The organism is Brochothrix campestris FSL F6-1037 (assembly GCF_000525915.1).
GTDB classification, from domain to species: Bacteria; Bacillota; Bacilli; order Lactobacillales; family Listeriaceae; genus Brochothrix; species Brochothrix campestris.
In genome coordinates, this window is sequence record NZ_AODH01000002.1 from 1 (window position 1) to 46535 (window position 46535).

At 41.2% G+C, this 46535-nt stretch carries 44 protein-coding genes and 3 pseudogenes; 9 read left to right on the forward strand and 38 right to left on the reverse strand.

Features of this window, described 5'->3' with window-relative positions; genetic code table 11:
* Nucleotides 1–396: 396 nt before the first annotated feature.
* Together BCAMP_RS00520 and BCAMP_RS00525 are read right to left on the reverse strand one after the other, a co-directional pair.
* A complete protein-coding gene (locus tag BCAMP_RS00520) occupies nt 397–900 on the reverse strand; it encodes a helix-turn-helix domain-containing protein (protein WP_035312830.1) in 504 nt (167 codons plus the stop codon).
* Nucleotides 901–922: 22 nt separating this feature from the next.
* Nucleotides 923–1249, reverse strand: coding sequence for a hypothetical protein (locus BCAMP_RS00525; RefSeq protein ID WP_035312832.1), 327 nt, complete (start codon nt 1247–1249; stop codon nt 923–925).
* 130 nt (nt 1250–1379) lie between these two features.
* Between BCAMP_RS00525 and BCAMP_RS00530 the strand changes: the two genes are divergently transcribed.
* Nucleotides 1380–2480, forward strand: coding sequence for an ABC transporter ATP-binding protein (locus tag BCAMP_RS00530; RefSeq protein ID WP_035312834.1), 1101 nt, complete (start codon nt 1380–1382; stop codon nt 2478–2480).
* Nucleotides 2481–2508: 28 nt separating this feature from the next.
* Here BCAMP_RS00530 and BCAMP_RS00535 read toward each other — a convergent pair whose 3' ends face one another.
* The 11 genes and pseudogenes from BCAMP_RS00535 to BCAMP_RS00575 all read right to left on the reverse strand — a co-directional run bounded on the left by BCAMP_RS00535 (nt 2509) and on the right by BCAMP_RS00575 (nt 14708).
* Entirely contained in the window at nt 2509–3999 is a 1491-nt protein-coding gene (locus BCAMP_RS00535) for a response regulator transcription factor (protein WP_156921072.1), read from the reverse strand.
* 5 nt (nt 4000–4004) lie between these two features.
* Nucleotides 4005–4742, reverse strand: coding sequence for a sensor histidine kinase (locus tag BCAMP_RS12240; protein ID WP_051456762.1), 738 nt, complete (start codon nt 4740–4742; stop codon nt 4005–4007).
* Nucleotides 4720–5697, reverse strand: coding sequence for a hypothetical protein (locus BCAMP_RS12245; RefSeq protein WP_051456763.1), 978 nt, complete (start codon nt 5695–5697; stop codon nt 4720–4722). Before BCAMP_RS12245 ends, BCAMP_RS12240 begins: the two co-directional genes overlap by 23 nt.
* Nucleotides 5698–5699: 2 nt before the next feature.
* Nucleotides 5700–6317, reverse strand: a complete 618-nt coding sequence (locus BCAMP_RS00545; protein ID WP_035312837.1) for a YesL family protein — start codon at nt 6315–6317, stop codon at nt 5700–5702.
* Nucleotides 6318–6409: 92 nt separating this feature from the next.
* Complete coding sequence (locus BCAMP_RS00550; protein WP_232217869.1) at nt 6410–7795, reverse strand: ABC transporter substrate-binding protein; 1386 nt, start codon at nt 7793–7795, stop codon at nt 6410–6412.
* A 155-nt stretch (nt 7796–7950) separates the two neighbouring features.
* Entirely contained in the window at nt 7951–9405 is a 1455-nt protein-coding gene (locus BCAMP_RS00555; protein WP_035312839.1) for an ABC transporter substrate-binding protein, read from the reverse strand.
* 23 nt (nt 9406–9428) lie between these two features.
* Nucleotides 9429–10346, reverse strand: coding sequence for a carbohydrate ABC transporter permease (locus BCAMP_RS00560; RefSeq protein WP_035312841.1), 918 nt, complete (start codon nt 10344–10346; stop codon nt 9429–9431).
* A 20-nt stretch (nt 10347–10366) separates the two neighbouring features.
* A pseudogene (locus BCAMP_RS00565) lies at nt 10367–11295 on the reverse strand (ABC transporter permease).
* A gap of 144 nt (nt 11296–11439) precedes the next feature.
* Nucleotides 11440–12183: a glycoside hydrolase domain-containing protein gene (locus tag BCAMP_RS14865; protein ID WP_332248487.1), complete on the reverse strand. Its 744-nt coding sequence runs from the start codon at nt 12181–12183 to the stop codon at nt 11440–11442.
* Between the two features lie 16 nt (nt 12184–12199).
* On the reverse strand, nt 12200–13645 hold the full coding sequence (locus BCAMP_RS00570; RefSeq protein WP_332248488.1) for a glycoside hydrolase domain-containing protein: 1446 nt from the start codon (nt 13643–13645) through the stop codon (nt 12200–12202).
* The gene (locus BCAMP_RS00575) at nt 13626–14708 is read right to left on the reverse strand and encodes a GntR family transcriptional regulator (protein ID WP_035312843.1); all 1083 of its coding nucleotides are present in this window, start codon (nt 14706–14708) and stop codon (nt 13626–13628) included. Before BCAMP_RS00575 ends, BCAMP_RS00570 begins: the two co-directional genes overlap by 20 nt.
* A 128-nt stretch (nt 14709–14836) precedes the next feature.
* Between BCAMP_RS00575 and BCAMP_RS00580 the strand changes: the two genes are divergently transcribed.
* Genes BCAMP_RS00580 through BCAMP_RS00590 form a run of 4 tightly spaced genes read left to right on the forward strand, consistent with a single transcriptional unit; the run spans nt 14837 to nt 19723 of the window.
* Nucleotides 14837–15991, forward strand: coding sequence for a glycoside hydrolase family 125 protein (locus BCAMP_RS00580; RefSeq protein ID WP_332248489.1), 1155 nt, complete (start codon nt 14837–14839; stop codon nt 15989–15991).
* The gene (locus BCAMP_RS14870) at nt 15975–16127 is read left to right on the forward strand and encodes a glycoside hydrolase family 125 protein (RefSeq protein ID WP_332248490.1); all 153 of its coding nucleotides are present in this window, start codon (nt 15975–15977) and stop codon (nt 16125–16127) included. Before BCAMP_RS00580 ends, BCAMP_RS14870 begins: the two co-directional genes overlap by 17 nt.
* A gap of 26 nt (nt 16128–16153) precedes the next feature.
* Nucleotides 16154–18847, forward strand: coding sequence for an alpha-mannosidase (locus BCAMP_RS00585; RefSeq protein WP_035312845.1), 2694 nt, complete (start codon nt 16154–16156; stop codon nt 18845–18847).
* Nucleotides 18848–18862: 15 nt separating this feature from the next.
* Nucleotides 18863–19723 (forward strand): ROK family protein, encoded by an 861-nt coding sequence (locus BCAMP_RS00590; RefSeq protein WP_035312846.1) that lies wholly within the window; start codon nt 18863–18865, stop codon nt 19721–19723.
* A 69-nt stretch (nt 19724–19792) separates the two neighbouring features.
* Here the strand turns inward: BCAMP_RS00590 and BCAMP_RS00595 are convergent, their stop codons facing one another.
* Both BCAMP_RS00595 and BCAMP_RS00600 read right to left on the reverse strand, forming a co-directional pair.
* The gene (locus BCAMP_RS00595; protein WP_051456768.1) at nt 19793–20962 is read right to left on the reverse strand and encodes an iron-containing alcohol dehydrogenase; all 1170 of its coding nucleotides are present in this window, start codon (nt 20960–20962) and stop codon (nt 19793–19795) included.
* Nucleotides 20963–21052: 90 nt separating this feature from the next.
* Complete coding sequence (locus BCAMP_RS00600) at nt 21053–21388, reverse strand: winged helix-turn-helix transcriptional regulator (protein WP_035312849.1); 336 nt, start codon at nt 21386–21388, stop codon at nt 21053–21055.
* A gap of 117 nt (nt 21389–21505) precedes the next feature.
* On the opposite strand from BCAMP_RS00600, the gene BCAMP_RS00605 reads away from it, so the two are divergent.
* Nucleotides 21506–22228: an SDR family oxidoreductase gene (locus BCAMP_RS00605; protein WP_035312851.1), complete on the forward strand. Its 723-nt coding sequence runs from the start codon at nt 21506–21508 to the stop codon at nt 22226–22228.
* Nucleotides 22229–22407: 179 nt separating this feature from the next.
* Here the strand turns inward: BCAMP_RS00605 and BCAMP_RS00610 are convergent, their stop codons facing one another.
* The 3 genes and pseudogenes from BCAMP_RS00610 to BCAMP_RS14875 form a co-directional block, all read right to left on the reverse strand.
* Complete coding sequence (locus tag BCAMP_RS00610; RefSeq protein WP_035312853.1) at nt 22408–22632, reverse strand: hypothetical protein; 225 nt, start codon at nt 22630–22632, stop codon at nt 22408–22410.
* A gap of 481 nt (nt 22633–23113) precedes the next feature.
* The gene (locus BCAMP_RS00615; protein ID WP_332248491.1) at nt 23114–23566 is read right to left on the reverse strand and encodes an RNase H family protein; all 453 of its coding nucleotides are present in this window, start codon (nt 23564–23566) and stop codon (nt 23114–23116) included.
* A 21-nt stretch (nt 23567–23587) separates the two neighbouring features.
* Nucleotides 23588–23680: pseudogene (locus tag BCAMP_RS14875) on the reverse strand (ribonuclease H1 domain-containing protein); the annotation flags it as partial.
* 212 nt (nt 23681–23892) lie between these two features.
* Here BCAMP_RS14875 and BCAMP_RS00620 point away from each other — a divergent pair.
* Nucleotides 23893–25593: an ABC transporter ATP-binding protein gene (locus BCAMP_RS00620; RefSeq protein ID WP_035312855.1), complete on the forward strand. Its 1701-nt coding sequence runs from the start codon at nt 23893–23895 to the stop codon at nt 25591–25593.
* A gap of 488 nt (nt 25594–26081) precedes the next feature.
* Here the strand turns inward: BCAMP_RS00620 and BCAMP_RS00625 are convergent, their stop codons facing one another.
* Together BCAMP_RS00625 and BCAMP_RS00630 are read right to left on the reverse strand one after the other, a co-directional pair.
* Nucleotides 26082–27467, reverse strand: coding sequence for an MFS transporter (locus tag BCAMP_RS00625; RefSeq protein ID WP_035312856.1), 1386 nt, complete (start codon nt 27465–27467; stop codon nt 26082–26084).
* Nucleotides 27468–27499: 32 nt separating this feature from the next.
* Nucleotides 27500–29767, reverse strand: coding sequence for a glycoside hydrolase family 3 C-terminal domain-containing protein (locus BCAMP_RS00630; protein ID WP_035312858.1), 2268 nt, complete (start codon nt 29765–29767; stop codon nt 27500–27502).
* 124 nt (nt 29768–29891) lie between these two features.
* Here BCAMP_RS00630 and BCAMP_RS00635 point away from each other — a divergent pair, with 124 nt between their 5' ends.
* On the forward strand, nt 29892–31106 hold the full coding sequence (locus tag BCAMP_RS00635) for a helix-turn-helix domain-containing protein (protein ID WP_035312860.1): 1215 nt from the start codon (nt 29892–29894) through the stop codon (nt 31104–31106).
* A gap of 83 nt (nt 31107–31189) precedes the next feature.
* Here the strand turns inward: BCAMP_RS00635 and BCAMP_RS00640 are convergent, their stop codons facing one another.
* From BCAMP_RS00640 to BCAMP_RS00680, 10 genes are all read right to left on the reverse strand, one after another.
* Nucleotides 31190–31723, reverse strand: a complete 534-nt coding sequence (locus BCAMP_RS00640; protein WP_035312862.1) for a hypothetical protein — start codon at nt 31721–31723, stop codon at nt 31190–31192.
* 374 nt (nt 31724–32097) lie between these two features.
* Nucleotides 32098–32460 (reverse strand): Asp23/Gls24 family envelope stress response protein, encoded by a 363-nt coding sequence (locus tag BCAMP_RS00645; protein WP_035312864.1) that lies wholly within the window; start codon nt 32458–32460, stop codon nt 32098–32100.
* A gap of 124 nt (nt 32461–32584) precedes the next feature.
* Nucleotides 32585–33874, reverse strand: a complete 1290-nt coding sequence (locus BCAMP_RS00650; RefSeq protein ID WP_051456765.1) for a PTS sugar transporter subunit IIC — start codon at nt 33872–33874, stop codon at nt 32585–32587.
* A gap of 213 nt (nt 33875–34087) precedes the next feature.
* Nucleotides 34088–34996, reverse strand: a complete 909-nt coding sequence (locus BCAMP_RS00655; protein ID WP_035312865.1) for a Gfo/Idh/MocA family protein — start codon at nt 34994–34996, stop codon at nt 34088–34090.
* A gap of 136 nt (nt 34997–35132) precedes the next feature.
* Complete coding sequence (locus BCAMP_RS00660) at nt 35133–35855, reverse strand: hypothetical protein (protein WP_156921075.1); 723 nt, start codon at nt 35853–35855, stop codon at nt 35133–35135.
* An 87-nt stretch (nt 35856–35942) separates the two neighbouring features.
* Entirely contained in the window at nt 35943–36287 is a 345-nt protein-coding gene (locus BCAMP_RS00665; RefSeq protein WP_035312870.1) for a hypothetical protein, read from the reverse strand.
* 5 nt (nt 36288–36292) lie between these two features.
* A complete protein-coding gene (locus BCAMP_RS00670; protein ID WP_035312871.1) occupies nt 36293–36718 on the reverse strand; it encodes a hypothetical protein in 426 nt (141 codons plus the stop codon).
* A gap of 515 nt (nt 36719–37233) precedes the next feature.
* Complete coding sequence (locus BCAMP_RS00675; protein ID WP_051456766.1) at nt 37234–37680, reverse strand: flavoprotein; 447 nt, start codon at nt 37678–37680, stop codon at nt 37234–37236.
* Nucleotides 37649–37807 carry a flavoprotein gene (locus BCAMP_RS14530; RefSeq protein WP_198015660.1) on the reverse strand — a complete coding sequence of 53 codons (159 nt, stop codon included), beginning with the start codon at nt 37805–37807 and terminating at the stop codon, nt 37649–37651. Before BCAMP_RS14530 ends, BCAMP_RS00675 begins: the two co-directional genes overlap by 32 nt.
* Before the next feature lie 1111 nt (nt 37808–38918).
* Nucleotides 38919–39548, reverse strand: a complete 630-nt coding sequence (locus BCAMP_RS00680; RefSeq protein ID WP_035312873.1) for a LysE family transporter — start codon at nt 39546–39548, stop codon at nt 38919–38921.
* Nucleotides 39549–39760: 212 nt separating this feature from the next.
* On the opposite strand from BCAMP_RS00680, the gene BCAMP_RS00685 reads away from it, so the two are divergent.
* A complete protein-coding gene (locus BCAMP_RS00685; RefSeq protein ID WP_035312875.1) occupies nt 39761–40270 on the forward strand; it encodes a hypothetical protein in 510 nt (169 codons plus the stop codon).
* Between the two features lie 72 nt (nt 40271–40342).
* Here BCAMP_RS00685 and BCAMP_RS00690 read toward each other — a convergent pair whose 3' ends face one another.
* The 8 genes and pseudogenes from BCAMP_RS00690 to BCAMP_RS00725 all read right to left on the reverse strand — a co-directional run bounded on the left by BCAMP_RS00690 (nt 40343) and on the right by BCAMP_RS00725 (nt 46529).
* Nucleotides 40343–41311: a sugar kinase gene (locus BCAMP_RS00690; RefSeq protein ID WP_035312876.1), complete on the reverse strand. Its 969-nt coding sequence runs from the start codon at nt 41309–41311 to the stop codon at nt 40343–40345.
* Between the two features lie 4 nt (nt 41312–41315).
* Complete coding sequence (gene dagF, locus BCAMP_RS00695) at nt 41316–42065, reverse strand: 2-dehydro-3-deoxy-phosphogluconate aldolase (protein ID WP_408605169.1); 750 nt, start codon at nt 42063–42065, stop codon at nt 41316–41318.
* A 15-nt stretch (nt 42066–42080) separates the two neighbouring features.
* Nucleotides 42081–43181 carry a DgaE family pyridoxal phosphate-dependent ammonia lyase gene (locus BCAMP_RS00700; RefSeq protein WP_035312880.1) on the reverse strand — a complete coding sequence of 367 codons (1101 nt, stop codon included), beginning with the start codon at nt 43179–43181 and terminating at the stop codon, nt 42081–42083.
* Entirely contained in the window at nt 43165–44280 is a 1116-nt protein-coding gene (locus BCAMP_RS00705) for an amidohydrolase/deacetylase family metallohydrolase (RefSeq protein ID WP_035312882.1), read from the reverse strand. Before BCAMP_RS00705 ends, BCAMP_RS00700 begins: the two co-directional genes overlap by 17 nt.
* Before the next feature lie 19 nt (nt 44281–44299).
* Nucleotides 44300–44950: a DUF4310 family protein gene (locus tag BCAMP_RS00710; RefSeq protein WP_051456767.1), complete on the reverse strand. Its 651-nt coding sequence runs from the start codon at nt 44948–44950 to the stop codon at nt 44300–44302.
* A gap of 18 nt (nt 44951–44968) precedes the next feature.
* On the reverse strand, nt 44969–45751 hold the full coding sequence (locus BCAMP_RS00715; protein WP_035312885.1) for a DUF4311 domain-containing protein: 783 nt from the start codon (nt 45749–45751) through the stop codon (nt 44969–44971).
* Between the two features lie 39 nt (nt 45752–45790).
* Nucleotides 45791–46129 (reverse strand): annotated as a pseudogene (locus BCAMP_RS00720) (DUF4312 family protein); the annotation flags it as partial.
* Nucleotides 46130–46172: 43 nt separating this feature from the next.
* Nucleotides 46173–46529: a glycine-rich SFCGS family protein gene (locus tag BCAMP_RS00725; protein ID WP_035312889.1), complete on the reverse strand. Its 357-nt coding sequence runs from the start codon at nt 46527–46529 to the stop codon at nt 46173–46175.
* Nucleotides 46530–46535 lie beyond the last annotated feature (6 nt).

Below are 46535 nucleotides of genomic sequence, written 5' to 3' on the forward strand. Positions count from 1 at the left end.
TTGACAGCTTCTGGTTGATGTAACTAGAGGAACGAAAGTGAAATCAACCGCCTAGAAGCAAACAGCTTGGAAGATAAATGAAGGCGACTATTTACCGTCGCTGCCATTTATCTGAAAGTTGACAGCTTCTGGTTGATGTAACTAGAGGAACGAAAGTGAAATCAGCTCGTTCAACAGCGTATAAATTGGAAAGGTCGCGTGGGCGATTATTTACTATCGCTCGCAAAGAGCTTGAAACTTACGAGCTGTTAGCTGATTAAATGAGAGGATATAACAGCATTTCTATTCAGTCTTATCAGCTCGTAAATAAAGTCATTGTAATAGAATTTTAAAGAAAATGAAGTCTGTTTGACCTTTGTCTACAGTTTGAGAGAGCTATCCCAAGATAGCTCTCTTTTAAGCGATTACAAGTAAATAACACAACGTTAAATCAGCCATCTTTTTCAACTGTAAATTAGTCTCTTCTTTAAATTTTTCAATACGGTACAACAAGGTATTACGGTGAATATACAGTTTTTGAGCCGACAATGCTAAATTACCATCATTATGCCATAACGTCCTGATAATCGGTTCAATCTCAGGCTGATCATTAATTGTGCGTTTCAATTGCTGTAACATCGAACTATTCGATACTAACTGTTGCCCCTCAACTTGCAAGTAAAACTGTGGTAAAGAAACAACGTGTTCCGCCAACTGCTTTGCAACAAACATTTTAAAGAGGCGCTGTTCTTCTTTAAACGTAAGCGGAAGTTGTCGTGTAACTGACTGGTAAGTTCCTAAATAACAGGTTGTTTGCGTAAAAAAGTCATTATCAAGTAATTCGATAAGTGGTCTGAGTGTTTCTTCAGTATGCGGCGCATGCTGTTTCTCCTCAATTAACACACCACTCGTAGCATTCATAAAGAAACTACTGATACAACCGTCAAAAAAAAGCGTTGAATAAATGAAGCCATTCTATTTGAAGGTCGCTACCTAACGGTGTGCGCAAATCAAAGTAGACCAAGCGAATCGGCACTGCTAGTTTCGGCATCTCTGTTGATTGCTCCGCTAAGAAGGCCTGCCACCGATTAGTTGTTCCCACCTCAGACTTTGTTTCATATAAACTGTGGAGCAACTGTTGTTCGGTCTCAGATAGTTCAGCCATTGGGATGCATAAAAAACGCTGATTTTCTTTAATGTTAATATGATGTTCGAGCGGTTCGCCCATTGTCTTTGCAAATGGATAAATTAATGCCAAGTTTTTACTCACTCCAACCAACCCCTTTGAAAGCCTTTTCATTTTTAGTTACTTCGGCTCTTATTTTTAGTTAATCCGTCTATAGTCCAAATAAATACCCCCATGTATACTAAAGATATCACCTAATAAGGGAGCGATTAAGATGGTACAAATGGCTTTAAACAATATTTATAAAAAGTACACAAATGCGGAAGGTTTTGCGGTAACCGATTTCAATCTTGTTATCGAAGATCAAGAATTCATTGTGTTTGTCGGACCTTCTGGTTGTGGAAAATCCACTACCTTGCGAATGGTTGCAGGCTTAGAAGATATTAGTGATGGCGAGCTTTACATCGACAATAAATTGATGAACGATGTGGCACCAAAAGACCGTGACATCGGGATGGTATTTCAGAACTATGCCTTATACCCACATATGAGTATTTATGATAATATGGCTTTTGGTTTGAAATTACGAAAATATAGTAAAACTGAAATCAAACAACGGGTTGGTGACGCCGCCGAAGTACTTGGTTTAACTGACTATTTAGATCGTAAACCAGCTGCCCTATCAGGTGGACAACGCCAACGTGTCGCTTTAGGACGTGCAATTGTACGTGATGCTAAAGTTTTCTTAATGGATGAACCCTTATCAAACCTTGATGCAAAACTCCGGGTTGCGATGAGAGCCGAAATTGCCAAATTACATAATCGCCTCAAAACAACGACAATTTATGTAACACATGACCAAACAGAAGCGATGACAATGGCTGATCGAATTGTTATTATGAAAGATGGTTTTGTCCATCAAATTGGTTCACCAAAAGAGGTCTATAATCATCCAAAAAACGTTTTTGTAGCTGGCTTTATCGGTTCACCTGCAATGAATTTCTTCACAGTCACCTTAAGAGACGGCATGATTACTAACGATGTCGACCTGTCTTTCATCCTTCCTGAGGGAAGATATAAAGTCCTCAAAGCGCGTGGTTATGAAGGCAAACAAATCATTTTTGGGATTCGACCAGAAGATTTACAAACCGAACAAATTGTCCTTGATTCATCTTCAAGCGTCATTAACGTTGAAGTTGTTGTATCAGAACTGCTCGGTGCAGAAACAATGCTTTATAGCAAGCTAAACAATGTTGAGTTTATTGCCAAAGTACCCGCTCGTGATGAATGTAAGCCGGGTGATATTATTTCATTAGCTTTCAACTTGAACAAAGCACACTTTTTTGATAGCGAAACAGAAAATGTTATCGTGTAATAGCCTGCGCATCTCACTTAACGAACGGTTAATTTGAGATGTTTTTTTCTTTTGAAACAGATTGATGCGTTTCATTACGGAATTCACTTGGACTAATGCCTTCAATCCGCTTAAACATTTTATAAAAGTAGCCCGCACTCATATAACCGACCGCTTCACTAATCTCATTCATATTTAGGAGTGATTCATTCAATAACTCTTTCGCTTTCTCAATCCTAAAGGCATTGAGTTGTTGTGCAAAACGTTGGTTTGTTTCTTTTTTAAATAACTGTCCTAAATACATCGCATTTAGATGTAACTGCTGAGCAACATCCTTCAGTGTAAGATCGGTCTGGTAATTTTTTTCAATCAACGCTAAAACTTGCTGAACATTTGGACTATATAATATCGTATTTTCAACAGTACTAGCCTGTTCTATTCGTGTATATAGGACGGTTTCAAGCGCCATAATGGTGTCTGTCTGTGCGATGTTAGCTAATTCATTTTCATAATTATAATTAGTGTCATAATGACGGTGAATTTCTGCCACAATTAATAACGCGAGATGATGTACATAGGAAGCAGGACGTAACTGTTGCTTCATCGTTCGTACAAACATCGCCACCACTTCACATAACGTCCCATCAGCTTTTTGATTAAGCGCATTACTGACGCATGTCATCTCGAAATCGCTCGTGCGCTGTTTAGACTCCACAACGTTTAACTGCATCAATTGTTCTGGTAGACTTAGACGATAAAAACGGGCCAGGTGATTCATATCTAATGCCTGTTGACAGCTTTTGACGATGTCTTTCGCATCAGTAACCACGCACCCCAGCCCGACAGTACAAGTTGTTTCACGATATAACCGCTCAAATTGCATGATAAAAGCGAGTGCTTGTTGGTAATTTCCTTCGTAAACAATACGGATATGTGGGCCTTCGCTCATATAATACGATTGATTTAGTAGTCGACAGTTCGTTATCACTTGAGTTTGTTCTGTTGACGTCAGCCCGTTAAAATAAATGACCGTAAAAAGGGCATTATCGTTAAACGACCCTCCAAACAGATCGTCTTCGAGTTCTGCTTCAGTAATTATGCCATTAAACCATCGCTGCATTTTTTCTTGAAAATGACTTTCGCGTAACTGTGGAAGTTCTGATGACAGTTGGCTTTTTGAAAGAATGCGCAACACATTTTTCAATAGTTTTTCTTTATTTATTGGTTTGACTAAATAGTTTTCTGCCCCAAGTTCAATGCCTGCTTGCATGTATTTAAACTCTTCAAAGCCCGACAACATAATAAAATGAAAGTCAAATTGCTCTGCTTGTGCTGCTTTGATGAATTCAATCCCTGACATAAGTGGCATCATCACATCTGTAATGACAATATCCACTTCATTTTGGCGCATAAATGACAGTGCTTCCTGCCCATTTTTAGCTGTACCAACAATTTCAATGCCTAATTCTTGCCAATTGATAATTTTTTTCATCCCATTAATAATCATGTACTCGTCATCGACTAATAATAATTTATACATCACCGCTATCCTCCCTCAAATGTTAATTGAACATGCAAACCGCCACTTTGATGTTGTAGCAGAACCATTCGCGAAAATGTTGGATAATATAGTTTCAGTCGGTTATTGACATTCATTAAACCAATTGAACGTTCCGCGTTCTTGTTAATCTTTGTTTTGCTTGCTAATAAATGATTGATATCATGCCGTTCTGCTTCGCTCACTCCGCGACCATTATCAATCACATCGATAAAAATGCGTTCCGCTTTACGATAAACCTTAACACTCATAGCATTATCAATCCGTGTAAAATCGATGCCATGTACAAAATAATTTTCAACTAACGGTTGTACTAAAAACTTTGGAATTATGACATCCGTGACATCCTCAGCAATCGTAAAATGATAGGCTACACGATCGGGGTATCTCATTTGATAAAGATAGACATATTTTTCGCAAAAAGCCATTTCTTGTTGTAACGTAATGTGTTTTTCTTGCATGGTGTTGTTGCGCAATAAACTCGCAAAAGCATAGACGACATCGGCTAACTCATCGACACCTTCGCTCAATGCATACATTCTTATATATTCTAAAGTGTTGTATAAAAAATGAGGGTTTATTTGTGACTGCAATGCCCGTAACTCTGCCTCTTTTTGATTTATTTCCAAGACGTAGATTGCCTTTACTTGCTGATTAATATCATCAAGCATGTGATTAATCCCAGCGGCAATATCCTTCAATTCATTTTTTTTTACTCGCTTCATCAATTCTGATTTCAAGTTGTGACTCTGTCACCTTATTCATCGTGACCTTGATATCTTCTACTTGGCGACCGTATGACCCAAAGGTTCGAAAAAGCACGAGCAATAGCACACCATCAATAAGTAAGCTACCAATTAACAGCCAGAAAAAATCTTGAAAAGCCTGTTGGTAAACAAGTGATTTCGGTGTTAATACCACAATTTTCAAACCAGAACGACTCTCAGTTTCAGTTACATAATCTGCTTTTTCAGTCATTTTCTCATTAAGGCTAACATAATCCGTCACTGACTTATTATCGGAATTCCCACTGTTTTTTTCACCACTGTATTGATACATTAACTGATTTGAATCTGTGTATACGAGTATTTGTTGTTTTTCCGTTCCATTTGTTTCTTCAATGTTTTTCTTGATAATCGCATCATCGATAATCATCGTAAACGTCCCGGTACTCTTAATATTATCCGGATGTATAATCGGCCGATTCACTTCTATTTGATTCGCATGTTTCGGCAGTTTCTTTCGTTTGTCTCCTGCTTTTTTCGTTTGATTAGAATAAAAAAGCTCATCGAATTCATTTAAACTAATTCGTATGCCTGCAATGCCGAGCTGTTGATAATACACTTGCTTAATCATTTGCGGCCAATACAGTTGTTCACCCGTATTATTTTTTAAGCTTTTTTCTAAATATTGACTTGGATCAAGTGAAAAATAGGCATATAAATTTTCTATTTTTTGAGCATCACCTAATAGGTCAGATAGAATCACCTCTGTTTGTTGTTCTGCATGATTAATTGTTTCGGTCATAAACTTAGCGGCTTGTGCATTTTCATTGTGAGCATCAGTCATTGCTTTGCGTAAGACGGTGTAACCGACCACCATCGTAAATAACGTAATAATTGTAATCATGACAATCGCATAAAGACGGAGTAACGAACTAATCAAACGTGGTTTATTCACAATTAATCCCCTTCCACAACAATCTTCCTCTCAATCATAACAATCCATTTTTTTGTTGTAAACACACAAATAATTTGTATCAATGCTAATGAGGCAAACATCAATAAACCGGGAAATTGATAGGTCATAACTAAAACAAAGCCGATGCTTATTATGAGTTTAATGAGCATAAAGAAATTTGAATAAAAGGTAATACAGGCTAGCTTGATAAGATTTAAGAAACTAATCTCAAAACGATTATTTAGCACGATGGCATAGCTATATGTTATAAATAAAGCTAGCATTACAAACACTAATATAAAATCGATAATTAAAAAGATTACTCCCTGTACCTGCACAGCTAAATACAAGCTATAGCCAATAAAGAGACCCACCGCCGCAAAGGTGAAGAACAATTGATTGGCACGCGGCCAATTTTGTTTATAGAGCACCCATGTTTTTTTCCAGGTTATTTGTTTATAATCCCATTGCTGTTCGCAAAATAATTGATTAATCGTCAGTAAAGCTGGTCCGATTCCAACTACAATTAAACCAATTAACGTTAATGCGATACAAAACAAATTCAATTTAATAATGACAAAACAACGGGTAAATATTGTTTCTAATAATGCACCAATCATTTCATCGCCTCTTTCGGTCGTTTTATTATCATGAGAAAAAACAAAACAAATAACAGTTTCCTGTCATCTGTTTTGTTCACTCAGGAAGAGTATTACTGTTGCGCCTTAAATTCATCATATTGTTTTTGCATTTCTTTTAGCACCGTCGCATAACCGGCTGTTGCTAATTTTTTGTTCATTTCCGGCACTGTTTTACCCGCTTCAAGCGTACCAACACTCAGTCCATCGAGGTATTGAGTCATCACGTTATTAATGTTACTCAACTCATTTTTCACCTTGTCTGTTTTAAAGTTAAAACCTAACATCGGTGATTCTTTTGAATTTTGTAACACCTCATCTCGTTCCTTGATACGCTCATCTGAAATCATTTCATCAACATATAAAATTTTGTTGTTTCCTGTATTCCAACCAGACATATGCATATTCGGTTGATAGCCATCAAGCAGACGCATACGGTTATTCTCAACTTTCTCCCAGGCGTCACCCTCGATTCCTAATACTAATCCATTAAGAAGTTCGGCATCTGAATTGAGTAATCCGAGTAATTCAACTGCTTTTTCGGTGTTTTTAGAACCACTCGAAACAACGAAGGCTGCACCTTGAGCTGCATTAGGGGTTTTATACGGTTTTGTAATTGGCTTCGATACCAATTCTTTGCCCGCAATTACCGATAAGCCATAATCACCAAAATTATATGGCCCTTCTGTTTCTTGACGAACAAACCAAGTATCTGCTTCTAATGGATAGACACGGTTACTCGTATCAGCATCTTTTGGCACATAGCCCGCCTCATAAAAACGATGCATTGCGTTTAAGCTCTTGAGCATCTCAGGTCGATCAAACGGATTGAATATTGCCGTGTCTTCGCCTTCAAATTCAACTGCAAAGGGCATGCCGTTCCCTAAAGGGTAATCATAGCCACTAACAGATTCAGCCCGAAAACCTTGACCAATCGCAATCGGTGTCACTTGCGGTTCTTTTTCCTTAATGACTTTCAAAAGCGGTTCAAGATCAGCATACTGCTTCACCTTACTAATATCTAAATCATATTTATCCAACAATGTTTTATTAAACGTTAATTTTTGATTAATACTAATGTCTGCATTTACAGGGAACGAGTACATTTTTCCGTTGATTTCATTACCCTTTTTATAACCTTCGTCTAACATCTCATACGCCTCTGAGGCATACTTTGGCAACAACTCGGTTAAATCAGCATAAGCCCCTTTTTGAGCATTAGTGACATAATTTTTCGCCATGGCGATGTCGTAGTTTTCACCGGATGAAACGATGACAGACATCTTCTTTTCATAATCGCCCCAACCAATGTATTGTAGGTCAAGCTGCACATTCATTTTTTCTGCAATGCGTTTATTAGCCACTTCCATCAACGCATCAAAGTTTTTTGGCTTATCACCAATCTGATACATTAATAAAGTCGTCATCTTGTCCTTACTTGCTTCCTGTTTTTTTTTCACCTGTCAAACTACCACAACCTGATAACACACTTGCCGTGACGATACCTGCCATTGCGATTGCCCCAACCTTAATCATTCGTTTCATCTGCTCTCCCCCAATAGTCGTTTATCTCAATCGATTATTTCTAAAAGTGATGGTCGATGGTTAGGACTAGTTATCGAAAGGCATCGTATTGTTTTTGCATTTCTTTCGTTACTTTTGCTAGTCCAGCCTTTTCTAATTTATCATTCATTTCTGGTACAGCTTTTTTAGGATCTAACGTCCCTGTGTTAAGACCATCTAAATACTGACTCATCACATTGTTTAAATTACTAATTTCATTCTTAACATCCTTCGTATCGAAGACAAATCCTAAAATTGGTGATTCTTTTGCTGCTGCAATTGCATCATCACGCTCTTTTATTTGTTTATCAGAAATACTTTCGTCAACATATAAAACTTTATTATTTGCTGTATTCCATGCTGACATGTGCATATCTGGTTTATAACCGTCTAGTAATTTCGAACGATTGTCGCCGACTTTCTCCCATGCCTCGCCTTCAATTCCTAATACTAAACCATTTAACAATTCTGGATCAGAGTTCAGTAAACCTAAAAATTCAACCGCTTTTTCGGTATTTTTTGAACCACTCGATACAACAAAACTAGCCATTTGAGCCGCTTGCGTTGTTTTCAAGGCTGGTGTAATTGCACGAGAAACGAGCGCTTGTCCTGCCGCAGTTGTTAACGCTGTATCACCATAATCAAACGGGCCTTGTGTCTCTTGACGCACAAACCAAGATCCTGTATTTAATGGATATTCAGTATTGCTCGTTGCCGCATCCTTAGCAATATAGCCTGCTTGATAGTAGTCATGAAGGCTTTCATACGCTGCCATCATTTTGTCACTGCTGAACGGATTAATAATCTTCGTTGCATCGCCATCAACATCAATAGCAAAAGGTAAGCCATTTGCTAGTGGGAAATCAAGACCAACTTCGGCTCTAAACCCTTGCCCTGCAGCCATTGGCATCACGTTCGGCTCTTTTTCTTTAATCGTCTTTAAAAGCGGAGCGATATCCGCATAACTATTTACTTTGCTAATATCAAGGTCGTACTTATCAAGGTATTGTTTATTAAACGTCAACATTTGTTGTGAGAAAATATTTGCGTTTACTGGTAACGCATACATTTTTCCGTCCACTGAATTTCCTTTAATATAAGATTCATCTAAATCATCATATGCTTCTTTAGCATATTTTGGTAATAAATCAGTTAAATCAGCGTAAGCTCCTTTTTGCGCATTGGCTACAAAATTCTTAGCTAAAGCAATATCATAGTTTTCGCCTGAAGAAACGATGACTGACATTTTTTGCTCGTAATCACCCCAGCCAATGTATTGAATATTTACCTTTGCATTAATTTTTTCTTCAATTCGCTTATTTGCGACTTCAATTAATGCCTCATAGTTTTTTGGCTTATCGCCAATTTGATACATCAATAATGTCGGTGAATCCTTGTCGTCTTTACTGCTTTTTTTTTCACCTGATAAACTGCCACAACCTGCTAATGTTCCGACTGCAAGTACACTCATTAATGATGTTGCTACTACTTTTCGCCACGTTTTCATTTCAATTCCTCCTATAGGATGATTTATTCTTTAACGCCACCGATTGTCAATCCACTCACAAAATATTTTTGGAAAAACGGATAGCTTAAAGCAATTGGTAAGGTTGAAATAACAACCATTGCCATTCGTGTTGCTTCTTTTGGAATTGCTTCGGCGCCACTACTTAAGGCACTACCCATGCTTGCATTTTGTGTCATGAATTCAATATTCGCCTGAATTTTCATCAATAAATATTGCAATGGAATTAAATTATCACTTTGAATATAAAGAAGCGCATTAAACCAATCATTCCAAAAGCCCAGGGCGGCAAACAAACTGATGGTCGCTATCCCTGGTACTGCTAACGGTAACACGATTTGACCAAAGATGCGCAACTCGCTCGCACCATCAATTCGAGCCGATTCAATAATTGAATCAGGCACCGTCCGTTTAAAGAACGTTCGCATTACAATGACATTGAATGGGCTAATCGCCATCGGTAAAATCAAAGCCCAAATCGTATCTTTCAAACCAAGCATTGATGTCATTACAATGTAGTTCGGCACCATCCCAGCACTAAATAACATCGTAATTAAACAAGCAATCGTGAAAAATTTACGTAAGACAAAATCTGATCGTGAGATAGCATAAGCAAAGGTCGACGTAAATGTCGTGTTAATTAACGTACCTACAACCGTTACTGTCACTGTTACAAACAGTGATTGTAACAATTGTTCCTTAAGGTCCATTAAATAGCGATAACCGTCTAAACTCCACTCAGATGGCCAAAGTGTATAGCCATTTGTTAAAAGTGACTGCTCACTTGTTAACGAGATGATAATAACAAACACAAATGGAAACACACACGATAAGGCAAAGATTGCTAAAAAAACATTAAAGAAAATATCAGCTTTCTTACCGAAGGATCGTACCCCCACTGATTGAATTTTTTTCTTACTCATTGGTTCGTCTCCCCCTTCTGCTAAAATAAAGCTGATGATTCATCTAATTTACGGACAATCGCATTGGCCACGATAAGTAATACACATCCAACAACTGACTGATATAAACCTGCAGCGGCTGCCATGCCAATATCACCGGTATTGGCTAATCCGTTATACACATAAGTATCAAGCACTGATGTGACTTCGTATAGCACGCCTGAGTTTCGTGTCACCTGATAAAACAAACCGAAGTCGGCTTTAAAAATATTACCAACTGATAAAATCGATAAAATGGTAATTAGTGGCACTAGTTGTGGCAATGTTACATGACGAATTTGTTGCCATTTCGTTGCACCATCGACCATTGCTGCCTCGTAGAATGTTGGATTAATCCCCATGATTGAAGCGAAGTAAATGATACTGGAATACCCCACCGATTTCCAGACACCTAAGACGATTAAAATAACAGGCCAAAATTTTGGTTCATTATACCAGTTCACTTCTGAACCACCAAACATCGTGATGATTGAATTGAGTAGCCCTTTATCTGGACTTAAAAAGGCATAAACAAAGTAGCCGATAATAACCCACGATAAAAAATACGGTAATAACATTGATGTTTGATAAATTTTAATCATTTTGCGCGATCGTATTTCACTTAAGATTACAGCGAATAAAATCGCACACACTAACCCGATGATGATAAACGCTAAGTTATACAATAACGTATTTCGGGTAATCAGATAAGCATCTGATGATGAAAATAAAACTTAAAGTTATCAAAACCAACCCACGGACTATTTTTCAAACTGGCGAGAAAGCCCTCTGGTGAATAACGAAAATCTTTAAATGCAACCACATTACCTAAGACTGGAATATAAAAGAAGAAAATCATCCAAATAAAGGCTGGTAATGCCATAAAAATGAGCGCTCGCTGTTTTAAACAGAGCTTCAGTTTTCTTTTCATTTTCCCACCTCCTTGTTAGACCAATTATGTACAATTCAATCATAAACAATAGATGGTTTGAACGTAAGTAACAAACTATAGGTATATCATGACAAACTATAGGTGTTTCAGTACACAGCCTTTTTCAGTTTAATTTAGCTGTTACTAATGTGGTACCCGCATTGAAAACGGTGTTTGTTGTTCATTATACTGCCGCTCTGTTGGTACGACTCCAAGTGTAAACTGGATGTTTGCCCCTGCCATTAACTCGTCATGCGTAAAAAACAGACGGTCATGGCACAGCTGATTCAGGTGAATAGCGCTGACGAAATTAGCATGCGGTTGATTTCCTTCGGTTGTAATCATCAATGTTTTGCCATTTGCTAAATGTATCGTTGCTCGATCAAATAAGGGTATACCAATCACATACTCTCCTGAGCCAGGACAAACCGGATAAAAGCCCAGACTTGAAAAAAGATACCAACCTGACATACTGCCATTATCCTCATCACCTGGATAACCGTCCCATCCTGTATGAAACAGGCGTGTCATTAATTGTTTCACAAGTACTTGTGTTGAGGCGGGCTTACCGACGTAGTTAAACAAATATGGCAGGTGAAAACTAGGCTGGTTCGACAAGGCCACTTGGCCAAAATCCACCGCAGCCATTTCACTCATTTCATGGATTTCAAACGCATAACCACCGACTTCATAATGTGGGTGTTGGTTACAAAGCTCAGTTAGTTTCGCATTAAAAGCCTCGGCACCACCGTGTGCTTTAATGAGACCTTTAAAGTTATGATAGGTGGCAAAACTACTTTGCCATGCACTGCCCTCAGCATAATCAGTTCCCCAACGTTCTGCACTAAAGTCCTGTTTAAATTGTCCGTCAAGCGTTTTTGCCCGCATAAAGCCCGTTTCTTTATCAAACACGTTTAAAAAAATTATTTGCTTGTCTTTGATAAGTTTGTGCCAGCTTATCATCTCCTAGTATATTAGCAACTTGGGCAATACAAAAATCACTATACGCATAATCGAGCGTATGATTGATGCTCTCACCATAATGCGCTGGCACATACCCTAACTTTAGGTAATCAAGTGTCCCCCGTCTTCCATAATTTTGTTTGTCACTACGTGTAGTTGCCCCATGAATCATCGCTTCTAAAAAGGCAGGCATTAACTCCAAACCAATCTGCTTAACAGCGGCATCGGCCACAACTGCATCTATTAACGTCCCCGGCATCATCCCGCGTTCATCGGGAGATAGCCATTTTGGTAAATAACCCGCTTCACGATAGGATTGTAAATACGCGCTTAACATTTCGGCATATTCGGTTTGAGCAATCAGTGAAAAGAGTGGATACACCGTTTTATACGTGTCCCAAAAGCCGTTATTTGTATACAAATAGCCCGTTTCGACAGATTTTGTTAATGTATTGTAATGTTCTGGCTCTTCATTCGCATTCAGCTCATACATTTTTTGTGGAAATAAACAGGTCCGGTACATACAGCCATAAAAGGTCGCTACCTGCTGCTTATCTTTGCTTTCAATTTCAATTTTATTTAAATAGTTCAGCCATTTTGTCGCTGACTTCATTTTAGTTTCATCAAAATCATCCGAGAGGATACGTGATAGATTTAATTGCGCTTGCTCAGGCGATAAAAAACTGGTGGCAAGATGGGTCGTAATCATTGTCGTATCCTGAAACGCAATTACAAAAACTGCATCAGACCGCTGTACTTGTTGACTACTAATAAATTCAGCTCCATCAAAGTAACCACAGTGTTCAATAGCAAACGCTTCGGAAAAGTGCATCGCAAAAAACATTTTCATCTGCTTATCTTCACAGCCAGCTGCATTGATGACATAGCCAGACACTGAATGCGTTGCTACATCGATTTTAATGATACCTTCACCTGGTGTTCGTAGGACCAATTTCGGGTGTGCGGTATGATACTGATTGCGCATCACAGCACCATACGTCGTTGGTGTTAACTCAGTGACAATCCGATAGCGTTCTTGTTTGAGTTTAATATAATGTGGTGCAAACACAGCTTCATCGGTACGGTAACTACTTTGTGCCATGCCTAACTCCGGCTGGCAGTGACTACCTGCAACAGGTGACAATAGTAGTTGTGAAAAATCACCCATCCATGGACTTGGTTGGTGTGACAACCGAATTCCTTGAAAGGTGCGGTCATTTGGATTGAAAAACCAGCTACCTCGTGTATCCGCTGTTTGGACGACAAAATGGTTCATACCAAAAGGTACACCTGTATAGGGTAAACAATTACCGTTGGAATATGTCGCTTGGTTATCGGTTCCTTGTCGTGTATCAATTTGTAATAAATCAGTCGTTTGTAACATCATCTTCCTCCTTTAAGTTACGAGTACTTGCACGTTCAATCAATTGAATTGGCACAACTACCTGATCGTGCTCTATTGATGTCTCATCTAGTTCTGCAAGTAACAGACGCATCGCCGCTGACCCCATTTCTTCAAAATTTTGAGCAACCGTTGTTAAATGGGGTTCAATCAGTTGCGCCGCCTGAATATTATCAAAACCAATCACCGCAATATCCTTAGGAATGCTCACGTTTTGTTTCTTTAACGCATTGATTAACTGAATTGCCAACACGTCATTCTCAGCGATGATTGCTGTAATATTTAAACGTTGCAATTCGGTACACAACGTCATCAAAAACTGACTATCGTTTGGGTCTAATTGTTCAAAATGATAAGGTTCCAACTCGTAACCATGTAAGGCTTTTAAGTAACCAAAATAGCGATCACGTACAGATGATTTTTTTCCGATTGCATCGATATTAATGAAGGCGATTTTTTGATGTTTCTGCGCTATTAGATGACGGGTTGCTTCATAAGCGCCCTGTTCATTGTTCGCCATCACACTCGAAAACGGCAACTGATCGATTTTCTTATCGATTAAAACAGTTGGCACACCAAATAAATGGAGGCGATATAGCAATTCAATATCATCATGATTATTACGGGGATAAAAAATCACACCGGCATAGCGTTCCACAATATCCTTAACATCTAAGTTGGATAAATACTGATGCGGCTGCATCTGTAACCGATAATGAGTGGCTTGAATCACCTCAAACATACCTTGAGCATAGTTACCAACCGTTGTATTATCAGGGAACGGTAGAATAAATAGCACATCTTTTTTTATCGTTTTAGATTGACTAACGACAGCTTTTTCACGTACAAAACTCCCTTTGCCACGCACACGGATAACGATGCCTTCATTTTCTAACTCGACTAATGCCCGCTTTGAAGTAATACGTGATACGCCATAGGTTTCTGATAAATTCAATTCAGTTGGCAATTTACTGCCCGGCGGATAAGTTCCCGCTATAATTGCTTGTTTCAAATCCATGATGATATGTTGATATAATGGTTCTTTCAATGATCTCATCCTTTCAATAGCGCTTTTACTCGTACCCAAAAAAGAAAGCGCTTTACTTTTAAAATGATATACCATATAATCGGTTTTGTAAACAATGATATACCAAACCAAAAGGAGTGTGTAATCGTATGACTGATAAAGCAATTTCTGCAACCGTACAAGCGTTCATGAAAAAAATTAGTGATAAAGCAATGACCGAAAACCACCATTGGGCAACTATCTTCAATAAATGTTATGCCAACACGTTACAAACCACTGTTCAGCGATTTGATGACAACAGTACATTTTTAGTCACAGGAGATATTCCAGCAATGTGGCTACGCGACTCTACGGCTCAAGTGCGACCTTATTTACCACTCGCTCAATCTGATACAGCTTTAAAAGAAATGATTGCTGGATTAGTGGCCAAACAGTTTCAATACATCAATTTAGATCCCTATGCCAATGCCTTCAATGCTTCAGCTAATGGTGCTGGGCATCAATCAGATAAAACAAAAATGAGCCCTTGGATTTGGGAGCGAAAATACGAAATTGATTCCCTTTGTTATCCTGTGCAACTTGCCTATTTACTCTACAAAAACACTGGTGATAGCGCTCATTTCACCCCTGCCTTCACTGCTGGCATTCAGGCTATTTTAACAGTTTGGGAAACGGAACAAAATCACGAGCACTCGTCTTATCGATTCGAACGCGACACGACCCGCGTCGAAGATACGTTACCAAATGGCGGTGCTGGCTCTCCCGTTGGTTACACAGGCATGACCTGGTCTGGTTTCCGACCGAGTGATGATGTTTGTCAATATGGCTACCTTGTTCCCAGCAACATGTTTGCGATCGTTGTTTTACGTTATTTAATTGATATTTATACAAAGATTTTACCGGATGCTGCCATTGTAAATCGAGCTACCGCTTTGAAACAAGCCATTGAACAAGGCATTCAGAAGCATGCCTTGGTTAAAAACGAAGCCAGTGAAACCATCTTTGCCTTCGAAGTTGATGGATTAGGTAACTATAGTATTCAAGATGATTCTAACGTTCCGAGTTTAATCGCCGCACCTTACTTAGGCTATTGTGCGATGGATGATCCCATTTATCTTGCAACACGTCAGACGTTACTTAGTTCTGAAAACCCTTACTTTTATGAAGGGAAAAACGCAAAAGGTATCGGTAGTTCTCATACACCACCTAACTATATTTGGCCAATTGCACTGGCGATTGAGGGCATGACAACAACAAGTAAAGCAGAGAAAAAAACGTATTCTAGATATGCTGGCAGCCAATGATGGCGGCACTGATTTAATGCACGAAGGTTTTGATGTAAATAATGCGGATAACTATACGCGTGAATGGTTCTCGTGGGCTAATATGATGTTTTGTGAATTATTGATGGATTACTACGACATAAAAATAACTGCTTAAAGTACTTAAGCAAAAAGGAGCCCGACATGCCAACAAAAAAAGTATATATTATTTCTCATAGTCATTGGGATCGTGAATGGTATTTGCCTTACGAGCAACATCATCTCCGTCTTGTAGCACTCATCGATGACCTGCTTGATTTATTTAAACGTGACCCCGATTTTGATAGTTTTCATCTGGATGGTCAAACGATTATTCTCGATGATTACCTCGAAATACGTCCTCATCGTAAAGATGAACTGCAAGCTGCCATTACGGCTGGCAAATTAAAAATCGGTCCGTTTTACATTTTACAAGATGATTTTTTAATTAGCAGCGAGTCCAATACGCGTAACATGCTCATCGGATTGGATGAATGTCAACGTTGGGGCGCACATGTCGACCTCGGCTACTTCCCCGATACATTTGGAAACATGGGACAAGCACCTCAAATGTTGGCAGAAGCTGGTATTACCGCTGCTGCTTTTGGGCGTGGCGTTAAACCCACTGGCTTTGATAACGCCGTTATTTCTGATGATAAATACAGTTCTAGTTTTTCTGAAATGTGGTGGGAAGGCGCAGATAAAACGACGATTTTTAGTCTCCTTTTTGCCAATTGGTATAGTAATGGTAATGAAATTCCAGTCGACGAAACAGCAGCTAAAGCCTTCTGGCAAAAAAAATTAGCAGAGGTGGAACAATACGCCGCCACACCTCACCTCCTAATGATGAATGGTGTTGATCATCAACCTGTGCAACAAGACATTACTGCTGCTATTAAAGTTGCTAACCGCTTATTTCCCGATTATGAGTTTATCCATAGTAATTTCACCGATTACTTAGCCGCCGTTAAGACTAATCTACCGACTGACTTGAGCACAGTCAGTGGCGAATTGACGAGTCAAGAAACCGATGGTTGGTATACACTGGCGAACACAGCCAGTACCCGGGTTTATTTGAAGCAAAAAAACACAGAAGTCCAACGACAACTTGAAAACATTACTGAGCCGTTGGCTACAATGGCAGCTTCGATTTCAGGACAATATCCGCATGATGAATTGCGCTATGCTTGGAAATTACTGATGCAGAATCATCCACATGATAGTATATGTGGCTGTAGCGTTGATGAAGTCCACCGTGAAATGATGACACGCTATGAAAAGGCGCTCGAAGTCGGTAAATTTTTAGCAAGCGAAGCACTTGAGACATTAGCGACGACGATTGATACGTCTATCTTTTCGACTGATGAACGACCATTTATTGTCGTGAATACAGCAGGTAGCACCAAAACAGAGATTGTCACCCAAGAAATAGAATGGAAACGCCTCCCTTTTAGCACGGGTAAACCGTCCGACTTACATGATCAGCTGATGGCGGAATCATTGCCTGACTTTGTTGTTCGTAGCGCTTCTGGTGACATTATCCCTACCGAGGTCATTAACAAAACCGTTCGTTTTAATTATGACCTTCCTAAAGATCGTTTTCGTCAACCATTTATGGCGATTTATGTCACCGTTCGCTTTGTTGCACCACAATTACCCGCATTATCATGGCACAGTTATGCCCTTACTCCACAAACAGCCACACAACCGGACGTGCTCCCACTGATTGCGTGCGATGCTCGTCAGCTTGAAAACGAGACTTTACATGTGAAAATCGCTGCCGACGGCCGTTTAACTGTCACCGATAAACGGACGCAGCAGATCTATCCGGAGTTGCTCGCATTTGAGAATGTCGGTGATATCGGTAATGAGTATATCTTTAAACAAGCAAATAATGATCCGATTTTATTTGCACATGAAAATGACTGTGAGGCTGAGATTCTAGCTAACACGACTGAAATGGCAACAATCCGCTTAACACAAACGATGAGGATTCCCGTGTCAGCTGATGAACAGTTACAACTTGAAATGGAACGTGTCACGGATATTCGAGAACGTCTAGCAGAACGAAGTAAAGTTACTACACCGCTAACATTAACAACAGATATCACACTATTAAAAGGCAGTCCTCACTTACAATTCACCACCAACTTCACAAATACAATGACCAACCACCGCTTAAGAGTGCTGTTCCCAACCGGACTTAATGTTGCTGACCATTATACCGACAGTATCTACGAGGTAGTTAAACGACCGAATCAGGTAACGGCTAATTGGGAAAACCCTACTAATCCCCAACATCAACAAAGTTTTATTAATGTGCAAGATGATGCAGTCGGTATCACAGTGACTAATTACGGTCTCAATGAATACGAAGTTATGCCAACTGATAATACAATTGCACTGACATTATTACGTGCAGTCGGTGAACTCGGTGATTGGGGGTACTTCCCAACACCTGAAGCGCAATGTATAGGTGCTCAAAGTGTGTCTTATGGTATTACTTTTCATGGTGCTACAGATGCAGCTGAAACTTATCAAAACGCTCATGCTGCTCAAATTCCGTTTAGCATAATCAACACCACGGCTTCAACCGGAAAATGGTTACCGATTGATTCGTTTTTAACAATTGATAGCCCTCAGTTTTTATTGACGGCACTTAAATGTAAAGAGCGTGATACGGCGATTATTACACGTGGTTTTAATTTAAATAGTAGCACTGAAAGTGACTTTAAAATTGACTTACCACAATACAGCCCTCAGCGTTGTAACTTGGTTGAACAAGTGAGTAACATACCACTTAAAGCTACACTGGATCCGGCTGAAATCTGCAGCATCATTTGGAACAAAGACTCATAAAAGGGGGGAATATTTATGTTACTAGGCGCAATTGAAGCGGGCGGCACAAAATTTATTTGTGCCGTTGCTGATAAAAACCTACAACTGCTTGAGCGCATCTCATTACCGACGACCACACCAACTGAAACATTAGCGGCCGTCTTTGCTTTTTTTGAACCGCATCAACTTGATGCTTTGGCGATTGGGTCCTTTGGACCGATTGACGTCAACGAAGTTTCACCGACCTATGGCTCGATTTTAGCAACACCAAAAATCGCGTGGCAACAATTCGATTTACTCGGCACACTCAAACGCCATTTTCAAATACCAATCGCCTTTACGACCGACGTTAACGCCGCGGCTTTTGGCGAATTAAAACGTGGTGCCGCCCGTGGCAAACACAGCTGTGTTTACTTAACGGTTGGCACTGGTATTGGCGGTGGGGTTGTGATGAACGACCAACTATTGCATGGTTTTAGCCATCCTGAAATGGGCCACATCTTAGTGAAACATCATCCAGACGATGCTTTCGCTGGTGTTTGCCCTTACCATGGCGACTGCCTTGAAGGTTTAGCTGCCGGCCCCGCAATTGCTGCTCGCTTTCAGCAAGCAGCCACCACCTTACCGCCTGAACATGAGGCATGGGATATCGAAGCCTTCTACCTCGCGCAGGCTGCCGTTAACTATACGTTAACGCTCTCACCCGAAAAAATTATTTTCGGTGGCGGTGTCATGAAGCAAAGCCAGCTGTATCCAAAAATGCGTCACTATTTTAATGAATTAATGAACGGTTACGTCAATACCCCACCACTCGATCAGTACCTCGTTTACTGCGAATTGGGCGATGATGCCGGTATTACTGGGGCTTTGTTATTGGCTAAGGAAACGTTAGTTTAAATAGTGAACGACAAAAAAGCACGACCGCTTCTTCCATTGTGATGGAAACAGGCGGTCGTGCTTTTAGTATTATAAGCTTGCTAGTAAAATGTCGCGGCTCACTGCCGGAGTCACATCACCATGTTCAGATAAGCGCACCAATTGATGTGCTTCGAGGTTAGCAACGATGGCTTCCACATCCGCTTCACCGAGTTCATAGGCAGCTAGTGAGGTTGGTACACCAATTGACTCAAAGAAGACCGCTGTTTGGATAATCGCCGCTTCAATTCGTTCTTCAGTTGTACCAGTAGTAATCCCTAACACACGCTCAGCGTATTGTAATAGCTTCGCCTCTTTTTGTGAACGTCGCACACGTAACATTGCTGGTAAAATCGCAGCTAACGTCCGCGCATGATCAATGTGGTACAGGTTCGTAATTTCGTGACCAATCATATGTGTGGCCCAATCTTGTGGCACACCAACACGTAACACACCATTTAAGGCATTCGTTGCGGCCCACATAAAGTTGGCACGTTCATTGTAATCCGGTGTCTCGTTGTTGACAATATTCGGACCAATTTCAATCAAGGTTTGTAACAATCCTTCAGCAAAACGATCCGTAACCAAAGCACCTGTATCGTAGGTCATGTACTGCTCAAAAACATGCACGAATGCATCAACAATCCCGTTCGCCAATTGACGTTTTGGTAAAGTATACGTTAATGTCGGGTCTAAAAAGGAGAATTGCGGGAAGGTGTGCGGGCTCTTAAAGCTCAACTTCGCCTTTTTCGCAACAAAGGTAATGACACTGCCGTTGTTCATTTCCGAAGCTGTGGCAGGTAACGTCAACACGGTTCCGTATGGTAAGGCCGATTGCGTGGGTAATTGTTGACCAATGCCACCACCAAATAAATCAATCGGATCACCGGCGAATTCAGCTGCTGCGGCCACAAATTTCGTGCCATCAATTACTGAACCACCACCAACTGCCAATAAGAAGTCAATCCCGTTGGCCTTCACTAGTGCCACAGCTTTCATCAACGTCTCGAACGTTGGATTTGCTTCAACACCAGCAAATTCAAACACAGTACGTGCACCTAAACCGGTCTTCACTTTATCAATCGTGCCAAAGCGACGAGCTGATTCGCCACCAAATAAAACTAACACACGGGCATCAGTCGGCACGAGTGTATTTAACTCATCTAAACGTTCTGGCCCAAATACAATATGGGTCGGATTATAAAAATCAAACGGTTGCATCATTTTTTATCCACCACTTTCTTAAGCTATTTACATATTTTATTATAGCACAACGCGTAGCTGCAGCCACATTTGCAGACTGAGTCGACGTCACTCCTGACAGAGCGTGCGGTCGAGCAATTGCGGTTCAACCTGAGCCAAACCCCATTCGCAAATAAGGTCGAGCACTGGGATTAAACTTTCCCCTTTGGCAGTTAAGGAATATTCAACATGGGGAGGGACAACCGGAAACACAACCCGTGTAATCACACCCATTTCCTCCAACTCCTTTAATTGATTCGTTAATGTTTTTGATGATATCGCATCGATATAACGTTGCAATTGATTAAAACGAACAACGCCCTGCTCATGTAACTCATATAAAATCATAATCTTCCATTTGCCTTGAATGTGTTGCATCGTCGCATCAAATTCATTTAAAAACATCACTTAAGCTCCCTTACTTACCTCTAGGTAAGTGACGCACCTTCATGTGCGTACTAGTTATTTTATGTGACTTTAGTATACTATGAGTATCACAGATTAGAAAGTAGGAACAAACAGATGAAACCTTTAATCGTTATTACCGGCGCAAGCAGTGGCTTCGGCAAAGAAATGGCCTTGCAATTCAGCGCTGCCGGACATCCCATATTGTTATTAGCACGACGTATCGAACCGATGATCGATTTGAATTTACCAAATACCTTAGTTAAAGCGGTAGACGTGACTGATTTCAATGCCTTTGCAGCAGCGGTAGCTGAAGCCGAAAAGAAATACGGCAAAGTCGATTGTTTAATTAATAATGCTGGTGTGATGCTCCTCGGAAACATCTGGCAACAAGATATAACTGAATGGCAAACGATGTTAGATGTGAATGTTAAGGCCGTTTTGAATGGAACTAAAATCGTCCTTAGTGACATGATGACGCGGAACGAAGGAACGATTATTAATGTTTCATCGATTGCAGGTAAAAAAACGTTTGGCAACCACGCGGCTTACTGTGCGACAAAATATGGTGTTCACGCCTTAACAGAAACTGTCCGTGAAGAAGTCAGTAGCTATAATGTGCGCATCATGTTAGTGGCCCCGGGTGCGGCTGAAACCGAACTACTCGGACACACAACCGATGAAAACATTAAAGACGGCTATAATCAATGGAAAGAAACAATGGGTGGCACTTCCCTTAATCCCGTACACGTAGCAACCTCTGTTAAATTCATGTACGAAATGCCCCAATCAGTCAATATCCGTGAACTTGTGATTGCAGCAACAAAACAAGATAGTTAATAAAAGTTAAAACAAGCTCGTTCAACTTCGAAGATATTGGAGCAAAATGAGACATCGACTATTTACCGTCGATTCGAATTTTGTGAAATATAACAGAAGTTAGCTTGTTTTACTGGATAAAAATAAAAGTTAAAACAAGCTCGTTCAACTTCGAAGATATTGGAGCAAAATGAGACAGCTTATTTTACTGGATAGATGAGACCGCCAAGTAACGTGCCAGAAATAAGTGCTGGAATCATCATAACTCCCCCTGATAGTGCCACCAACAGCGGCTCATTTGTGGCATGATAAAGCAGCCAAACGATGCTGACGTTCGCAAACGTTTGACTGATGGTATTTAAATTCATCGCAATAAACAGACTCGCAAAAGATCTGTTTCGTAACATCATGACATAGCGCTTCATCTCACTTCACCTTGAAATCAGCCCGTTTGAGGATATGCTTTACTGCCTTTCTTGGATGGAATCAAGAATAAGCTTTTTCAACTTTAAGCACGTTAGAAATAGTTAAGATCACAAAGACGTTCAAAGATATTAGTCTTCGTAGCCTAATCCCGCTCATTTTCAACGCTACTATAACATGTACATAGCGTACAAACAAATAATAGGATGCTAAGTTAAGCCATTGTAACACTCGGTCTACACAAACTTCATTTTTCTTCCAAGCTGTTTGCTTCTATGCGGTTGATTTCACTTTCGTTTCTCTAATCACTGCAGTTTAGAACGGCTTTAAATAACTTTCGTACTAGTAGGCAAGACAAGTGAATGACGGTGCGCGTACTGATGGTACGTAATCCCGAGCGAGCAAGTCGTAATGACCTAGCACAACGTTTAGCTTCAGTCTCAGGATTACAGTCCAGTCACAGACTGCAATCCCATCACTATCTTACTTAATCCCCAACGCCTGTTTCGCCAAACGATCAACCCGTTCATTGTATTCAACACCCGTGTGGGCTGCGACTTTATGGAAGGTAATTTTAATTGTATTCACCGCTGCCACGTATTCACGGTAGCCCTTGGTGAGGGCGTTATTTGTTTTCCACTCGCCTTTGGCCCAATGTTCAATTCCGGTATAATCGTAATAAATGCCGACATCTTTGCCAAGCGCTGCTGCATATTCAATTGCACGCGTTGCCCCATACACTTCACCCGCAACATTACGCATGCTTGAAAATTCATTTTTGAATTTTTTACCTTCTTCATGAATCACCGTATCATTTTCGAGGATGACCATGCCATACGCGAATTCTTCGGTGAATTTATTGTAACTACCGTCCACATAAGCAACGAGTTCGTCTGGGTTATGGGCCACAATATGGGCCGGTTGATGACTGCTCACCCCTTCGATGAAAGCTCGCGCTTCTTGCTCCGTCGTAAAACTTTTATAAATAGCGCCCGAAAAGCCCTTCGTTAGCGCCTGGCAATCTGCCCACGTCCGCACGATGCCAATCCGCTTCCCTTTTTTTTACTGCGTAGTATTTTTGTGCTGCCATTATTATCACGCCTTTCTTATTTGCTTCCTCTTTATTTTACCTTATTGGAGCTTAAAAAAGACCATTAAAACCGTAAAATCAGCTTGTCATCTTTACTATTAAGGCTTTTATCGCTAAAATACAAGAGAGACATTCAACTAAACACTACTCAATAGAGGGGGCAATCAGCCACATGCTTAAGCATTTCTTTAGCTATTATAAACCGTACAAAAAGCTCTTCATCCTTGATTTCTCGTGTGCGGTCTTTGCCGCCTTACTCGAACTTGCCTTTCCTATGGCGGTCAACCGAGTCATCGATACGTTACTGCCGTCAAAAAACTGGACGTTAATTGTGACAGCCGTCGCCGCGCTGTTTGCCTTTTACATCATCAACAGTTTTATGCAATACATCGTCACCTACTGGGGACATCTGCTCGGCTTAAACATTGAATCAGATATGCGTAATGACCTCTACAATCATTTGCAAAAGCAATCGTTTGACTATTATGACAATGAGCGTACCGGTAAACTGATGTCGCGGATGACGAATGATTTATTTGAAATTGGCGAAGTGGCCCATCATGGCCCCGAAGATATTTTCATCGCGATTATGACTGTTATCGGTACCTTTTTAATCATGATGCGCATCCATGTTGGATTAGCAATTTCGACCGTTGTACTTGTACCGTTAATCGCCTTTCTAATTGTCTTTTTCAACAAACGAATGACCCGTGTCAACGCCAAAATTTTCAAATCACTGGCTGACTTTAATGCCGGTATCGAAAATGCCATTGGTGGGATTCGTGTTGTGAAAGCATTTGCGAACGAAAACTATGAACGGAAACGTTTCAAGCTAATTAACAACGGTTACAAGCATGCCAAATCACTCTTTTATGGTACGATGGCCAAAAGTTCATCGATCAACTATTTACTGATTCGCTTAATGACCTTGTTCACCCTGTTGATGGGTTCGTATTTTACAATTAACAACCAGATGACAAACGGGCAATTTGTTGCTTTTATTTTATTAGCAAACGTCCTCGTACGACCGATTGAAAAAATCAACGCAGTCATCGAAAGTTATCCCAAAGGCATTGCTGGTTTTAAACGCTTCAGCGAAACGATGGCACTTGAGCCGTCAGTCAGCGATGCTCCTCATGCTAAAACCGTATCTCAGTTGCAAGGTCAAATTACATATCACAATGTTGGCTTTCATTATGAGGACTCAAAAGCGATTCTGACAAACATTAACTTAACCGTACAACCGGGTGAAACAATCGCCTTTGTTGGACCTTCTGGTGCTGGCAAAACGACCTTGTGTAGCTTATTGCCACGGTTTTATGACGTAACGGCCGGTGCAATTACGATTGATGGCATCGATATTCGCGAGATGACACTCGCCTCGCTCCGTCAAAACATAGGGATTGTGCAGCAAGACGTCTACCTCTTTTCTGGCACAGTGCGTGAAAACATTGCCTACGGTAAACTCGATGCAACCGATGATGAAATTTGGCAGGTGGCAAAACTGGCCAACCTCGAAGATGTTATCCTCAATATGAGTGATGGCCTCAACACCGTCATTGGTGAACGTGGTGTTAAATTGTCAGGTGGACAAAAACAACGCTTAGCGATTGCGCGAATGTTTCTAAAAAACCCACCACTACTCATTTTAGATGAAGCGACTTCCGCCTTGGATACTGCGACGGAACGAATCATTCAGGACTCATTGAACAAACTGACTGAAGGCCGCACCACCTTAATTATCGCCCATCGATTAGCAACGATTCGCGATGCTGACCGCATCATCGTTATTGATGAAAGCGGCATCGCCGAACAAGGCACACACGAACAATTACTGGCCCAAGATGGTGTGTATCGACAATTACAAAATTAGAATAAAAGTGAAATCAGCTCGTTCAACAGCGTATAAATTGGAAAGGTCGTACTTGCGATTATTTTCCATCGCGAGTAGCGAGCTTGAAATTTACTAGCTGTTAGCTGATTGAACTGGAAAAATAAAAGTGAAATCAACCTGGTAGAACTGTAGAAATTGGAACTGCCGAATTTACCGATTATTTTCCATCGGTAAGTGAGGGAGTGAAATTTCCTAAGTTATGGTTGATTGAACTGGAAAAATAAAAGTGAAATCAGCTCGTTCAACAGCGTATAAATTGGAAAGGTCGTACTTGCGATTATCTCCCATCGCGAGTAGCGAGCTTGAAATTTACTAGCTGTTAGCTGATTGTACTGGAAAAATAAAAGTGAAATCAACCTGGAGAACTGAAAAAAGCAGTTTGCCGAATTGACTGTTGCTGTTCCCTCACAAGCAAACAGCAGACACGCCCTCCATTTGGGCATGTCTGCTGTTTTTTGTTTAGTTCCTTATTTATCAGTCTGTCCCTCACGTATCGCTGCTAAATCGGCTAAAATACGGGGGAATTCTTTATCTAATTTGTAGAAGTATAAAATGATAATCATCAAGAGATTAAATAAAATCGGCAGCCATAAGAAGATGAAAACAATCATTGATTGCGCTGATTCAGGCTGTACCGCCGCACCTGATACAAAGCCTGCTGCCGCTAACATCCAACCAACAACAGCTGTCCCGAAACCAGTACCGACTTTGGCACCAAAGCTCCCAGCTGAATAAATCAAACCTTCAGTTCGAACACCGTTGCGCCATTCGCCATATTCAATCGTATCGGCTAATAAGGCAAACAGAATGGCAACCACTGCTGCCCCACCAATCCCCTTAATCACATTTGTCGCAATTAAGAGTGGCAAGCTGTATGGTTCAATTAAGATGATAAACGAACCAATGAGAGCGATCACCGTTCCGACCATCGCCACATTTCGCTTACCATAACGCTTAATCACTGGCAACGCCAACACCATACATAATACTGTTGGGATAACCGTTGTAATCGTTAAAATACCCATCAATGATTCTGTCGTTAACGAAGCACTCGCGCTGGCAACCTGTGCAACGAAAAATGTACTAATTGCTGTGCCGACACCACTTGCAATGTTTTGAACTAAGAAAAACGCTAACACAATCACCCAATACTTATTATTAAACAGAAACTTCAACGATGTTTTAAGCGGTAACGGACGATTCTCTAATGCCTTAATCGCTGGTTTTACCCGTTCCTTCGTGTTTTTAAAGCAGAGTAATAAACAGATAAAGCCGACGATTGAGAAGATGATTGACATGAAAATCCAACCTTTTTGCCCACCACCGAGCATTTTAACAATCGCTAATGTTCCCATCCCGGCAATCATCGCTGCCGCGGTGCTAAAGAGCATCCGTGTGACATTTAAGACCGAACGCTCGTATTGATCTTGGGTAATGAGCGATGTTAAAGTGCCGTACGGAATGTTGACCATTGTGTAGGCAAACGACAATAAGTTATACGAAATCGCCACATACACCAGCTGCCAAAACGTACTAACATCAGGGACAGTATACAATAAAATACCACTGATGAGAAACGGAACAGAGCCCCATAAAACCCATGGGCGAGCCTTGCCGTGTTTACTATGGGTTTTGTCGACAATAAAACCCATCCCAATATCGGTAACGCCATCAAACACCTTCGAAGCAAAAATAATCGTCCCGATAGTGGCTGGATTAAGTCCGATTACCATCGTGTAATAAAACATCAAAAACATCGTTGATACGTGCCATACAATACCGGACGCAAAGTCACCCGAACCGTATGAGACTCTTTCAGTTAATGAAATCGTATTGCGCTTTGCTATTGTCATCGTTTATCCTCCTTCGTTCAATTAGCCCATTATCAATTCGCGTTTAATGCATTCAAGAATGCTGCGAGTTGCTCTTCTGAAAACTGACCTTGACTGAAACTAACAATCCCTCTTAATGGCATATTTTTTAACATCGCTGCACCTAAATCGAGCGCTTCTGCTTCAAAATCCATTTCTGCAATGTTAAATGGCATCTCCAGTTGTTTAAAAAAGTGCTGCGCGGTTTCACGTGTTGCTGGATGACACATAATATCTCCGACCGTCGAATTACGAGTCATCGCTACCGGCAACGGCTGCGTCGATGTCACATGTACCGTTTCACGGAGTTCAATCACTGCGGATGAACGACCGACTAGCAACGCGAATTCCCCCGTCTCCACATGCCAATCATTGATGCTTACATCGTAATAACTAAACGCACGCTTGTCTAAGGTTAGCGTGACCGTTTTTGTTTCGCCTGGTGCTAACCTTACCTTCGTAAAGGCCTTTAATTCTTTTAACGGACGAATGACCGTGCTCTGTAAGTCTTGCACGTACAACTGCACAATTTCTTGCCCTGCTCGCGCCCCACTATTGGCGATTGTCACTGCTACCTCGACTGTCTCTTCATCGGTTAATGCCGTGCGATTAACGCTCATTTGTTGATAATCAAACTGCGTGTAACTAAGGCCATGACCAAACGGAAAGAGCGTCTCCATTGCTTTCGCTTCATAATAACGATAGCCCACAAAAAGTCCTTCATTGTAATCAACCACATCATTTGCACCTGGGAAGTTAAGGTGTGCAGGTGTATCTGCTAAACGCAAGGGGAAGGTTTCGGCTAGTTTCCCACTCGGATTCACATCACCGTACAGTAAATCACTCACTGCCCCACCAGCTGCTTGCCCACCTAAATACGCCTCCAGAACAGCATCAACCTTGTCAATCCAAGGCATTTCAATCGGTGCCCCATTACTTAATACAACAACGATACGCTCATTAACGGCACTTAAACGTTCAATCAACTGCAGTTGGTTAGCTGGTAAGCGCAAATGTTGACGGTCATAGCCTTCTGATTCATAGCGGTCTGGCAATCCAAGAACAACAACGAGTTGATCCGCGGTTGTTGCCATTGCAACAGCTTCTGCTATCAATCCCTCATCGCTATCATCTGTTGCAAGTTCATAGCCTTGGGCATAACTGACAGTTGCCAAAGGTGCGGCGCTTTGCATTTCCGTTCGAATTGTTTCGACCATTGTTGGATTGATTTTTGAACTACCGCTCCCTTGGTAACGTGGTGTCTGTGCTAATTCACCAATGATGACCACATCACGTTCTTTGCTCAATGGCAGCAAGTCCGCTTCATTTTTAAGTAAGACCATACTTTCACTCGCCACGCGACGGGCTAATTGATGATGCGCTGCTAAATCGTAAGGGGCTGGATTCGCTTGTGGCTTCGTCATCTCAATGAGACGCAGCACCCGTTCAGCCGCTTGATCGACCACTGCTTCATCCAAGCTCCCATCTTCAACTGCCGCCACGATTAGACTGTCTGAATAACCATTGTTAGCCGGCATATCGAGTTCTAACCCTGCTTTCAAAGCAGCGACACGATGATTAACCGCCCCCCAATCCGACACAACAGCTCCTTCAAAGCCCCATTCATCACGTAAGATGGTTGTGAGTAAACGCTCACTTTCTGACGCATATTCACCATTTACACGGTTATATGAACTCATCACCGTCGCTGGTTGTGCCTCTTTGACAACTGCTTCAAACGCCGCTAAATAAATTTCACGCAGACTGCGTTCATCAACTCTAGCATCGATTGTCATCCGTCGTTCCTCTTGGTTATTGACAGCAAAATGTTTAAGCGATGTTCCCACTGGATGTGTTTGAATACCCTTTACTTGTTGTGTCGCCAGTTGGGCTGCTAAGAGCGGGTCTTCTGAAAAGTACTCGAAGTTCCGCCCACATAACGGTGAGCGTTTAATATTTACGCCTGGTCCGAGTAAGACTGAAATTTGTTCCGACACACAGGCTTCACCGAGTGCCTCACCCACTTCAAATAACAACGCCTTATTCCACGATGCAGCCATTCCTGCCGCTGATGGAAAACAAATCGCAGGTACACTGTCGAACACGCCGAGGTGATCATTTGCATCTGGCCGCTGTTTACGGAGCCCATGTGGCCCATCCGTCACCATAATCGATGGTAGATTGAGTCGTTCGATTCCTTTAAGATGCCAAAAATCTTGCCCTGAACAAAGACTCGCTTTTTCTGCTAACGTTAATTGTGACACTATTTGTTTGATAGTCATTATCGTTTCTCCTCCTTTAATGTTTGCGCTTTCACTCTTTAATAATAAGATTAATTATGTTACATTTATAGTATATTTCTACGTTTTTTAGTATAGAACAATGCTAATTAACATTAAGAGCTGATTGGAGGTTTTTGTTACGCGTAAACGTGCCCATGTTATCGAACTGCTTCAGACATTGACCGACTTCCCTTTCACACTCCTATATCATAGTGGGAAGTGGCAATGTTTTGAAAAAGGAAAGGAACAAAACAAACTGCAACGTCCTGCCTTTATCGATCGGATTCAACCGTCACTCAGCAATGGTAACAAGCCAGAATTGTATATTTCGCCACTGTTAGAACGGTTTATTTTCATCGATTTAGTGCCGCATTTAGATGCCCGTTTAATCGTCGGTCCTTTTTTAACCGCGCAACTCACACCTGAAACGTTACAGTTGCTCAGCAATGCCCAACCAATCAATCGTCGCAGTCAATTGCCATCTTATTATGCGCAGTTGCCTTGCTTAGATGTCACTAAACAGTTTGCCCTCATCCAGCTGATTTACACGATTATCTTTGGCAAGCCCCTTAAAAGTGAAACTATTTTAATTACCGATTGTTGGTTGCCACCCACAGACGACACCAAAGACAGGCAACAGCTTGAAGCAACCGCGACCCGACCAAACAAACGCTCGTTTGGGATGGAGCAACATTATTTAGCCTTGATTGAGCAGGGAAAAACCGATTACCTCAAGCTCTTGCTTAATCAAGGCCCGCTGTTTTTGGATGAGTCTGTTGGTCTGCTCGCGACGAGTAGCCTCCTCCGACATTATAAGAACATCGGGATCGCCGCTGTTTCACTTGCGACGCGGGCAGCCATTAAAGGTGGCCTTTTTTCAGAACGCGCCTACGAACTGAGTGATGGCTACATTCAACAACTGGAAAACTGCCAAACGATTGCCGAAGCAGACCAGTTAATTAAAATCGCCCTGCTCTTATTTACCGATGAAGTGCGACGCTGTGTTAACAATCATTTATCACCCCATATTATTAAAACCGTTCATTATTTAAAAGCACATCTGTACGAAGAAGTTACCGTCAATCAGTTAGCTGCTGACCTGCAATTATCACCAAACTACTTAGCGACCTGCTTTAAGCGCGAACTCGGTGTGTCTGTGCTAACACACCTTCATAAACTGCGGATTGAAGAAGCCCAATTGCTCATTGCAGCCCATCAAGACAGTTTATTAGAGATTGCGCAACGCCTAAAATTTCATGATCAAAGCCATTTTACCCGCGTGTTTAAACAACATACCGGGATGACACCACGAACGTATTTAAATGAAACATTATGCTAACACAAAAAAGGTAGGAGTGTCGTTGACTAACGACCTCCTACCTTTTTCGGCTAAGCTAAAACGGTGAATATATCAAAGCAGTCTTATTCAGCTGCTGATACCCACACTTTTTTCTCAGCGATATCATAAATTTGTTCGAACTCGTCTTTATCGTAACTATCCAAGCGATTAAGACTATTTTTCGTTAAATACATCCCCGGAGCAATTGAGAAAGAACCCCGGGTTGTGCTAATTTGTAGTTTATTGCCCTTTCTCGTCTTTAAAGTAGTTGAAGGCAAACAGAACGCCATTAAAGCATCATGATTTTCACCATCATAAAAGATGAAGTCATCTGCTTCTTTACGCTTACAGGCTTTAATACTCTGAACTTTTGAAAAAGCCATTTCTCCAATTCGACCCGTGCGATTAATGCTAATTAGCGTCTTTAATCCGACAAACCCATGCTTACCTGATTCAAAGTGAATTGTATCCCACTCTGCTTCAGTAATTTCAGTCACCACTAGAGTTGCTCGCTCCGATGGTGCAAAATCAGACAGTAGCGCGCGTTTCGTTAGGACACGATAATAGAAAGCATCACCCGCAGCACTCAGAACATGATAGACACGGTATTGTTTCACTTTAAGTGGCGTCCTTTTCACCTTTGGTTCATGATAACCGAGGCTTGCTTGCTTAATTTTTTTAGGTTCCTGTTGATCAAGTTCCTTTTCTAGTTTATTGATGACGTCACTACACTTAGCGATACGTTGGCATGTTTCACAGTCAGCCGTTGAACCCGGCGGATGCTTAAAATCAAGCGGTTCGTGTTCGTCATAGAGATCACCTAAAATGATAAAGAGGCGTTGCTTTTTCTTTTTTTGATGGTACGTCTATCTCTCATCGTTATCATCCCTTTGCAGTTAGTGTTAACACTAGTTTACCATGACTGTCTCCCCTTTTCAGCCACAAAAAAACAGTGTGGCTCAATCCGACTGTTCGAAGGAGCCCCGCTGTATTATTTGAAATCATTAAGATAAATTTCAGTATTGCCACCATGGTCATCGATTTGATGACGCGCAATTAGAAAATTAAAATACAGCGATACTGTTAGTAGAAAGGTTAATAAAACCAATCCAGATTGGGAAATCAATAAAAAACGCTGTTTTTTATATGGCTTCGTTAATACAAGTGCTAACATTAAAAAAATCAGCAAGACCAGTATAAATTCAACTGCAAAATAAATAACAGCATAATCCAAACTTTTGGTGTAATTATCATATTCGTCAATATAATAGCCTGAAATATAAGTCATCGCTGCTGTGGCGAGAATTGCGATTACACTCAAACCACCAAGACAAATACTTACGATTCGTTTCACACATCCACCCCCAACTATCTTACTAAAAATTATACAGGATGTAAGGATAGATAGCTTATCATCGCTTTCGTTTAGAGCGTGAAATGGCGGATGTATGACGATTCGGTGACAATAGCTCTTTCGTTTAATCTCTAGTTTTTATTTCTTTTGATAATAACTTTTGATCGAATCGTTTGAAAAAGGGATAGTAAATAAGCACAGCCAAGGCAAGATTACCTAGCGCCAACACTGCTGCCCGCCAATCCATACCGGTTGCCAACATCGCTCCCAATGGTGCTGGTAACGTCCACGGCACAATGGCAATGGGATAATCCACGATGTTAAAGACGACCATCGCCAAGTAAGTTGTGGTTCCCATCACTAGTGGTGCCAAAATGAATGGAATGGCCAAAAATGGATTCATCACTAGTGGCACACCAAAAATAAGCGGTTCATTAATATTAAACAGACTCGGAACGAGCGTAAACCGTCCAATTTTTTTACAGAAGGCCGACATCCCCACAACCGCCATTAACAGCGCTAACGCAAGTGTAGCACCCGCGCCACCAATCCAGACAAACCATTGAAAAAATTGTTCCGTTAAAAAATGTGGAATTGGTTCATTAGCTGCAGCCGCATTCATGTTGTCATTTAAATGAGCAAACCAAAACGGCGTTAGAAGCGGTTTGGCTAAAATCATACCATGAATACCAAAGAGCCAGACGATTGTAATCAGTAAAATCGGCATAATCACCGCTAAAAAGGAATCCCCTGCAAAGTACCTGATTGGACTAAACAGCCACTGCAGCGTGCTGTTCAAATCGAAGTGCAACACGACCTTTAGCACCCAAGTACTAATAATGAGCAACGTTCCTGGAATCAATGCCACAAACGAGTGAATCACGGCTGGTGGTACACCCGCTGGCATCTTAATCACCCACTTTTTTGCGATGCAAAAGCGAACCAGTTCAACCGTTGCAATCGACAGCACCATTGCCGTAAAAAGACCATTGGCGCCGAGGTTTGTAAGTGGTAAGACCGTTCCAGTAATAGTGAGACCGACTGCTGCCGATTGCTCGGTGCTAATTGTTGCGGGTGTCACCGCCGCCATTAAAAATGACAACACGGCTAACACACTTGTCGATGCCCGATCGATACCATATTCATCACATAAACTAATCGTGATGCCGATACAGACGTAAATTGACATTAGATCAATCGTCACATGCATCGGTAGCCGTAAACTCGTTGCATATGGTGCAATCACTGACTCCCAACCAGCGATTGGTAAATTGAGTACAATGATAAAAAACGACCCAATAATCGTTACGGGAATCACTACACTCATCCCGTTACGAATTGCTGTGATGTAACGATTGCCCGCTATCTTTCCCATTTGTGCGACGATTTTATCAGAGCGCTTCAGCTGTTCCATTAGCCTTCCCCCTCTTTCGTTTGATAGCTTTAGTATAGAGGTGAGATTGCACGATACACAACTGATAGCTGTTGACGATTATTGTTTTTTTAGATTGCTACTTTTATAAACTTATTTAATGCAAAAAAAGAGCAACGATAGATAGTTGCTCCAAGTTTACAAATAAACGCTGTTCTAGATTGTGACAACTTGCTTGCTCTTAGCTAAGACTCTTTACTCAATCCCAGCCGCATTCAACATCCGTTCACACAATTCATGTGATTGCACGATGCTTGCAGCACTGATGCACGCCTCTTTTGTTTTAACGGCGCCGATAAAGGCACGAATCATCGGATCAAACCCTCGTTTATGGAGGGTTGTCTCCCAATCTGTGAATTTCTGCGTTGTGCGCGTGTTCCCGGCAAACGTTTGATACTGCACGAGGTCATCTAAGCGTGTTGTGCCTGTTGGTGTTTGGACTTCCATGATTTCGGAGTTAACACCCGCTTCAAAATTGACGGAGACACTGCAACTTGTTGTTGCTGTTTCAAACGTCACAACGGCTCGTTGAAAACCACCGTCTTTGAGAACAATGTTTGAACGAAAGTCAGTCACCACATCATCGATTAAATAAAGGGCGGTGTCTAACGAATGGATGAAAATATCATAAATTGTGAAACGTACTGGCGCACCCGGTTTATTGGCGCGGGTTTTTTGAACATTAATCATTCTTTTTTGCGGCAGTGCCTTTAATTGCTGTACCATTGGTGCAAAGCGACGATTGAAGCCGGCCATTAAAAGCAGGCCTTTTTGTTGCGCTAAAGCGACTAACTCCGCTACTTCGGTCGCATTTTCACTGATTGGTTTATCCACAAACACATGAATACCTGCGTTCAAAGCCGCAGTAACAAAACGTGCATGCGTGTGCGTCGCCGTATGAATAAAAATCGCTTCAATCCCGCTTGTAAGCAGAGCATTATGGTCGGTATACAGGTGCTTAACACCGTATTTTTGACCTAACTGTGCTAATTTTTGCGGATCGCGTGTGCATAAATGCCATTCAATCTCGTCTTGCATTGCCATTGTCACTGGCATATACGCTTTTTGGGCAATTCCACCTAATCCGATAACACCTATTTTCATTATGAGCCCTACTTTCTATAAGTGAATTTATTACGTTGCCCTTTAAGTATACCTTACACAGCGATGATTGTGTCGACTTTAGCGCCTGTCAATTAACCGTTTAAACAGATGAAAGACGCTTATCTTTATTCGATTATTACTCATTATTCGAATAAGCTAAATCACTACGAAGAAGGGCTCTTATTAATTTCAATATAAAGGCCGTTGTATAAGTGTTCTCAATATAATAAGGGATGTACGACATCATTTGTTCAATCCATTTGTCGTTTTCATAATCCATTAAAATATGTTCTTCACTTTGTATTTTTTTACTTAGACGATATAGTTCTTCTTCGGTCGTAAAAAGCCATGCTAACATTCCATCATGAATAACAATTCCCTTTGAAATTATTTCAAAAGTATTGTCTGCTTTTAATGCCCAATCCAATGTTTTTTCAATGTTTTCACTGTTGTTCAGTTGTAATTGATCATAAAATGGCATCCTATTTTGCTCTTTTGTAAGTTGCTGGACTAAATCCGCTTTGGTGGCCACTTCCGTATGATACCAATCTGTTAGCTGAAGCATGTCTTCAAAAAAGACTGTTGTACTCAATTTAAGTATTACATTTTTTGGATAGTAATAACTTTTAATTTCCCCATTGCTCATTGTCGTCCTTTTGATAGCACTATCGATTTCTTTTATAAGATAGTTTATTTCATGAAAACCGTAATTCCCCCAACTCCCAGATACTTTTGCATCATTCGCCTTCCGTACCCCCAACCAAATAAGGGCATATACTTGTGAAGGTGTTAACCCCTCTAACCAACGTTGAATCGCATGAATAATCTTTGTTTCCTCTTTTGTTAACTCTTTTGCCAAATTATATTTTATACATTCTGCCTTCAAGAGTTCAAGTAATTGAGCACTAACAATCTCCGTCCATAATAAAATGACCTCCGCAGCTTCTTAAACACATGTAATTTTAGGGCGACATAAATATTTATGTACTTCCCATTCTTTCATCTTTTTAGCTGTAATGTTAATTTCATAATGAACCTCCGCAAGCAGGAATGAATAACTGTCTTTATCTTCATCTTTCGTAAAAGCTTCTAATTGAGAACAAGAGGCAACCGTTATCAGCTGCTTATTAAACAAGTCAGATAATCGCTCGGTATTCGTTTCTGTTGCTGTCTTTTCATACGTGCTATAGGCTGGAATAACCGCACCTAGACCAACATTTGCTTCTTGCAAGAGCACAGCAATTAGCAAACGGTCTCTCATCGAAACCGTTTGTAATTCAACACTCTCCATGTGGTTTATTTTCTTCTAAATAGGCTTTTAAAAGCGAACGTTTTTTTTTCGTCTGCAAGCTGACAATTTTCACAAGCACATGTTTTTTCTTTCGCCTGATAAATGATGTGCTGACATTGACTACAAACCAAATCGGGCTGCCAACTAGCCTTACTCGCACGGCTTGGTAATTTAGCATTAAGGTTGCTCTCACAATACACACACTGTGCTTCTACTTCTACATTTGGGAGGCATCTCACGAGTGAATTTGGCTTAAGCTCAATCTGCTGATGCACTAATATCCGTTCGATTTTTTCATCTGTAAAATAATATGCATTTAGTAGTGCAACGATACTCGTAGTTTCATAATTTACCAGCGGATTAAACGGTGGCAGCGGTCGTAGTTTCTCCGCCGTAATTTTAAATAATTCGATAGAAAGGTCCCCTTTCATTTAAGATATCATCACAGCTAAAACTTCATATAAAATGACCGATTTCAATTTCACTGCTACTCAGGCATTAAAGTGCAACCTTTTGTGTCACATACAATGGTGGCTAATTAGCAACATTTTCAACGCTGTCTCAGCAGATGAAGTGGTACGCACGCTTTTAAAAGACGGTAACGGCAAAAAGACAATTTGCTCAACACCTTTCACTAGATTGGCGTTACATTGAAGGTCCCTTTGTTGTTAACATAGCATACACCGCTAAACTAGTGAAATGATGAAGGCACACTTAATCAAAATAGCATTTTGGCATTTTTTTACGCTAAAATACGGCTTATTTTCGAATTACAGCAAAAAAAAACCAAGCACTCTCCGCTACAACAGTGGGGAATACTTGGTTCATTTAGCTCATTGACCTAATTATTCATTACAAAGGATAACCTGTTCAACTAACGTTTTTGTGTCACTGCCGTTTCATCTCAGAACCATGCCTGCGTGGTTCTGCCTCTGGATGAGTCCTTTTATACAGTTGCTAACATCATGTCAGCTTGAGAAACATTCAATTCGCTTACTATTTGATTGATAATAACGTGTGCTTCGGCTAAGGCACCAATTCCGCGTTTACCAGAAGTCAGTATGTCGACTCGCGGTGGGATTTCTTTGTAGTTGCGATGCGCTAACTTCGCTAAATTTTCTTGTAAAATCGATTGATTATACATTTCGGTATTCATTGCTGGACAGATTAACTTAGGCTTATCAGCAGGTATAGCCATACAAATACTGCTCACAATATCGTCAGCGATACCATTTGCTACCTTACCGATTATATCTGCGGTTGCTGGCATAATAACAATTAAATCGGTTTCTTGTGCTAAAAAGACATGATCGACAGTATCATATACTTGTGCTGTCATCCCTTCGGTCACAATTTTATTTTTAGAAATGATTTCTAATGTGAGTGGACTCACGAAAGCCGCGCTTTTTTTTGGTCATTGCAACATGAATCGTCAGTGGGTACCTCGCCAATTCCTCAATGATGAGTGGAATTTTATGTGCTGCAATACTTCCGGTAATACAAATTGTAACTTTTTTCATTTTTTGTCTCCTAATAATCATTTTCAAGTCTATCGACATCCGTCATTAATTTTAACATTACCAGTGAAAAAAGCAATACATATGGGAAGGCGTTAGTTATTGTTGCACGCTTAACTACCAAATAGCTTTTTCGTTGCTGTTCTGACCTTTTTGTTCCATATCAAACATCAAAAAAAGCGCTTGGCTATCTGTAGTGAACCCTAAAAATCTAACTTTTGGAGATCACTTCAATCCCTATAGTTGATGCGCATAAGCCGTTATTTCTAAAAGCAAAAGATGTTTTTTTATTCAGCTTAATCGTACATTTTACTCAATTATCTACTGTTAGACTGAATTAACAAACTTTGTATAGTAAACACTTCTTTTTTCTATATCTGAACCTGTGAAAATGCTACAGATAGAGCGATTAATTAGGTTATCTGATTGCAATGCTTACTTTAAGTAGCTAATCCATCATTATCTTTGTTAGTCATAATACGAATTCCTCTTTGCTTGATAGTTTGTCTGCATTTCGGCTATAAAGTCAGTTGAAGCACTCACGATATCTATCACCGAATCACTAATGTAATATAGGGTCATTTCATCGTAAAAAGATATATATGGATTTACCAAACCTTTTTTTATGTACCAAGAATAGTTAACGACTTCTTCTGAATTTTTAAAATCAACAGATCTGGAGTAAGCACTTTTTTTGTATTTCCCCTCAAAGAGTACACTTTTTCAATGATAGTTTTTTAAAGTGTACTAATTCCTCTCTTGTGATTAGTTAGAATTAAGATGAAGCATTTCAGAAGACGGACTACAATACTAACTCCAATGATACAGTCGCTTATTTTTCATTTATCAATTAATCCAATTCATTTCAAAATAAACGTCTAAAAAAGAAGTGTAGTCATACGCTTCAGCTTTTAGACAAAGTCAAATTGATTTTTTTCTGTAAAAATAGGGCAACCGACCTTCGACAGTTCTAATCGGGCAATTTCACTTTCGCATCTCAACTTTAGTTGCCTGTGACGCTCTGCTTTCACTTCCTTGTTCGCCATCTAACTAATCGCTGTAAAGCAAGTTGCTAGCTATGACAGAATTAAACGGATCAATAAAGCCTCCATTCCTACAGATACGCTTTTACTCCCACAATGAACTGATACAAGAAGTAGGCTGCAAAAACAAGTAAAATTAGCCCAGCAATGATTGAACTGATTTTAATTGCTCGGCGGTTCATCACTTTTCGCGTGTACGACACAATTGTTAGCAGGCCAATATCATGCAGGACGATACCGCTTAAAATACCGAGGGCCACAATTAGAAAGGAGCCTTTTCCCGTTGCATAGGAGTTACTTAAGGCTGTTCCAAAGACAGATACCCAAAAGACGAGGCTACCAGGTGATATCGCTACCAGTAGGCCCGTTGCATATGTTTTTTTGAAGGATTTTACTGGTTTTTCACCGGCGAGGGTGATATCGTTATCCGCCTGTCTAATCGAATCATAGGCAACGAGTCCTAAAAAGACGGCACCAATTAGCCATAATGGTAATTGGATATATGGCAGAGCTAACACGTTTGCTAAGCCGAAATAGAGCGCTACAATGAGCAACACATCAACCGTCATGCCACCAATACCGACAGCCCATCCGTGCATAAAACCGTGTTTAAGACCTTGTTTTATCATTTCTACACTTATTGCTCCAACTGGCATCGCAATGGCGAAACCAATCAGAAGATACATCCAATAAATCGTCATAGACATCCCCCTTATCTCTCCTTGTATTATATCAAAAAAAGAGTGTCGGACTGTTACTTTTCACATTGCAACTGGGTGTTAATTACCTTAGAATTCTTTGATAGAGCGAGTCGTTTACATCTCTCTATTAAGTTCGTATGACTAGCCGTTACAATTGCTGTCACATAGGCTATAATAAGAAAGGAATGTATTCGTATTTGTAGGAGGAACTCATGTATAAACAGACTGTTCTATTGGTCAGTTGTTTAATGCTGTTGTTCGTTATGGTTGGTTGCACCTCTAACGAGTCAGACAGCCGCACAACGACGACCGCTAAAATAACTTTTAAACCGATTGATCTTAACAAAACGGCTGACACATCAGAGGCCGATGAATCATTAAAACTTATTACTGCTATGCCCGATATAAAAGCCCAATCGCAAGCGACGACTGAACTCCTTACTATTCTCGGCAAGATGTCGTTAGCCTATTCATTTACCGAATCAGAAATTAATGTTTGGCCGCCATCACCTACCTATTCGGAACAGCTTGCGAATGCGTTAGGCCGTAACGGAGATAAAGACCTCGTTCTCACCGTGATGGAAACACTGCGCCAGGCAAGTGTATATGGTGATGGTTTACCATTGCAACTACGTTTAGCACCTTCGCAGCCACCAATCGGCAGTGCCTCTGCGGGTGAAATTACGCTCTACCCCACTGAAAATGACTTATTTACACAATAAAAAACAGCTCACTCGTATCGCATCATTGCGTTACAAGCTGAGCTGTTTTTTAAGTTTCATTTTGAGCTGTAATTAACGCATAACCGCTGGAGCGTTTCCGCTCATAAATTGGTTGACAAAGGCTCTGTTTAGCACTGAGCTATCACCGAAGGTAGTATGGGCTAACACTGCTGCTGCCGTTGCAAACTCAACTGTTTGTTGCAATGACTGTTGTGCCAGCATACCATCAATCACTCCGGCACAAAAGGCATCGCCTGTACCGATGCGATCAAAGGTTGGAATGGCTGATTGCTTAGAAACAACTGTTGTCTCCATTGTTCTGATAAAACCTTGCATCGTTTCGGCTGTTTTAAGGGTGCCGCAAAAGGCATCAAGTTCAAACTGCCGGAGACATTGACCGATGACATCATTACCTACCATTCCTAAACTAGCCGTAAGGTCGCGTTCACTGCCAAACACAACCGAGCAATGTGGCAGCATCCGTTGATAGGTTGCTTTAATGACTGACCGATCAGTCGTTTCATTTAAACTCGGACGATAATTAAAATCAAAAAAAACAGGAATGTTCGCAGTGGCTGCTTGCTCGGCGACTGCTAAAGCTGTCTCGCGGGTCGCCTCGGTCAAAAACAATGCAATGCCACAAATATGCACGGCATCAAGTGGTTGCAACCATCTCTTAATGGCCGTTTTGCTCACGGTGGTGCGACAAAAGGCCGAATCTAAGCGATTTAAATAGGTGACCTGCGAAGGGCGAGGATGGTAGCCACGTTCTAAAAAATAGAGACCGAGATGCTGATGGGCAAACGTAAGCGCGCGCGTATCAATTTGGAGGCGACGCAAGGCACCAGCTGCGGCCTGACCAACCTGATTGTCGGGCAAAGCGCTCAACAAGGTTGTATCATGACCAAATTGGGCCAGCCCACTTAATAAGTTGACCCCTGTTCCAGTGTAAGATAAATCAACGGTATCAGTTTGGCTGATTAATTTATATTCTGGTGGTGTTAGACGCATCATCACTTCACCATAGGCTCCGATGTTCATCTGCTCACCCCTTTGTCGCTAACACACGTTTCACGGTCGCAAGTAAACTTGCCACATCATCGGGGCGCGTGTCGCCATTGGCATCAATAATTGATGAGTACACATGTGGAATGATTTTTTTAACGCCGGCATCAACCGCAATTTGCACAATTTCTTCAAAGTTTTCTAAATCAATGCCTCCAGTTGGTTCGAGGTAAAAATCATGTTCGGCACAGGCTTTTGCCACGGCAATGTACTCCTCCTTATGCGCGAGTCCTTTCATCGGGAAGTATTTAATCGATGAACCACCCATATCTTTTAAGAGTGCAATCGCAGTCGCTAATGGCACTTCTGTCGGCGCTGTTTGGCTACTTAATGGTCCTGTGGCAATGTTTACAAAACCAACCTTGCCTGTTGGCGACACCAGTCCATTGACAACGGTATCGGTTTGACCGAGTAAGGCACGACTTGCGCCAATGCCAGTGAACACTTGGTTCACATGCTGCGGTTGTAATTCGGCTGAAATCCGACTCACCATCGCACTTTGATTCGGATCACCTGCCCCTAAACCAACCGATAACGCGTTATTGGTCGCTGCCGCATAGCGTTGCATATCAGCAATGGCAGCTGCATCACTATCGTAGTTTTTTGAGAGCACGCCTAAAACAACATGGCCTTCAGCGGCTTGATAGCAATCTTTGGCATTGGCAACAGAGCCTGCCAAGACATTTAAACAAATACGATCTTCGATATAATTCGGTGTTTTATTCATCATTCGACCTCTTCTCAATTAGTGTAATAGTTCTGTTAACCGTGCCACAATTTGTTCCATCTCCACGGCTGTGACCGCTCGAATATCAAACTCAATAATGCCGATATTGGCGCGGTATTCACGGGTGTATATCGCGGTCTTGCCTGCCTTCAAGCCGGCAATGACAGCGATGGCTGAGGCTGGTTCACTGATGGTGACTTCGGCACGATAAATATCACGGCCAGCACCGTCTTGCACACTTTTTGCACTGACGTGGTTGATTGCATTTAAGTTCACAATAAACGGCGCCAAGCGTGCTTGCATCGACGTTCCGGTTTCGCTGCCGTTTGTTTGATACACTTCAATTGCCCGCGTCAAACCTAAAATATTTTCTTTTCCGACCTTCATCGCCCGACCAATCCCTTTGTTTTGGAGCCTTACCCAAGCGATTAAGTCGGCGTCTCCGATAACTAAACCTGACGTTGGCCCTTCAATCGCTTTGCCCCCACTATAAATGACGAGGTTGGCGCCTTGCTCATAATACGTCTGCAAATCTTCTTCGGCAGCGGCGTCTACGATTAACGGCAGTTGATGTGCCTGTGCAACCGCAGCTGCTTCTGCTACGCTCAGCATGCTTTTTTGGACGGTATGGTGACTTTTAATGTATAAAATCGCGGCTGTTGCTGGTGTAATCATCATTGCTAAATGCTCGGCTGAGCACATATTCGCATAGCCTGCCTCAACAACACGACCTCCACCCAGTTCTACCATCACCTCAACCGGAGTGCCGTAATCGACATTATGCCCCTTTGGTAGTATGATCTCGCGTTGGCTTACCGTTGTCGTATTTGGATGGTAGGCATGCAATTGACTGCCTTGCCCGATAACGCCGGCCACACTTTGGGCAATTCCTGCAGAAGCGCTCGCTACGACCAATGCCGCCGGAACATTGAGCAATGACGCAATGTAACGCCCTGTTTTAACGACTAAGTCGCTCATTTCAAAAAAGTGAGTGCCGCCAAATTGTTGCGCTGCTAACACTTCATCGGCAACTTTGGATACACCTAAAATCGTCATTTTTCCCGAGGCATTAATGACCTCTTTTAAGCCATAAGTGTCATAACTATTCGTTGCTGTCACACTGATACACGCTCCCTCCGACAATTGTTTGTGTTGGCTGTATTAAAGTAGTAGTTGTACGAGTGTTACCGTTCGAGTCGGTTAACACCTTGTGTCCATCCACCAATTTGAAGATTGTTAAATCGGCATCGTATCCAACTGCGAGTTGTCCTTTGTTGTGTAGCTTAAAGACCGCAGCCGGATTGGCGGTAACCATCGGAATGATTTCGGCCAACGAATAGCCCAGCACGAGCATCTTTTCGAGTGTCGTTGCCATATCGTAAACCGGGCCAACTTCACGGTTACGGTGATAAATATCGGTACTGATGGTTTGACAAATAATGCCAGCAGCCTTGGCTGCCTCCGCTACCTTGAAGTTAAAACTATCTGTGCCATGACCGACATCAAAAATAACACCTTTTGCATAAGCCGCACGTACAAAGTCCTTGACTGTACCTTCGGCTGTTAAAATACCATTGGGCTTACCATTGTAGCAATGCGTCATTACATCACCGGCGCTCATATCCGCCAGAACGTCAGCCAACGACGGTGGTGCTGAGCCAACGTGAACCATTAAGGGCAACTGCTGATGTTGTGCTTGAATCGCCTTGGCCATCTCAAGCGGGATAATGCCATTGTTACCGATAACGGTTTTGCTCATTCGTGCCTTAATACCGACAATGAATTGAGGGTAATCCGCTAACGCTTTTGTAATCAAATCGGTTTGAATTTTAGCTAAGTCAGCCAATTCATCTTGTTCCACAATGCCCCATTTTGAAATATTAAGCAGGGCGTAAACATTCGTGTTGGCCGCGGCTGCCAACTCGTAAAAAGCACCAATGTTTTCGGCCCCAGTCGTGCCGGCATCAATCACCGTGGTGACCCCTTTTGGTACCCCGATTTGATCAGGGTAATCATAGTAGAGCGTCATCTTTTCGTAACAGTGCACATGATCGTCAATCCAACCGGCTGAAACATAGGTGTCACCGTCTAGCACAAGCGTTTGCTGTGCTTCAACTGTGCTATTTTTTTCAATCTCGATAATTTGTTTATTATCAATTACAATGTCACTTATTTCGTCCGTTATTAAACGGGCATTCTTAATTAATAAATCATACATGAGTCATCCTCCTTTAGGATTATAATGGAATGGGAAATAATGCACCAAAGGCCATTGCACCTAAAATAGCACCACCAGCAATCGGCTTTTTCCAGATGTAAAAGATTAAAGCACCGATTGTCGCACCAATTCCAATTGGAATTGAAGCTGCACATGCTGATAAGATTAACAACGGTCCAAGGAAGCGTCCGGCTGCGTTTCCTGCCCCCATCATCACATCAGCACCAAAGGTTGAACTTGCACCATTAATTGTTACCTTACGAATTAAAATGATGATACCGCCGATGAGTAAGCCACAAATTGCTCCAGTCAGCAATGCCAATCCGAAGTTAGTGATTGGTTTTTCAATACCCATGCTGAGAAAAATAGCCGGAATGCCGATACCAACACCAGTTAAAATGGAACCGCCTAAGTCTAAAATACCGACAAGTGATCCTTCAAGAATACGTGCGAATAAAAAACTAGCACCAAAGGCAGCAGCAGCACCATAAGAACCGCCATCCATCCCAGCCTTTAGCATGGCGACAATAGACACTTCGTTAAAAGCACCGACACCGTAGATATAATACATATGGGTTCCTGCAAAAACAGCAGCTGCCATAATTCCTACAAAGATTGGAAATGACCAGTCCGCATACCAAAAATTCTTTTTCAATCCTTCTTCTGTCATTCTATCCACCTCTTTCCATTATTTACCAATGTTGAAAACATCGTGCATTCCATTTAACCAATTAGGAATTGTTAATTTGAAACTCTCAATCATTTGCATATCGAATCCTCGGAAAAAACCACTAAAGACAAAGAGCAACACGACTGCAACCATAATTGATTTCGTAATACGTGTCCAGCCAATATCATCAACTCCTTTGCCCACTAAAATACCGAGTACCACACCCGGAACAGCATTTCCCATCACGAGTTGTGATAAGCCACCTAAAATAGTACCCCAGAAACCTGAGCGACGACCTGCATCGATGGCAGCAAGCCAAAAAAGCACTGGCATGACAGTATTGATTAGGATGGTAGCTGCTGGTACTAATACTGCGACTGCTGCGACTTGTAACGAAGATGGTATCGCTGATGCAGTTGTGTTTAAAAACGCAACAAGTACCATCCCGATTAAGCCACCGACCATCCCCATTTTTTTAGGATTGTGCATTGTTTCGGCCACACTTTTATTTTTAACTAGTAATACCGCTGTTGCCCAGTTTGGAATTACACGGTGTGTAACATCTTGCGTAAACGCACCCGCACCAACACTTGATGCCCATGCGTTAAAGAAAAAGCCAAGTCCAAAAGAGAAATGGGATGCTGCATCACCTTCACAGGCATTCATCTCACCTAGCGTTCTGAAGGCACCTAATCCTTGACTAGCTGGTGCATGAAACATTCTTGCTGCCCCGGCAGCTGCTGCAAATCCGAGCAACCCACCAATCAATAAAGACTTCATTAGTACAATTATAATCTCCATTTATGTGTCCACCTATCTTTCTATTTTCATCACATATCCTCATGTTATTTCTTGCTTTTGTTTGCGTTTACGCAAGCTAAAATTTTGATACACATTCTTTTGACGCTCTTTAAATGCAATATTTTCAACGACGATTTTTGTTAGCTCTATTGTTACATTAAGCTTAACTTGATAGGTTACTTTATCACGTTTAAAGAAGAAAAAGAGAAAGCGTTCTGTTTCATGTGTTGCTGTTGCTTCTAACATCTCAATATCTATCGGTTCGATACGAACAATCACATCATTTGATGACTGCAGCATTTTATTGTGAATGCTATTCAGTGCACTCGCAAATGCTTGTTTTTTTTGTGTCCCTGATCCTGTTACCGTAATTACTTCGGTTGTTTTTTTGTTTCACATTAGCCATCTCTTTTTTCCTCTCTTAGTTACCTTTTAATTTTGAATAAGCTTCAACAATACGTTGGCCTAATTCTTCTGAATCCATAAAACCAAAGCCTAAAACAGTATTGCCGTCATTAATCGCTGTAATCCCTTCTTCAACTGAACGCATGCCATGTCTCTCTTTATAGCCGTATTTTGTTGCTGCTGTAATCGCACCGGCACCACCACTACCGCAAAAGGAAAAGCCGATATCTGCTTTTTCTGTTTGCATGACATCACCAAGACGCATATCTGCTCCCATACCTGGAACTACTACTGCACGACCACCCGCGGCCTCAACACCCTTTGCAACATTTTGTCCTTTTCCTAATCGATCTGCAATAACTACTGTAATCATTTATTA

Coding starts and splice junctions, on each gene's coding strand:
- BCAMP_RS00620 (WP_035312855.1), top strand. CDS start 23,893: ATGCTTAAGCATTTCTTTAGCTATTATAAACCGTACAAAAAGCTCTTC.
- BCAMP_RS00710 (WP_051456767.1), bottom strand. CDS start 44,950: ATGACAGAAGAAGGATTGAAAAAGAATTTTTGGTATGCGGACTGGTCA.
- BCAMP_RS12240 (WP_051456762.1), bottom strand. CDS start 4,742: ATGAAGCGAGTAAAAAAAAATGAATTGAAGGATATTGCCGCTGGGATT.
- BCAMP_RS00590 (WP_035312846.1), top strand. CDS start 18,863: ATGTTACTAGGCGCAATTGAAGCGGGCGGCACAAAATTTATTTGTGCC.
- BCAMP_RS00685 (WP_035312875.1), top strand. CDS start 39,761: ATGTATAAACAGACTGTTCTATTGGTCAGTTGTTTAATGCTGTTGTTC.
- BCAMP_RS00680 (WP_035312873.1), bottom strand. CDS start 39,548: ATGACGATTTATTGGATGTATCTTCTGATTGGTTTCGCCATTGCGATG.
- BCAMP_RS00585 (WP_035312845.1), top strand. CDS start 16,154: ATGCCAACAAAAAAAGTATATATTATTTCTCATAGTCATTGGGATCGT.
- BCAMP_RS00655 (WP_035312865.1), bottom strand. CDS start 34,996: ATGAAAATAGGTGTTATCGGATTAGGTGGAATTGCCCAAAAAGCGTAT.
- BCAMP_RS00625 (WP_035312856.1), bottom strand. CDS start 27,467: ATGACAATAGCAAAGCGCAATACGATTTCATTAACTGAAAGAGTCTCA.
- BCAMP_RS00555 (WP_035312839.1), bottom strand. CDS start 9,405: ATGAAAACGTGGCGAAAAGTAGTAGCAACATCATTAATGAGTGTACTT.
- BCAMP_RS00650 (WP_051456765.1), bottom strand. CDS start 33,874: ATGGAACAGCTGAAGCGCTCTGATAAAATCGTCGCACAAATGGGAAAG.
- BCAMP_RS00605 (WP_035312851.1), top strand. CDS start 21,506: ATGAAACCTTTAATCGTTATTACCGGCGCAAGCAGTGGCTTCGGCAAA.
- BCAMP_RS00560 (WP_035312841.1), bottom strand. CDS start 10,346: ATGAGTAAGAAAAAAATTCAATCAGTGGGGGTACGATCCTTCGGTAAG.
- BCAMP_RS14870 (WP_332248490.1), top strand. CDS start 15,975: ATGCTGGCAGCCAATGATGGCGGCACTGATTTAATGCACGAAGGTTTT.
- BCAMP_RS00600 (WP_035312849.1), bottom strand. CDS start 21,388: ATGTTTTTAAATGAATTTGATGCGACGATGCAACACATTCAAGGCAAA.
- BCAMP_RS14530 (WP_198015660.1), bottom strand. CDS start 37,807: ATGAAAAAAGTTACAATTTGTATTACCGGAAGTATTGCAGCACATAAA.
- BCAMP_RS14865 (WP_332248487.1), bottom strand. CDS start 12,183: ATGCGGGCAAAAACGCTTGACGGACAATTTAAACAGGACTTTAGTGCA.
- BCAMP_RS00545 (WP_035312837.1), bottom strand. CDS start 6,317: ATGATTGGTGCATTATTAGAAACAATATTTACCCGTTGTTTTGTCATT.
- BCAMP_RS00670 (WP_035312871.1), bottom strand. CDS start 36,718: ATGAAAGGGGACCTTTCTATCGAATTATTTAAAATTACGGCGGAGAAA.
- BCAMP_RS00705 (WP_035312882.1), bottom strand. CDS start 44,280: ATGTATGATTTATTAATTAAGAATGCCCGTTTAATAACGGACGAAATA.
- BCAMP_RS00520 (WP_035312830.1), bottom strand. CDS start 900: ATGAATGCTACGAGTGGTGTGTTAATTGAGGAGAAACAGCATGCGCCG.
- BCAMP_RS00715 (WP_035312885.1), bottom strand. CDS start 45,751: ATGGAGATTATAATTGTACTAATGAAGTCTTTATTGATTGGTGGGTTG.
- BCAMP_RS00630 (WP_035312858.1), bottom strand. CDS start 29,767: ATGACTATCAAACAAATAGTGTCACAATTAACGTTAGCAGAAAAAGCG.
- BCAMP_RS00610 (WP_035312853.1), bottom strand. CDS start 22,632: ATGAAGCGCTATGTCATGATGTTACGAAACAGATCTTTTGCGAGTCTG.
- BCAMP_RS00595 (WP_051456768.1), bottom strand. CDS start 20,962: ATGCAACCGTTTGATTTTTATAATCCGACCCATATTGTATTTGGGCCA.
- BCAMP_RS00725 (WP_035312889.1), bottom strand. CDS start 46,529: ATGATTACAGTAGTTATTGCAGATCGATTAGGAAAAGGACAAAATGTT.
- BCAMP_RS00530 (WP_035312834.1), top strand. CDS start 1,380: ATGGTACAAATGGCTTTAAACAATATTTATAAAAAGTACACAAATGCG.
- BCAMP_RS00580 (WP_332248489.1), top strand. CDS start 14,837: ATGACTGATAAAGCAATTTCTGCAACCGTACAAGCGTTCATGAAAAAA.
- BCAMP_RS00535 (WP_156921072.1), bottom strand. CDS start 3,999: ATGTATAAATTATTATTAGTCGATGACGAGTACATGATTATTAATGGG.
- BCAMP_RS00570 (WP_332248488.1), bottom strand. CDS start 13,645: ATGATGTTACAAACGACTGATTTATTACAAATTGATACACGACAAGGA.
- BCAMP_RS00665 (WP_035312870.1), bottom strand. CDS start 36,287: ATGGAGAGTGTTGAATTACAAACGGTTTCGATGAGAGACCGTTTGCTA.
- dagF (WP_408605169.1), bottom strand. CDS start 42,065: ATGATGAATAAAACACCGAATTATATCGAAGATCGTATTTGTTTAAAT.
- BCAMP_RS00690 (WP_035312876.1), bottom strand. CDS start 41,311: ATGAACATCGGAGCCTATGGTGAAGTGATGATGCGTCTAACACCACCA.